Source organism: Enterococcus hermanniensis (assembly GCF_001885945.1).
Classification (GTDB): Bacteria; Bacillota; Bacilli; order Lactobacillales; family Enterococcaceae; genus Enterococcus_A; species Enterococcus_A hermanniensis.
On record NZ_JXKQ01000005.1, the window covers coordinates 173015 to 230685 of the forward strand.

At 39.2% G+C, this 57671-nt stretch carries 68 protein-coding genes and 1 riboswitch (2 of these 69 running past the window's edge); of the genes, 11 read left to right on the forward strand and 57 right to left on the reverse strand.

Going from position 1 to position 57671, the window contains the following annotated elements:
* From RV04_RS07490 to rnc, 5 genes are all read right to left on the reverse strand, one after another.
* Positions 1-565, reverse strand: partial view of a choloylglycine hydrolase family protein gene (locus RV04_RS07490; RefSeq protein WP_071857853.1) — the 5' portion only. It extends 626 nt beyond the left edge of the window; the window shows 565 of its 1191 coding nt (coding positions 1-565); it begins with the start codon at positions 563-565; its stop codon lies off the left edge, out of view.
* Between the two features lie 343 nt (positions 566-908).
* Positions 909-2273 carry a signal recognition particle-docking protein FtsY gene (gene ftsY, locus RV04_RS07495; protein WP_071857854.1) on the reverse strand — a complete coding sequence of 455 codons (1365 nt, stop codon included), beginning with the start codon at positions 2271-2273 and terminating at the stop codon, positions 909-911.
* On the reverse strand, positions 2274-3098 hold the full coding sequence (locus RV04_RS07500) for a Cof-type HAD-IIB family hydrolase (protein ID WP_071857855.1): 825 nt from the start codon (positions 3096-3098) through the stop codon (positions 2274-2276).
* On the reverse strand, positions 3099-6689 hold the full coding sequence (gene smc / locus RV04_RS07505; RefSeq protein ID WP_071857856.1) for a chromosome segregation protein SMC: 3591 nt from the start codon (positions 6687-6689) through the stop codon (positions 3099-3101). It abuts the gene before it with no gap.
* 35 nt (positions 6690-6724) lie between these two features.
* Positions 6725-7420: a ribonuclease III gene (gene rnc, locus RV04_RS07510; RefSeq protein WP_071857857.1), complete on the reverse strand. Its 696-nt coding sequence runs from the start codon at positions 7418-7420 to the stop codon at positions 6725-6727.
* 163 nt (positions 7421-7583) lie between these two features.
* Here rnc and RV04_RS07515 point away from each other — a divergent pair, with 163 nt between their 5' ends.
* The gene (locus RV04_RS07515) at positions 7584-8087 is read left to right on the forward strand and encodes a cysteine hydrolase family protein (protein ID WP_071857858.1); all 504 of its coding nucleotides are present in this window, start codon (positions 7584-7586) and stop codon (positions 8085-8087) included.
* An 84-nt stretch (positions 8088-8171) separates the two neighbouring features.
* Here RV04_RS07515 and acpP read toward each other — a convergent pair whose 3' ends face one another.
* The 5 genes from acpP to RV04_RS07540 all read right to left on the reverse strand — a co-directional run bounded on the left by acpP (position 8172) and on the right by RV04_RS07540 (position 13916).
* On the reverse strand, positions 8172-8417 hold the full coding sequence (gene acpP / locus RV04_RS07520; RefSeq protein ID WP_071857922.1) for an acyl carrier protein: 246 nt from the start codon (positions 8415-8417) through the stop codon (positions 8172-8174).
* 121 nt (positions 8418-8538) lie between these two features.
* The gene (gene plsX / locus RV04_RS07525; protein WP_071857859.1) at positions 8539-9537 is read right to left on the reverse strand and encodes a phosphate acyltransferase PlsX; all 999 of its coding nucleotides are present in this window, start codon (positions 9535-9537) and stop codon (positions 8539-8541) included.
* A 148-nt stretch (positions 9538-9685) separates the two neighbouring features.
* The gene (gene recG / locus RV04_RS07530; protein ID WP_071857860.1) at positions 9686-11719 is read right to left on the reverse strand and encodes an ATP-dependent DNA helicase RecG; all 2034 of its coding nucleotides are present in this window, start codon (positions 11717-11719) and stop codon (positions 9686-9688) included.
* A gap of 122 nt (positions 11720-11841) precedes the next feature.
* Complete coding sequence (locus tag RV04_RS07535; protein ID WP_071857861.1) at positions 11842-13524, reverse strand: DAK2 domain-containing protein; 1683 nt, start codon at positions 13522-13524, stop codon at positions 11842-11844.
* A gap of 29 nt (positions 13525-13553) precedes the next feature.
* Complete coding sequence (locus tag RV04_RS07540; protein ID WP_071857862.1) at positions 13554-13916, reverse strand: Asp23/Gls24 family envelope stress response protein; 363 nt, start codon at positions 13914-13916, stop codon at positions 13554-13556.
* Positions 13917-14239: 323 nt separating this feature from the next.
* Here RV04_RS07540 and rpmB point away from each other — a divergent pair, with 323 nt between their 5' ends.
* A complete protein-coding gene (rpmB, locus tag RV04_RS07545) occupies positions 14240-14428 on the forward strand; it encodes a 50S ribosomal protein L28 (RefSeq protein WP_071857863.1) in 189 nt (62 codons plus the stop codon).
* A 241-nt stretch (positions 14429-14669) separates the two neighbouring features.
* Entirely contained in the window at positions 14670-17264 is a 2595-nt protein-coding gene (locus RV04_RS07550; RefSeq protein ID WP_071857864.1) for a YfhO family protein, read from the forward strand.
* 81 nt (positions 17265-17345) lie between these two features.
* Here RV04_RS07550 and truA read toward each other — a convergent pair whose 3' ends face one another.
* From truA to rpsL, 37 genes are all read right to left on the reverse strand, one after another.
* On the reverse strand, positions 17346-18092 hold the full coding sequence (truA, locus tag RV04_RS07555) for a tRNA pseudouridine(38-40) synthase TruA (protein ID WP_071857865.1): 747 nt from the start codon (positions 18090-18092) through the stop codon (positions 17346-17348).
* A 92-nt stretch (positions 18093-18184) separates the two neighbouring features.
* Positions 18185-19000 (reverse strand): energy-coupling factor transporter transmembrane component T family protein, encoded by an 816-nt coding sequence (locus RV04_RS07560; protein ID WP_071857866.1) that lies wholly within the window; start codon positions 18998-19000, stop codon positions 18185-18187.
* Complete coding sequence (locus tag RV04_RS07565; RefSeq protein WP_071857924.1) at positions 18972-19841, reverse strand: energy-coupling factor ABC transporter ATP-binding protein; 870 nt, start codon at positions 19839-19841, stop codon at positions 18972-18974. Before RV04_RS07565 ends, RV04_RS07560 begins: the two co-directional genes overlap by 29 nt.
* A complete protein-coding gene (locus tag RV04_RS07570; protein ID WP_071857923.1) occupies positions 19817-20653 on the reverse strand; it encodes an energy-coupling factor ABC transporter ATP-binding protein in 837 nt (278 codons plus the stop codon). The genes RV04_RS07565 and RV04_RS07570 overlap by 25 nt, the downstream gene beginning before the upstream one ends.
* A gap of 253 nt (positions 20654-20906) precedes the next feature.
* Positions 20907-21287 (reverse strand): 50S ribosomal protein L17, encoded by a 381-nt coding sequence (gene rplQ / locus RV04_RS07575; protein ID WP_071857867.1) that lies wholly within the window; start codon positions 21285-21287, stop codon positions 20907-20909.
* Positions 21288-21314: 27 nt separating this feature from the next.
* Complete coding sequence (locus RV04_RS07580) at positions 21315-22253, reverse strand: DNA-directed RNA polymerase subunit alpha (RefSeq protein WP_071857868.1); 939 nt, start codon at positions 22251-22253, stop codon at positions 21315-21317.
* 80 nt (positions 22254-22333) lie between these two features.
* The gene (gene rpsK / locus RV04_RS07585; protein WP_071857869.1) at positions 22334-22723 is read right to left on the reverse strand and encodes a 30S ribosomal protein S11; all 390 of its coding nucleotides are present in this window, start codon (positions 22721-22723) and stop codon (positions 22334-22336) included.
* Between the two features lie 24 nt (positions 22724-22747).
* Positions 22748-23113, reverse strand: coding sequence for a 30S ribosomal protein S13 (rpsM, locus tag RV04_RS07590; RefSeq protein WP_071857870.1), 366 nt, complete (start codon positions 23111-23113; stop codon positions 22748-22750).
* A gap of 18 nt (positions 23114-23131) precedes the next feature.
* Entirely contained in the window at positions 23132-23248 is a 117-nt protein-coding gene (gene rpmJ, locus RV04_RS07595) for a 50S ribosomal protein L36 (protein WP_010742772.1), read from the reverse strand.
* 33 nt (positions 23249-23281) lie between these two features.
* The gene (infA, locus tag RV04_RS07600; protein WP_010742771.1) at positions 23282-23500 is read right to left on the reverse strand and encodes a translation initiation factor IF-1; all 219 of its coding nucleotides are present in this window, start codon (positions 23498-23500) and stop codon (positions 23282-23284) included.
* Between the two features lie 172 nt (positions 23501-23672).
* Positions 23673-24320, reverse strand: coding sequence for an adenylate kinase (locus RV04_RS07605; protein WP_071857871.1), 648 nt, complete (start codon positions 24318-24320; stop codon positions 23673-23675).
* A 61-nt stretch (positions 24321-24381) separates the two neighbouring features.
* Positions 24382-25683: a preprotein translocase subunit SecY gene (gene secY / locus RV04_RS07610; protein ID WP_071857872.1), complete on the reverse strand. Its 1302-nt coding sequence runs from the start codon at positions 25681-25683 to the stop codon at positions 24382-24384.
* Positions 25683-26123: a 50S ribosomal protein L15 gene (rplO, locus tag RV04_RS07615; RefSeq protein WP_071857873.1), complete on the reverse strand. Its 441-nt coding sequence runs from the start codon at positions 26121-26123 to the stop codon at positions 25683-25685. The genes secY and rplO overlap by 1 nt, the downstream gene beginning before the upstream one ends.
* A gap of 43 nt (positions 26124-26166) precedes the next feature.
* Entirely contained in the window at positions 26167-26346 is a 180-nt protein-coding gene (gene rpmD, locus RV04_RS07620) for a 50S ribosomal protein L30 (RefSeq protein ID WP_010747202.1), read from the reverse strand.
* 14 nt (positions 26347-26360) lie between these two features.
* Positions 26361-26861, reverse strand: a complete 501-nt coding sequence (gene rpsE, locus RV04_RS07625; protein ID WP_071857874.1) for a 30S ribosomal protein S5 — start codon at positions 26859-26861, stop codon at positions 26361-26363.
* A 20-nt stretch (positions 26862-26881) separates the two neighbouring features.
* Entirely contained in the window at positions 26882-27238 is a 357-nt protein-coding gene (rplR, locus tag RV04_RS07630; protein WP_010747204.1) for a 50S ribosomal protein L18, read from the reverse strand.
* A gap of 52 nt (positions 27239-27290) precedes the next feature.
* Positions 27291-27827: a 50S ribosomal protein L6 gene (gene rplF, locus RV04_RS07635; protein ID WP_071857876.1), complete on the reverse strand. Its 537-nt coding sequence runs from the start codon at positions 27825-27827 to the stop codon at positions 27291-27293.
* A 31-nt stretch (positions 27828-27858) separates the two neighbouring features.
* On the reverse strand, positions 27859-28257 hold the full coding sequence (rpsH, locus tag RV04_RS07640; RefSeq protein WP_071857877.1) for a 30S ribosomal protein S8: 399 nt from the start codon (positions 28255-28257) through the stop codon (positions 27859-27861).
* Positions 28258-28289: 32 nt separating this feature from the next.
* Complete coding sequence (locus RV04_RS07645) at positions 28290-28475, reverse strand: type Z 30S ribosomal protein S14 (protein WP_028020384.1); 186 nt, start codon at positions 28473-28475, stop codon at positions 28290-28292.
* Positions 28476-28493: 18 nt separating this feature from the next.
* Positions 28494-29033: a 50S ribosomal protein L5 gene (gene rplE, locus RV04_RS07650; RefSeq protein WP_071857878.1), complete on the reverse strand. Its 540-nt coding sequence runs from the start codon at positions 29031-29033 to the stop codon at positions 28494-28496.
* 26 nt (positions 29034-29059) lie between these two features.
* Positions 29060-29371 (reverse strand): 50S ribosomal protein L24, encoded by a 312-nt coding sequence (gene rplX / locus RV04_RS07655; RefSeq protein ID WP_071857879.1) that lies wholly within the window; start codon positions 29369-29371, stop codon positions 29060-29062.
* 35 nt (positions 29372-29406) lie between these two features.
* Positions 29407-29775 carry a 50S ribosomal protein L14 gene (rplN, locus tag RV04_RS07660; RefSeq protein ID WP_010742760.1) on the reverse strand — a complete coding sequence of 123 codons (369 nt, stop codon included), beginning with the start codon at positions 29773-29775 and terminating at the stop codon, positions 29407-29409.
* A gap of 55 nt (positions 29776-29830) precedes the next feature.
* On the reverse strand, positions 29831-30097 hold the full coding sequence (rpsQ, locus tag RV04_RS07665) for a 30S ribosomal protein S17 (protein WP_071857880.1): 267 nt from the start codon (positions 30095-30097) through the stop codon (positions 29831-29833).
* Positions 30098-30118: 21 nt separating this feature from the next.
* Entirely contained in the window at positions 30119-30310 is a 192-nt protein-coding gene (rpmC, locus tag RV04_RS07670) for a 50S ribosomal protein L29 (RefSeq protein ID WP_071857881.1), read from the reverse strand.
* On the reverse strand, positions 30300-30734 hold the full coding sequence (gene rplP / locus RV04_RS07675; RefSeq protein WP_071857882.1) for a 50S ribosomal protein L16: 435 nt from the start codon (positions 30732-30734) through the stop codon (positions 30300-30302). Before rplP ends, rpmC begins: the two co-directional genes overlap by 11 nt.
* Before the next feature lie 2 nt (positions 30735-30736).
* Positions 30737-31393, reverse strand: coding sequence for a 30S ribosomal protein S3 (gene rpsC, locus RV04_RS07680; RefSeq protein ID WP_071857883.1), 657 nt, complete (start codon positions 31391-31393; stop codon positions 30737-30739).
* 13 nt (positions 31394-31406) lie between these two features.
* A complete protein-coding gene (rplV, locus tag RV04_RS07685) occupies positions 31407-31754 on the reverse strand; it encodes a 50S ribosomal protein L22 (protein ID WP_071857884.1) in 348 nt (115 codons plus the stop codon).
* A gap of 21 nt (positions 31755-31775) precedes the next feature.
* Complete coding sequence (gene rpsS, locus RV04_RS07690) at positions 31776-32054, reverse strand: 30S ribosomal protein S19 (RefSeq protein WP_071857885.1); 279 nt, start codon at positions 32052-32054, stop codon at positions 31776-31778.
* A 42-nt stretch (positions 32055-32096) separates the two neighbouring features.
* Entirely contained in the window at positions 32097-32930 is an 834-nt protein-coding gene (gene rplB / locus RV04_RS07695; RefSeq protein WP_071857886.1) for a 50S ribosomal protein L2, read from the reverse strand.
* A gap of 42 nt (positions 32931-32972) precedes the next feature.
* A complete protein-coding gene (gene rplW, locus RV04_RS07700) occupies positions 32973-33260 on the reverse strand; it encodes a 50S ribosomal protein L23 (RefSeq protein ID WP_071857887.1) in 288 nt (95 codons plus the stop codon).
* Positions 33260-33883: a 50S ribosomal protein L4 gene (rplD, locus tag RV04_RS07705; protein ID WP_071857888.1), complete on the reverse strand. Its 624-nt coding sequence runs from the start codon at positions 33881-33883 to the stop codon at positions 33260-33262. Before rplD ends, rplW begins: the two co-directional genes overlap by 1 nt.
* A 28-nt stretch (positions 33884-33911) precedes the next feature.
* Positions 33912-34541 (reverse strand): 50S ribosomal protein L3, encoded by a 630-nt coding sequence (gene rplC, locus RV04_RS07710; protein ID WP_071857889.1) that lies wholly within the window; start codon positions 34539-34541, stop codon positions 33912-33914.
* A 21-nt stretch (positions 34542-34562) separates the two neighbouring features.
* Positions 34563-34871 carry a 30S ribosomal protein S10 gene (gene rpsJ / locus RV04_RS07715; RefSeq protein ID WP_010756438.1) on the reverse strand — a complete coding sequence of 103 codons (309 nt, stop codon included), beginning with the start codon at positions 34869-34871 and terminating at the stop codon, positions 34563-34565.
* 582 nt (positions 34872-35453) lie between these two features.
* Entirely contained in the window at positions 35454-36641 is a 1188-nt protein-coding gene (gene tuf, locus RV04_RS07720) for an elongation factor Tu (protein WP_071857890.1), read from the reverse strand.
* A gap of 161 nt (positions 36642-36802) precedes the next feature.
* Positions 36803-38887 carry an elongation factor G gene (fusA, locus tag RV04_RS07725; RefSeq protein WP_071857891.1) on the reverse strand — a complete coding sequence of 695 codons (2085 nt, stop codon included), beginning with the start codon at positions 38885-38887 and terminating at the stop codon, positions 36803-36805.
* An 80-nt stretch (positions 38888-38967) separates the two neighbouring features.
* Entirely contained in the window at positions 38968-39438 is a 471-nt protein-coding gene (gene rpsG / locus RV04_RS07730; protein WP_071857892.1) for a 30S ribosomal protein S7, read from the reverse strand.
* Positions 39439-39482: 44 nt separating this feature from the next.
* The gene (gene rpsL, locus RV04_RS07735) at positions 39483-39896 is read right to left on the reverse strand and encodes a 30S ribosomal protein S12 (RefSeq protein ID WP_010742744.1); all 414 of its coding nucleotides are present in this window, start codon (positions 39894-39896) and stop codon (positions 39483-39485) included.
* Positions 39897-40298: 402 nt separating this feature from the next.
* Here rpsL and rpiA point away from each other — a divergent pair, with 402 nt between their 5' ends.
* Both rpiA and RV04_RS07750 read left to right on the forward strand, forming a co-directional pair.
* A complete protein-coding gene (gene rpiA / locus RV04_RS07745; protein WP_071857893.1) occupies positions 40299-40979 on the forward strand; it encodes a ribose-5-phosphate isomerase RpiA in 681 nt (226 codons plus the stop codon).
* Positions 40980-41108: 129 nt separating this feature from the next.
* Positions 41109-41795, forward strand: a complete 687-nt coding sequence (locus tag RV04_RS07750; protein ID WP_071857894.1) for a 2,3-diphosphoglycerate-dependent phosphoglycerate mutase — start codon at positions 41109-41111, stop codon at positions 41793-41795.
* 47 nt (positions 41796-41842) lie between these two features.
* Here RV04_RS07750 and arr read toward each other — a convergent pair whose 3' ends face one another.
* The 4 genes from arr to RV04_RS07770 form a co-directional block, all read right to left on the reverse strand.
* A complete protein-coding gene (gene arr, locus RV04_RS07755; protein WP_071857895.1) occupies positions 41843-42250 on the reverse strand; it encodes an NAD(+)--rifampin ADP-ribosyltransferase in 408 nt (135 codons plus the stop codon).
* A gap of 117 nt (positions 42251-42367) precedes the next feature.
* Complete coding sequence (udk, locus tag RV04_RS07760; RefSeq protein ID WP_071857896.1) at positions 42368-42994, reverse strand: uridine kinase; 627 nt, start codon at positions 42992-42994, stop codon at positions 42368-42370.
* Positions 42995-43065: 71 nt separating this feature from the next.
* The gene (locus RV04_RS07765) at positions 43066-43752 is read right to left on the reverse strand and encodes a YjjG family noncanonical pyrimidine nucleotidase (protein WP_071857897.1); all 687 of its coding nucleotides are present in this window, start codon (positions 43750-43752) and stop codon (positions 43066-43068) included.
* Between the two features lie 11 nt (positions 43753-43763).
* Positions 43764-44480: a pseudouridine synthase gene (locus RV04_RS07770; RefSeq protein WP_071857898.1), complete on the reverse strand. Its 717-nt coding sequence runs from the start codon at positions 44478-44480 to the stop codon at positions 43764-43766.
* A gap of 397 nt (positions 44481-44877) precedes the next feature.
* Here RV04_RS07770 and RV04_RS07775 point away from each other — a divergent pair, with 397 nt between their 5' ends.
* The 3 genes from RV04_RS07775 (at position 44878) to RV04_RS07785 (ending at position 47549) form a co-directional block, all read left to right on the forward strand.
* Entirely contained in the window at positions 44878-45495 is a 618-nt protein-coding gene (locus RV04_RS07775) for a 50S ribosomal protein L25/general stress protein Ctc (RefSeq protein ID WP_071857899.1), read from the forward strand.
* Positions 45496-45729: 234 nt separating this feature from the next.
* Positions 45730-46053 carry a DUF960 domain-containing protein gene (locus tag RV04_RS07780; RefSeq protein ID WP_071857900.1) on the forward strand — a complete coding sequence of 108 codons (324 nt, stop codon included), beginning with the start codon at positions 45730-45732 and terminating at the stop codon, positions 46051-46053.
* Positions 46054-46100: 47 nt separating this feature from the next.
* On the forward strand, positions 46101-47549 hold the full coding sequence (locus RV04_RS07785) for an MATE family efflux transporter (protein WP_342741675.1): 1449 nt from the start codon (positions 46101-46103) through the stop codon (positions 47547-47549).
* A gap of 36 nt (positions 47550-47585) precedes the next feature.
* Here RV04_RS07785 and RV04_RS07790 read toward each other — a convergent pair whose 3' ends face one another.
* From RV04_RS07790 to rpsO, 3 genes are all read right to left on the reverse strand, one after another.
* Positions 47586-49583 carry a KUP/HAK/KT family potassium transporter gene (locus RV04_RS07790; RefSeq protein ID WP_071857902.1) on the reverse strand — a complete coding sequence of 666 codons (1998 nt, stop codon included), beginning with the start codon at positions 49581-49583 and terminating at the stop codon, positions 47586-47588.
* Between the two features lie 259 nt (positions 49584-49842).
* Positions 49843-51966 carry a polyribonucleotide nucleotidyltransferase gene (gene pnp / locus RV04_RS07795; protein WP_071857903.1) on the reverse strand — a complete coding sequence of 708 codons (2124 nt, stop codon included), beginning with the start codon at positions 51964-51966 and terminating at the stop codon, positions 49843-49845.
* A 210-nt stretch (positions 51967-52176) separates the two neighbouring features.
* Positions 52177-52446: a 30S ribosomal protein S15 gene (rpsO, locus tag RV04_RS07800; RefSeq protein WP_071857904.1), complete on the reverse strand. Its 270-nt coding sequence runs from the start codon at positions 52444-52446 to the stop codon at positions 52177-52179.
* A gap of 266 nt (positions 52447-52712) precedes the next feature.
* Here rpsO and def point away from each other — a divergent pair, with 266 nt between their 5' ends.
* Positions 52713-53276: a peptide deformylase gene (def, locus tag RV04_RS07805; RefSeq protein ID WP_071857905.1), complete on the forward strand. Its 564-nt coding sequence runs from the start codon at positions 52713-52715 to the stop codon at positions 53274-53276.
* Between the two features lie 63 nt (positions 53277-53339).
* Here the strand turns inward: def and RV04_RS07810 are convergent, their stop codons facing one another.
* The 3 genes from RV04_RS07810 to RV04_RS07820 are packed head-to-tail and all read right to left on the reverse strand — an operon-like array spanning position 53340 to position 55445.
* The gene (locus RV04_RS07810; RefSeq protein ID WP_071857906.1) at positions 53340-53861 is read right to left on the reverse strand and encodes a transcription repressor NadR; all 522 of its coding nucleotides are present in this window, start codon (positions 53859-53861) and stop codon (positions 53340-53342) included.
* Positions 53854-54696, reverse strand: coding sequence for a chorismate mutase (locus RV04_RS07815; protein WP_084405573.1), 843 nt, complete (start codon positions 54694-54696; stop codon positions 53854-53856). The genes RV04_RS07810 and RV04_RS07815 overlap by 8 nt, the downstream gene beginning before the upstream one ends.
* A 47-nt stretch (positions 54697-54743) precedes the next feature.
* Positions 54744-55445: an NAD-dependent protein deacylase gene (locus tag RV04_RS07820; RefSeq protein ID WP_071857907.1), complete on the reverse strand. Its 702-nt coding sequence runs from the start codon at positions 55443-55445 to the stop codon at positions 54744-54746.
* A gap of 209 nt (positions 55446-55654) precedes the next feature.
* A riboswitch (Lysine riboswitch) is annotated at positions 55655-55828 on the forward strand.
* A gap of 127 nt (positions 55829-55955) precedes the next feature.
* On the opposite strand from RV04_RS07820, the gene RV04_RS07830 reads away from it, so the two are divergent.
* Entirely contained in the window at positions 55956-57554 is a 1599-nt protein-coding gene (locus tag RV04_RS07830) for an ABC transporter permease subunit (RefSeq protein WP_071857908.1), read from the forward strand.
* Positions 57555-57593: 39 nt separating this feature from the next.
* Positions 57594-57671: the 5' end (the start) of an amino acid ABC transporter ATP-binding protein gene (locus tag RV04_RS07835; RefSeq protein WP_071857909.1), read on the forward strand. It continues 666 nt past the right edge of the window; 78 of the gene's 744 nt are visible here — the first part of the coding sequence; the start codon lies at positions 57594-57596; the stop codon falls past the right edge of the window.

The window sequence follows — 57671 nt, forward strand, 5'->3', positions numbered from 1 at the left end:
AATTACTCAAATTTTCGATATGCCATTCTAATAATGGGGTATTCGTCATGACACCAACAGGATTTTCTTTTAAGTGTAAGACTTTTTGTGTTGGTTCGATTACCATGCAATTACCTGAAGTATCTGTAATGATCCAATGCAGCGGTGTGACCGTATCAATTAGTGGGGCTGCAACATCCATTAGATTTACTTTGGACAATTTCTTTTTCAAATCTGCGATTGATTTGAACTCACCTAATGCCCAAGTAATAAATTCATGGGGTGCTAAATTGATTTTATTTTCATCGGCTTGTTTTTGATAGACGGCTTTTTGTGGCAAGTACAATTCCGCTATCGCCAATCCATGTTCATTTACTCCATCTGCCACAAAATAAGAAGTCCCTAGTGAACGACCCGCTCCTAAAAATCCATAGTTTGATTCATGCTCGGCATGATCCGCCGATGACTTCCAAGAATACGTTCTTGGTAAATAAACGACATCAAAATCTAGTGGGAAAGAATAATCCATTGTTCTCGCTAATACATGTTTCCGATCGGTTGTTGCTGTAAAAATACTTGTACACATGTTCTACACATCCTCTTTCTTTTCTTATAATTTTTATTTGACCAGCGTTTCATTGCTCAAGGCGTTGATCCATTTTATGTTCTATTACTAAAAATACTAAAGCTAAAAATCTAACGATGTATCTGATAAACTAACTCTTGTATTTCCTGCGGGTGATTGCCTCATTCACCTCTTCCTCATTGGTACATTTGTATAGTAGCATGAGAATTTGAGCTGTTTTGTTTGTATCTTGTCTTAAAAAACGTCAAAAATATTTTTTTGTTTTTTCAGAATACAAAAAAAAGCGATGTACTCGCTGTAAAATACAGCAAACACATCGCTAAGAACTTTCTTAGTTCACTCTTTATTCTTCTTTTAACAGACCTTTGAATAAACCGACTGCAAAATCATTTGAATTGAAAGCCTCTAAATCATTGATACCTTCACCTAAACCAACCAGTTTTACTGGTAAGTGTAATTCATTTCGAATCGCTAAAACGATCCCACCTTTAGCTGTACCATCTAATTTAGTTAAGACTAATCCAGTCACATCAGTGGTTTCTTTAAATTGACGAGCTTGAACTAACGCATTTTGACCGGTAGTTGCATCCACAACTAACAAGACTTCATGCGGTGCGCTTGGAAACTCACGTTGAATCACACGTTTGATTTTTTCTAATTCGTTCATCAAGTTCACTTTGTTTTGTAAACGTCCCGCTGTATCGATCAATAAGATATCGTAATTACCATTTTTTGCCTTATCAACAGCATCAAAGACGACCGCTGCAGGATCGCCACCAGCATTTCCTCGTACTACTTCCACGCCAGAACGTTCGCCCCAAACGACCAATTGATCGATTGCACCCGCTCGGAAAGTATCCGCTGCGGCTAATAAAACTTTTTTGCCTTCATTTTTGTATTGGTTCGCTAATTTACCGATACTGGTAGTTTTTCCGGTTCCGTTGACACCAACAAATAAAATGACGCTCAAACCATCAGGTTGTAAATTGATTTCATTGTTCTCATCCACACCTTCAGCTTCATAAATGTCGACTAATTTTTCAATGATGACATTTTGGACTTGTGCAGGTTTCTTAGCATTTTTCAATTTAACTTCTTGACGCAACGAGTCGGTCAATTGGATCGCTGTATCAAAGCCAACATCGGCACCGATCAATGTTTCTTCCAATTCTTCAAAGAACTCCTCATCCACACGACGGAAACGTGCGAACAATTCATTCATTCGATCGCCAAAGGATTTACGGGTCTTCTCTAAACCCTTGTCATACTTTTCTTGTACTGACTCTTCTTCCACAACTGGAGCTGCTTCGATCGGATTTACCACTGGTGCTTCTGAATCTGTTTCGATCGATTGGGCATCTTCGGATGTCTCATTGAACGTTTCATCAATCGTTACCGGAACTTCGGGTGTTTTTAAGTCGGTCGGTTCTTCTTCAGAGATCGGTTCTTTTTCAGCTGGTTCAATTGTTTCTACGACTTCATTTTTTTCTTCGATTTTATCCGCTGTAGGACGGGTTTCAGCTTCCGATTCAGCTGTTGGCACAGCTTCGTCAACAGAACTTTCAGGTGAATCAACCGATTCTTCTGATGTACTTTCGACGTCAGGTTCTGATGGTGTATCTGTCTCTTCTACCACATCGGTTTTCTTTTCAGGTTCTTCTGCTTGTTCGCCAGTAAAAGCTTTTTTTATGCGGTCAAATAATCCCATCTAATTGCCTCCTTTGGCTTCATTAAAAACAAATTTTTGAATCGCGTGAGCAACGCCGTCGGCTTGATTCGTACGTGTAACAAAATTAGCAGCTGATTTTACACCATCCGTTGCATTTTCCATTGCCACACCCATACCAGCGTATGAAATCATTGAAAGATCATTGGCTTCATCACCTAATGCCATCATCTCATTTGGTAAAATTCCTAGATGTTCACCCAAGACAGATAACCCAAATGCTTTTGTCACACCTTTAGGCATAAATTCTAGTAGATTGGCACGAGTTTTAAAGATTTCAAAGCGTTCATAATCTTCTGCAGGAATCTTTGCGATTTGTTGATCCAAATAATCCACATCGGTTGCAGAGACAACTTTATTATACAAAGTTGATGCTCCTAGCTCAGCAGCATCCTTCGCTACGTAAGTCAGTGCTTTATTCAATGTTGGATAGATTGACGGATGTTCAGGTGCGGTAGCGATTTGATAGCACAAGGCATCTGAAAGTACATCCATCGGTAAAGCGATTTTTGCTAATAATTGATGCAAGTGTTGGACATCGTCTAAAGACATCGCTGTTTTACCTAAAATTTCTCCGGTATTTGTTTGGATCAAACCACCGTTAAAAGTGATAGAGTAATCGTTAGCATCCAGTAAGTTCAGCTCGGTCAAATAATTCTTGATCGCGATCAATGGACGCCCTGTACAGATAACGATTTTGACGCCACGTTCTTTGGCTTCGGCTAAGATTTTTTTATTGGTATCAGATATTGTTTTAGCATCGGTTAGCAATGTACCATCTAAATCAATTGCGACTAATTTGATCATTTATAAAGGTTCCCCTTCCTTGACTTTGAATTTTCCATCTTCTTTTACTTCTTCAAGACGAACAGAAATAATTTTTGATACACCCGATTCTTGCATGGTCACACCATACAAAACATCAGCTGCTTCCATCGTCCCTTTACGGTGAGTCACTACGATAAACTGTGTATCGTTTTGGAACGAGCTTAAGTAACGACCAAAGCGTGTGACATTAGCTTCATCTAATGCAGCTTCTACTTCATCTAATACACAAAACGGTACTGGTCGAACTTGGATAATTGAGAACAACAAAGCAATAGCAGTCAATGCTCGTTCCCCACCTGAAAGCAAGGATAAGTTTTGCAATTTCTTACCAGGTGGTTGCGCTTCGATCTCGATACCTGTATTTAATAAATCTTCTGGATTCGTCAATACAAGTTCTGCACGTCCACCACCAAACATATTAGGGAAAACAACATTGAATTGTTCCCGAATCGCTTTGAAGGTTGTATGGAAACGGGTCTTCACTTCATCATCCATTTCATCCATCGTTTCGAACAATTGCTCTTTTGCTGAAACCAAATCGTCTCTTTGAGCAGTTAGAAAATCATAGCGTTCTTCAACCTGTTGGTATTGCTCAATGGCATTTAGATTGACTGGACCTAACTTTTCGATGGCTTGTTTCAAGCGAGCCACCTCTCGTTCTGCTTCCGCTAAATCGATTGCAGGATCTGCTTGTGATTCTGCCCCTTCAAAAGTGACATTGTATTCTTCTTGTAAGTAAGCTAACGCCGTATCTAGTTTCAATTCATAGCGATTTTTTTGCACGTCGGCTTGTGACTGCCGTGACAACAATTGTTTTTGCTCCCGATTGGCCTCGGTCAATGCCAGATCCGATTGATCAACTTCTTGCTGTAACGCCTGTCGTTTTTCTTTCCAGACAACTAGCTGCCCTTGTAAATGTTCTCGAGCAGTCGCTAATTCTGCTACTCGCTGCGTCAAGCTTTCTTCGGTTTCCTCATGATCGGATGAGTCACTGGAAAGTGCCAGCAATTGGTTTTCCAAACTTGTGATTTGACCATTGATTTCTTCAATTTGTTCATTGAATGTCAGAACTTGACGTTCTAAATACATCAAACGTTCTTCAAGCACGGCATCGTCGGCTTGCAAACGACTTAATGTCGCTGCGATTTCTGAACGTTTAGCTTCCAGCTGATCACTTTCTTCATTCAATTGATGAATCTCTTGATTGATTTGATCCTGCTGTGTTTTCAACTCAACTTGTTGAAATTCTAAGGCTTCTTTTTGAACTTGATAGTCCGTTAAAAAACTTTTCAGCTCTTTTGCTTCATAAGAAAATAAGGATTGCTCTTTTTGTAAACGAGCGTGTTCTGTCTGAATCCGTTCCTCACTACTTTTGGCTTCTTGATAAGCTAAACGTGTTTGCTCGCCTTGTGTTCGCAAGTGTTCGATTGCTTCATTTTGTTCGGTAGTTCGAGTTTGAAGTTCGCGTACCAGTTTTTCTTTGATTTGCAACGCTTGGTTGATTTCTTCGTAACGTTTGGTCCATTCAGCCAATTCATGGCTTTGATTGAATAGATTGCCTCGATTACCTTGTTTAGTAGCACCACCCGTCATTGAACCACCGGCATTCATGACATCGCCGTCTAAAGATACAACACGAACTTGGTAACGCAATTGACGCGCTAATTGGTTCGCACTATTCAAATCTTTAGCAATAACGATTGCCCCCAATAAGTTTTGCATTATCGGTGCGATCATGTCTGGGAATTGGACCAACTCACTGGCGACCCCAACAAAGCCTTCTATCTCTTTGATTGCTTGGTATTGATGGGCCGCTAAACTACGCGGCTTGATCGTTGTCAACGGTAGGAAAGTTCCCCGACCACTACGTTGTTGTTTTAAAAAAGTAATCCCTTGGCGAGCATCTTTTTCATTTTCCACAATAATATGTTGGGCCGAAGCACCTAAAGCCGTTTCGATTGCTAAAGTATATTCTGTCGGTACTTCCAACAATTCTGCCACAGCACCAATGATCCCATTCAGCTGATCTTTATGCTGTAAGACACTACGAACCCCTTGATAAAATCCACTATAATTTTCTTGAATTTCTTGCAAACTCTTCTGGCGAGCTCGGGCTTGCTGTACTTGGCTCATCAAGTCATACATCGACTGTTGCTCTTTTTGCAACTGCTGCTGTGTCTTATTTTTGTCTTCTACTGCTTGACGATACTGCGTTTGTTCCGTCGTTAATTGAGCTTCCAATGTTTGCGTTTTGATCTCAGCATCGGCTTTTTGAGTCAACAAGGCATCTAATTGTGTTTGCAAGGTTTCAAAGCGCGTCACACTTTGTTGATTTTTCGCTGTTTCCTGCGTGTATTGGCGCTCCAAATATTTTAATTCATTACTGACATTGGCTGACTCTTGCATCAACTCAACATAAGTACCACGTAAATCTTCCAATAATTCTTTAGGTGATTTTTTGTATTTCTCTGCCTCAAGTGTTAATTGTTGGATTCGCTCGTTCAATGCGACTTTTTCCGCTTGTTTTTCTACTTGTTGTGCTTGGATCAATTGTAGATTTTTTTCTAATTCTAGCCGTTTCTTTTGTTGTTCGGTTAAATTTTCTCGGTATTCAGCACTCGTTTTTTGGGTATTTTTAGAACGCTCGCTCAGTAGTTCTATGCGGCCTTCTGCTTGTTTCAGCGCTTCTGACAAATGTAATAGTTGTTGTTGTCCCGTTTCTAATTGTTCATCCAAGGCCCCACGCTGTGCGCGTAAGCGGCCTAACTGATTTTCTGTTTGTTGGATAAAACGACTTTTTTCTTCGATCGTTTTAGACAATGACTCAAAATCAGATTTTGAAGTGTCCCATTTCGTGCGCGTTTGCTTGACCTTTGCGACCGTCAAACTAATGTCCGTAGTCGTCAATTCTGCTTTAAGTTTCAAAAACTCCTTTGCCGCTTCACTCTGAGCCGCCAAAGGAGTCAGCTGATCTTCTAATTCATAAATAATATCTTGCACACGACTCAAATTGTCTTCTGTTTCGAACAATTTTTGTTCTGCTTTACGTTTTCGTTGCTTATATTTGAGCACACCCGCTGCTTCTTCAAAAATTCCACGACGATCTTCTGGTTTACTCGCAAAAATGGCTTCAACTTTCCCTTGCGAAATAATCGAAAATGATTCTTTGCCAAGTCCAGAATCCATAAAAAGGTCCTGGATATCTTTTAATCGACACGCTTTTTTATTGATAAAGAAATCACTCTCACCCGTCCGACGGTAGCGACGAGTGACACTAATTTCACTAAATGCTAATGGTAAGTAGTGGTCGGTATTGTCTAAAACGACAGTTACCTCTGCTAGATTCAACTGTTTACGAGAATCAGAACCAGCAAAGATAATGTCTGGCATCTTCCCACCGCGCAAACTTTTAGCCGATTGCTCACCTAAAACCCAGCGAATCGCTTCAGTAATATTACTTTTACCACTACCATTTGGTCCGATAACCGCTGTAACACCTTTTTCAAATTCGATTTTTGTTCGATCCGCAAAAGATTTAAAACCAGCGATCTCAATTCGTTTTAAATACAAAATGTTCCTCCTAAAATTCCACTAGGAAATTCATGCTATTTGGCAGCGAGTTTGTGTAATGCTTTTTCGGCTGCATCTTGTTCCGCCAATTTTTTAGATTTTCCTTGCCCCGTACCGATCAATTGATCATCTGAATAGACGTCGATGGTAAAAATACGTTCATGGGCCGGACCTTCTTCATTGACTAAGCGATACTCGATTGTGACATCGCCACTTTTTTGTAAGACTTCTTGCAAACGTGTTTTGTGGTCCATCTCACGCGTAAAGTCTCCCGCTTCAATTCTAGGGAAAACTACGGTTTTGATAAAGCTTAACGCAGCTTCATATCCTTGATCTAAGTATAGTGCACCTAAGAATGATTCAAACAGGTCGCATAACAACGCTGCGCGCTGACGTCCACCTGAATTTTCTTCCCCTTTACCTAACATGATATATTGGTCAAAGTGACATTCTTTGGCGAATTTAGACAAACTTTCTTCCCGTACGATCGCTGAACGTAAGCGTGTCAAACGACCTTCAGGTAATGTTGGGTAATGATGATACAAATAGTCCGATACTTGAATTTCTAAGACAGCATCCCCTAAAAATTCTAACCGTTCATTATCTGAGATATTCATATTACGGTGTTCATTCACATAAGATGAGTGGGTAAACGCCTGCTCCAATAAGTTCACATCGTGAAAGACGATGCCATAGTTTTCTTTCAATTCATTTATCAACTGTGTATCCATGGGCTCATTCCTTTTTTTGAGATTTCCATCACGCCTTATTATACTGTTTTTTTACTAATTTTTAAATCAGAAGTCATGAACATAGCAAATTTTCAACCTTTGGCTAACTTTTGCGAATCAAAAATTCGTGTTAAAGTAAACAAAAAACTTTGGAGGGCTGTTGATGGAAACTACTTCTGACGCATTACTAGTGATTGATTTACAAAAGGGTGTCTGTTATGGCGATCAAACAATTGACCAGCTATCTACATTGATTACTTTAGTGAACCAACGAATCGAGACCTATCGAGAACAGAGAAAATCGATTATTTTTATTCAGCATTGCGATCTGGATCTGCCTTTTCAATCGGCAGCTTGGGAAATTCTTACTGACTTGAAGCGCAAAGAAACGGATTTTATCATCCAAAAAACACATGCAAATGCTTTTTATCAGACTGATCTCCAACTGCTATTACAAGCTCATCAGATCAGTAGTCTTGAAATTTGCGGGGCCCAAACTGAATTTTGTGTCGATACGACCATCAAATTCGCGCATGGTTTAGGGTACCACTTGAGCATGAAACGAGGTGCATCCACGACCTATGATAATTCTTTTCTAAGTGCAGCAGAGACGATCGCTTTTTATGAAACTATTTGGGCGCAACGCTTTTTACACTTTATTGAATGATCGAGTATAACTAAAAAAGACCTAGCTAGGTCTTTTTTAAATAAAACAAAGGGCGCAACGAACAATTCGCTGCGCCTCTTTTTATTAAGCTTTGTCGTTTTGCATAATGTAATCAACTGCAGCTCCAACAGTTCCAATTTTTTCAGCATCATCATCAGAGATTTCAGTTCCGAATTCATCTTCTAATTCTAAAACGAATTCCATGATACTGATTGAATCTGCATTTAAGTCATCTTTGATACTCAATCCAAGAGTCACTTTATCTTCATCAATTTCAAAGTGATTTGAAATTATTTCAGCAACTTTGCTAAATACTTCTTCACGAGTCAACAACATTCACCTCCACTTGATCAACTAATACTTGGGTATGTTTTTTTCTAAAAGGGCACAACTCATTTTACTGATGTTTGTTCCCTTTGTCCACCTTTTTCAGAAATCTACAAAGACTGTCTTAGGCTTGGTGGGTTTCAAAAAAATTAACTGATTGGCCCACGACATCTGTTTCTAACATTAGATGGATTTGGTCAATCGTATTGGCGACAGCTTCTGGTCCAGTCGACCCATGAGTTTTGATAACCGGTGCTTTAAGACCAAATAACACTGCACCGCCGTGAGCAGAATAATCTAGTTTGTCTTTCAAGCCATAAAGCGTATCTTTCAACATTACAGCACCCAGTTTTCCTTTTACGCCGGCATCGTTGATACTGCCCTTTAATAGCGTCATCAAACCCATCGCGGTTCCCTCGATAGTTTTCAAGACTGCATTTCCTGTAAAGCCATCTGTCACTACGACATCGGCTACACCATTTAATAATTCACGCGCTTCGACATTTCCAACGAAATTGATGCTTTCTTCTGCTTGTAATAATTTAAAGGCTTCTTTGGTCAACTCACTGCCTTTTGTTTCTTCTGTTCCATTGTTTAAAAGCCCCACGCGAGGGTTTTCGATTCCACGAACATGTTTTGCATAAAAAGAACCTAAGATTGCATATTGGTGAAGATGCTCTGCTTTGTTTTCTGCATTTGCTCCTAAATCCAGCATATCAAATCCTTCTGTTCCGTTTAGCACAGGTAAAGTTGACATCAAGCCTGGACGCTCAATCCCTTTAATCCGACCGATTACAAATAGTCCCGCCGCTAATAGTGCACCCGTGTTCCCAGCAGAAAAAATAGCATCGGCATTCCCATCTTTGACTGCTTGGGCTGCTAAGACCATTGAGGCATTCTTTTTACGACGAATCGCTCTCACTGGTTCATCATCACTATTGATTTTTTCATCCGTATGGATAATCGTAATATTTTTTTCATTAGTTAAATATTGGCGGATCGCATCTTCTTTTCCATATAATTGAAATTCAATCTCTGGATGTTTCTTTTGTGCTAGCATCACACCTTCTACAATAGCTTGTGGCGCGAAATCTCCGCCCATTGTATCTACAGCAATTCTCATGAAAAAACTCTCTCCTTTTTTCGTTTCAATGTATTTATTTCCGCAAGCGAAAAAATATATTTATAATTGACGTTCAACAGGAACTCTTCAGGACAACTTGATCCCTACTATTCGATTGTATCATTTTTTTACCCCAACCAGTATAGCATTAGTCAAAGTAGGTTTCACCTGTTTCAGTAGGTTTAAGCATCTTAGCTAATGGAGCAAAAGCTGGGTCTGCTCGCCAATCCTCTAATTGCCAAATTTGATTGGCTTCATCTCGAGCAACTTCTAAAACATTTGCATCATTAACCAAGTCAGCGATTATAAATTGTGGTAATCCTGATTGACGAAAACCAAAGACTTCTCCAGGCCCACGTAATTCTAAATCTTTTTCACTTAAAATAAAACCATTATTGGTTTCTGTCATAATTTTCATTCGTTCTTTACCCATTTCATTCTTAGGGCTAGCAACTAAAATACAGTAAGAAGCATCCGATCCTCGACCTACACGACCACGTAATTGGTGCAGTTGAGCTAAACCGAAACGATCCGCATCCATAATAAACATCACTGTCGCATTTGGCACATTCACTCCAACTTCGATGACTGTAGTAGAAACTAAAATCTGACTTTGATTGTCTTTAAATTCTTCCATGATTGTTTCTTTTTCTGCATTTTTCATCTTACCGTGTAAGAGACTAACTTGATAATTTGGGGCGTAATACTCACTCAGATGCTCATAGATTTCCGTCGCATTTTTCACATCCAATGCTTCAGATTCTTCGATCAATGGACAAATTACATACAATTGATGGCCTGCCTGTAATTCCAGTTTTGCCCAATCTAAAGTATGTTCTAATTGTTTCGGTTTGATCCAACTAGTTTTGATTGGAATCCGACCAGCCGGCATTTGATCAATCACCGAGACGTCCATCTCCCCATAAGCTGTGATAGCTAAGGTTCGGGGAATCGGTGTTGCCGTCATGAACAAAACATCTGGATGCAAGCCTTTTTCTCTTAGTACTCGCCGTTGATTCACACCAAAGCGATGCTGTTCATCCGTAATGACTAGGCCTAGCTTTTTAAACTGAACATCGTCTTGAATCAATGCATGCGTTCCTACGATCACGTCGATTTCACCATTTTGCAACCCTGCTAAAATTGCTCGTCGTTCTTTGGTTTTAGTTGATCCGGTCAATAAAGCAACTCGCAGCTCTAAAGGATCGAATAACTGTGTCAAACTTTCTAGATGTTGTTGCGCTAAAATTTCAGTCGGAACCATCAGTGCTCCTTGAAAACCGGCTGTCATCGTAGCGTATAACGCAATTGCGGCAACAACAGTTTTACCACTACCTACATCACCTTGCAACAATCGCTGCATATGTTTTTGACTACGCAAATCATAACAGATCTCATTCGTCACACGCTTTTGAGCATCCGTTAATTCGAAAGGTAATGTTTGCGTGAACCTTTTTAGGCGTTCCACATCATAACGGATCGCTAAGCCATTTTTTTCGCTCCGCTCACTTTTTTTCAATCCTTGCATCCGCATTTGGAATAAGAAAAATTCTTCAAAGACCACGCGCCGTTTTGCTTGATGACTTTCGGCTGGATTTTTAGGAAAGTGCATCGCACGCATCGCCTGTTTTCTTGGCAGTAAACGATACTTTTCTAACAGATAATCCGGTAGATTTTCTGGTACTTGATCCCCAAATTTTTCAAAAGCTACCTTAATCAAATCTACTAGTGTACTTTGACGAATCGATTTCGTCACGTGATAGATTGGGGCATATTCTTCTGTTTGTTTTCCCCCTAGAATCTTCATTCCATTCATTGATTTTCGTTTTGCATCCCATTTTCCATAGACAGCTAATTCTTCCCCAACTTCGATTTTTTCTTTCAAGTAAGGTTGATTAAAAAAAGAAACCATGAAGACTGCATGATCTTGCATCATCCGAAATTGCAAACGGCTTTTCTTATAACCGAAGCGACTAACGACCGGTGCAGAGACGATTACACCTTTTAACGTTACCTTTTCTTGATCATTGATTTCCAATAAATTCTTTTCTTGGATATCTTCATAGCGAAAAGGGTAATAGCTCAACAGATCCTCGACTGTCAAAATACCCAATTCCGCCAATGTCTGGACGCGTTTAGGACCGACACCTGGCAACACTGAAACAGCTTCTTGAATCCCCATAATTCCCCTCCTCTCTTTCATTTTTATAACGATACACGCGTATTTTTCGTAGCAAAATTAACAAAAGGAGCGCACCAATTTTATTGGCCCACTCCCTTTTTCGTTCATTCGTTCTATTTTTATTATTCTGCTGAAAGTAAGTATGGATAAACTGGTTGATTTCCTTCATGGATCTCAACTTCTAAATCTGGATAGCTTGCCACTAACATTTCACTGATTTTTTCAGCTTCAGCTTGATCGCCATCTTCACCTACGATGATCGTGATGATTTCGATATCTTCATTGATCATTTTATTTAACGTATCAAGGGTTGTTTGGTATTGATCTGGTTCAGAAAGAACAATTCTCCCATCGATCATGCCTAAGAAATCACCTTCATGAATTTCAACGCCATCGATCGACGTATCGCGAATCGCGTGCGTGATTTGACCACTGACCACTGATTCCAACATCTCTGTCATCGCTGTTTTATTGTCTTCCAAGCTTTGCTCCCCATTAAAGGCTAACATTGCTGTCATCCCTTGAGAGACGGTCTTACTTGGTACGACTGCTACAGGAATCTCAGAAACTTCTGCTGCTTGATCTGCCGCCATGAAAATATTCTTATTATTCGGTAGTACGACTACTTGATCAGCATTGACTTCTTTGATTGCTTTCAAGATATCTTCAGTACTTGGATTCATCGTTTGTCCGCCACTGATAACATAATCAGCACCTAGACTCTTGAACAGCTCTTGAACCCCTTCACCAGCTGCGATCGCAATCACAGCAAATGGTTTACGTTCAGCAGGAGTCGCTTCGAAAGCAGTAACTTCTTCATCATGTTCCAAAATTGTTTCGTGTTGTAGACGCATATTATCTACTTTAATTTTGATTAACGCACCAAATTTTTGGCCGTAGTTCATGACTTCCCCTGGATGTTCCGTATGTACATGGACTTTTACGATTTCTTCATCATTAACAACTAATAATGAATCACCGATACCATCTAAATAATTACGGAAAGTATCATAGTCGAAGGTACTATCAACAGTCGGGCCTTCACCAAGACGAACCATGATTTCTGTACAATACCCAAAAGTGATATCTTCTGTCGCTAATTGACCTTGGACACTGCGATGATGTTCTGCATTGACCATTTCATCCATTTCAGCTGGACTTGGTTCATACGTATCATCAGCTTGGAAGTCACCTGTTAAGGCACTTAAAAAACCTTCATAAATGAACAATAAACCTTGACCGCCACTATCGACTACGCCAACTTCTTTCAAAACTGGCAACATATCAGGCGTTTTGTCTAATGCTTTTTTACCAAATTTTACAACGTCTGTCATCACTTCGATCACATCGTCTGTTTGTTTTGCTTTGCGCTCACCAGCTTTTGCTGATTCACGTGCAACCGTTAGAATCGTACCTTCTACGGGTTTCATCACTGCTTTATAGGCAGTTTCTACACCATGAACCAATGCTTTAGCTAAATCTTCTGCATTTAGTGTTTCAACATCTAAAATAGCTTTAGAAAATCCACGGAATAATTGTGACAAGATAACGCCAGAATTTCCGCGCGCGCCCATCAACAAACCTTTCGCTAAGACATTCGCTAATTCTCCAACTTTTTCTGAAGCAGAATTGACCACGGCAGTTGCACCGCTAGTCATTGATAAGTTCATGTTGGTACCAGTATCGCCATCCGGCACTGGGAATACATTTAATGAATTGACATACTCTGCATTAACTTGCAGACGTTTAGCGCCAGCCTCAATCATCTCTTGAAATTGACTTGCGCTGATTTCTGTTACCTTCACTTACATAGTCCTCCTTAAGAACACTGCCTTTAGTCTGGCAGAACACGCACACCTTGAACGTACACATTCACTGAATTAGCTGTAACTCCAAGCATCGTTTCTAAATTATATTTTACTTTTTCTTGAACATTACGAGATACTTCGGAAATTTTTGTACCGTAGCTGACAATTGTATAAACGTCAACTGCGATGCCATTTTCTTCTTGACGTATAACAACGCCGCGTGAATAGTTTTCTTTTCTTAAAATCTCTGTGATATTATCTTTAATTTGATTTTTGCTAGCCATACCGACGATACCAAACACGTCAGTAACTGCACCGCCGACAACCGTCGCGATGACATCGTTTGAAATTTCGATCATACCAGTCTGTGTATTGATTTTCACAGCCATAGTTGTTAGCCTCCTTAAATAGGCCTAATTGCCCATTTTTTCTACTATAACAGTTTATCATAGCCCTACGACAAATAAAAGAAAGTTTCATTGCGATTTATTGATAAGACCTTCTTATCTCTCACACAATCTTTCTTCTTGCTCTTTAAGTATTTGCAACTTTTCAAAGTCTTTACGCTAACAGAGTATAATTTAACCGTAAATGCCTTGAATGTCAATCTTTATAGAAAATTCCTCTTGCTAAATCCAATGAAATGTGATAAGTTATTTTAGTATGAGCCAAAGAAGCGCTCCAACATGAAGGCAAAAGGAGGAAACATCACATGGCAAAAGTTTGCTATTTTACTGGTCGTAAAACAAGAAGTGCAAATAACCGTTCTCACGCTATGAACGCTACTAAACGTACTGTAAAACCTAATTTACAAAAAGTTCGCGTGTTAATTGACGGAAAACCTAAAAAAGTTTGGGTCTCAACTCGTGCTTTGAAATCTGGAAAAGTTGAGCGCGTTTAATATTATCCAATCAAACCAAACCGTTCGATCACGAGCGGTTTTTTATTTTGACTTTTTTCATTTTGGTCATTGATTTCTATAATTGAAGACGCACAAAAAAGAGCCGGCAATGCTGGCTCTTTTTCTTTTTATTAGTGTTTTTATAAATCTTTGCTTGCGTTTCATAGCTCCTTCACAAAATCTAAGGGCTTCTGTGGTAAAATTTGGGTAGTCTGTTGAAAGAAAATGGGTGATTTTTATTATGAAGAACTATCTCAAAGAAAATCGATGGTACCTATTAGCCAGCTTTTTCTTGCCAGCATTGATCATGGTGGCCGTTTATTTGACGATTGGGATTTATCCCGGATCAAGCCGAAGCGTTTTAGCCAGTGACGCTTTTTCACAATTTTCGAACTTCCACGCAAGTTTTCGGAATATGCTTTTAGGAAAGCAAGGGCTTTTTTATAACTGGAACACTTCTTTAGGATTAAATTATTTATCCTTAGTCTCTTATTACTTAGGTGGATTTTTTACACCTTTAGTGCTTTTCTTTCCCAATCAGTTAATGCCAGATGCTTTGTATTTTCTAACTATCCTAAAAATTGGTGCCGCTGGTTTAGCTTTTTGGTTTTATGCTAAAGGTAGCTTCAAGCTGCCTGATTGGTCTCGTGTTGCTTTGAGTGTCACGTATGCCTTGATGTCTTTTGCCATCGCACATTCCGAGATCATCATGTGGTTAGATGCCTTCATTTATCTTCCACTGATTATTTTAGGAATCAACCGAGTAATGGATTTAAAAAAACCAACGGTCCTCTTTGTTTCCTATTTAATGTTGTTTTTAACAAGTTTTTACATGGGCTTTATGATCGGGCTCTTCTCGGTTTTATATTTTATCGCTCGGTTAGTGACTAATTGGAAACAATACAAAAAAAGCATTTTGCCTTATGCAATCACTTCGTTGCTAGCAGGCTTTGCTTCGATGATCATGATTCTTCCTTCCGTTTTAGATTTACGAACCAACGGAGAAGAATTGACGCAAATCACGACTTTCAAGACCGAGGCTACTGGTTGGTGGGATTTCATTGCTAAAAATATGATCGGCTCGTATGATACGACCAAGTATGGTTCAATTCCCTTTATCTATATTGGTCTCTTACCCTTGGCACTTTGTTTGTTTTTCTTTATCTGTAAAAAGATTCCTTGGAAAAATAAGCTAGCTTACGGTGTGATTTTTGCGATTTTAATTGCAAGTTTCTATATTCAACCGATGAACTTATTTTGGCATGGTATGCATGCACCGAATATGTTTTTGTTCCGGTACGCTTATCTGTTGTCCTTTTTAGTCATCACCTTAGCTGCCTGGGGCTGGGAGCAACTCGATCGTGAAAATCTTTTGCAATTGATTGCCTCCCTGTTACTATTGATTGCGATTTTCGCGATTTTCTGGGGAACAAAAGGCAAAGATTATAATTATTTAAAAGATCTTTCACTATATATCACATTAGGTTTCTTAGCACTGTACGCTTTATTGCTGACCGGCTACCATTTTAATAAGTTACCCCTTAAAACATTAAGTATCTTATTATTGTTGCTCATGTGTTCCGAAGCAGCTGTCAACAGCGATTTTATGGTTAGAGGAATTTTAAAAGACTGGAATTATGCTTCTCGCAGTCTATATACTGCGCCTTATCCAGACATTAAAAATTTAGTCGATGAGACAAAAAGCGAAAATAAAAGTTTCTATCGGATGGAGAATTTAGATCCTGTGTCTTCAAATGATTCCTTTAATTATGGGTATAGCGGCGTCAGTATGTTTTCTTCAATTCGAAATCGTCACTCATCAAGCTATTTAGATCAATTAGGTTTTCGTTCTCGCGGAACAAATTTAAATATTCGCTATCAAAATAATACGTTGTTGGCCGATGCTTTTACCGGCATCAAATATAATATTGCCAAGACCACGAACTTAAATAAATATGGTTTTACTAAAACAAAAAGTTCTGGTGAATACAATCTTTTTGAAAATAGCAATGCTTTGCCATTGGCCTTTACTGCCCCGACAAGCGTTGATCATTTGACTGCCATGTCCAATGATAATCTAGGTACACAAACACAATTATTCAATGCCTTATCACAAGAACAATTGCAATATTTCAAATTCTTGCCGATGGCACAAGTTTCGACTAAAAATGCTACAGTCACAAATTCGGGTAACATCACAACGATTGCCGAAAAGCAAAGCAATGTTGCTAAAGAGGTCTCTTGGACTGTCCAGGTCCCTGCCAATACACAGGCATACTTGAGCTTGTACCCGTATAATTTTTCAGAATTAGAAAGTTCTACTGCAGCTGTGACTGCCAATGGTCAAACACGTCAGGCTCAAATTAGCATCAGTGGCCAATACTATGACTTAGGCTATTACTCGGCAGCTACAACCGTTACCTTTACCGCTAGTTTCTACGGTACCAAATCGGTCAGCTTCCAAAATCCACAAGTTCTAGCTCTAGATACGATTGCTTATCAATTAGCAGTCGATCAGATCCAAGAAAACGGCGTGGCCTTAAAAACAGGCAAAAACAGTGCTAAAGGAACCGTCAATTCTAGCAAAGAACAAACTTTAGTTACCACTATTCCTTATGACGAAGGCTGGACCGCCAAAGTCGATGGCAAAAAAGTCGATATCAAAGCCTTCCAAGATGCCTTTATCAGCATCCACGTACCAAAAGGCAAACATACCGTTACCTTTAGTTACATGCCAAAAGGCTTTATTGTTGGAGCTATTTCATTTGTTGTCTCGATCGGACTCTTTATCCTCTATTTACGAATGCTAAAACCAAAAAAAGTCTATCGACATTAAACAGCGCATCACTAACTTCTCTTGTCTTTCGTAATAAAAATTTACAAAAAGCACGCTAAATCGATTTAGCGTGCTTTTTTATTATTCATATTTTACCTCTGCCAAATAAAGCCCTTCTGGATGAGCAGTCGGCCCAGCCAAATTACGGTCTTGTGCATCCAGGATTGCCGGAATACTATCCGCAGGCATCCGTCCATTACCGATTTTTAAAAGGGTTCCAACTAAGATGCGGATCATTTTATATAAGAAGCCATTGCCTCTAAAAATAAAAGTTAGCTCTGTCCCAGCTTCATTTACTTCTAAATCAGCTTGATAAATCGTACGTACTTTGTCTTCGATCGCACCGCCCGTTGCACAAAAAGAAGTAAAATCATGCGTTCCCAATAAATCTGGCAATGCTTGACGAATCAAATCAAGATCTAACGGATAAGGAAAATATGACGCAAAAAAACGGCGAAATGGACTGCGTGGTTTTGCGATTTGAACTTTAAAATGATACGTCTTTTCAATTACATGATACCGGGCATGAAAATCATCAGCAGCAATTTCTACGGAAGAGATGGCAATATCATCCGGTGTTTGTGTATCTAGTGCAAAACGCATTCTTTCCAAGGGTCTTTCTTGCGGATAATCAAAATGGATCACTTGACCAATCGCATGAACACCTGCATCCGTCCGACCCGAGCCAACAATTGTGACTGGTGTTCCATTATTCATTTTTTGTAAAGTTTTTTCAACTTCCCCTTGAACCGTCCGACCATTCGGCTGACGTTGAAAACCATTAAAATTTGTTCCATCATAAGCAATCACCGCTTTGTATCTAACCATCCGCTCTAAAAACTCCTTCTCAGTAAATTCGTGTCATTATAACAGCTTTTTTTATCCATTCCAATAGAAAAAAAGCTTGGATTTCTCCAAGCTTAACTCCGTAAAAAGAACAATACGATAGTCACAATCACAAAAATAAGCAAGACAATCGTATCGCGATTCATCCATTGCAACTTCCGATATTTACTGCGTCCTTCACCACCACGATAGCCGCGTGCTTCCATTGCGGTTGCTAAATCTTCTGCTCGATTAAAACTGCTGACAAATAGAGGAATCAGTAGTGGAACAATCGCTTTAACTTTTTGTACCAAACTGCCATCGTTAAAATCAACACCGCGCGCTCGTTGCGCATTCATGATTTTTTCTGTCTCATCCATCAGCGTAGGAACAAAACGTAATGCAATCGATAGCATCAACGCAATTTCATGAACTGGAAAATGGAATCTCTTCAATGGGTTCAACAACGATTCGATCGCATCTGACATCGATAACGGTGGTGTTGTCAACGTCAACAATGTGGACATAAAAATGATCAATACGAACCGACAAAAGATAAATAATCCATTTTGAATCCCATAGGAAGAAAGACTAAATACTCCCCAAGACCAATACAAAGTACCGCCTCGTGTGAAAAGCATCTGCAAAGCTACGGTAAAAATAATCAACCAAATTAATGGTCGAATCCCTTTTAAAAAGAAACTCAAATTAATTTTAGAAGCTAAAACAGCAACCATAGTGAAAGCAGCTAAGAATAGATAGCTTTGCCAATTATTGGCTAAAAAAATGATTCCGATAAAATAAAAACTTGCGAGCAATTTTGCTCTTGGGTCTAAACGGTGGATCAATGAATCTCCAGGAATATATCGTCCAAAAATTAATTTATTCATTAGTCGCAGGACCTCCTGCATGCTTGACGATCCAATCAGCCAATTCATTTTCAGTCAATGGCAACTCAGTAAATTTTGCGCCACGGGATTGCATCTTTTCAGCAAACGCACTTGCTTGTGGTACACCTAATTGTTTTTCTTTCAACCATTCGACATCGTCAAAAACATTTTGTGGCGTTCCATGTTTTACCACTTGGCCTTTTTCCAAAACATAAACATAATCGGCAAAATTTGTTACATCATCCATCAAATGAGTCACTAAAACGATTGTAATCTTTTTTTCACGGTGCAAGCGTAAGAACATCTCCATCATTTCTTTACGTCCCATTGGATCTAAGCCTGCTGTTGGCTCATCTAAGACCAATACTTCAGGCTCCATTGCAAGGACCCCAGCGATTGCTACACGCCGCATTTGCCCCCCAGAAAGCTCAAAAGGCGACCGTTCAAGATAGGATTCATCTAAGCCAACCATTTGTAAATTCTCTTTAGCTAAAATTAAAGCAGCTTCCTCTTTCACACCAAAATTTTTAGGGCCAAAGGCAATATCCTTGGCGACTGTTTCTTCGAATAATTGTGCCTCAGGAAATTGGAACACAATCCCAACTTTTTTGCGGACAGGCTTCAAATTTTTATTATCTGTCGTTGGTGTAATTTTCCGATCACCAATGATCACTTGCCCTTCAGTCGGTTTAAGTAGTGCATTCAAATGTTGTAATAACGTTGATTTACCACTGCCAGTATGACCAACGAGTGCTGTATAAGAACCTTGTTTGATATCTAAATCAATATCGTACAAAGCACGTTGTTCAAAGGGAGTATTCGGTTGATATACATAGTTTACTTTTTCAAAACGGATGTCCATAACCAATCCATCATCCCTTCTTCATCTAAATAATTTGCTGGTACTTCTATTCCACGGTCTTTAAGCGCAGCTTTCAGCTTTTCTGGGAAAGGGAGATCCAAACCTAAAGAAACTAATTCTGGCCCTTCTGAAAAGATCTCTTCTGGGGTCCCTTCTCGAAATAATTCACCTTCGCGCATAACCAAAATCCGATTTGCACTTGCTGCTTCATCGATATCATGCGTGATCGAAATAACGGTTAAATCACTTTCTTCTTTGATTTTACGAATCGTTGCAATTACATCGTCGCGGCCTTCAGGATCTAGCATACTTGTTGCTTCATCTAAAATAATAATATCCGGACGTAACGCAACCACACCAGCAATAGCCACACGCTGTTTTTGTCCACCTGATAAACGAGCTGGTTCGCGAGTAGCAAAATCTTGCATTTTAACTTTTTCCAATGCATCTTTCACTCGACGCTGCATTTCTTCTCGTTCAATTCCTTGATTTTCCAAGCCGAACGCAACATCATCTTCTACAGTCGCACCTACGAATTGATTGTCAGGATTTTGAAAGACCATTCCCACCATACGGCGAATATCCCAAACAGAATCATAGGACAATGCCTTCCCACCAACAGTAACAGTTCCTTTTTGCGGCAGATGCAATCCATTGATCGTTTTAGCTAAAGTCGATTTTCCTGAACCATTGTGCCCGACGATTGCGACCCATTCTCCCTTTTTAATTGAAAAACTTACATCTTTCAATGCTGGTGTTGTTTCTTCTTGATAACTAAATTCAATTTGATTGACTTCAATAATTGGTTTCATGGCCATACCTTTCTACTTCTTTTCCAAATCTGTTCTAAGCCTAGCAAAAAAGTGTTGTTTTATCAATCCTAGATACTCAATAAAATGCTTTTGTATACCTATCTGTCTTGACAGTAATTTTGGGTATAAAAAAACACTTTATGATGAGTGCCGGCTTCCCAGAAATCTGGGAAGCGGCGCTGAGCTAGACTCGGAGAAATTCTCCAACATCATAACACTCTAAAAGAATCATCTATAAAGTGACGAGTGATTATTATACAAGTTCTAAAACAACCATAGGGGCGTTGTCGCCACGGCGAGGTTCTGTTTTTAAGATACGAGTGTATCCACCTTGACGTTCAGCATAACGAGGTGCAACGTCGTTGAATAATTTTTGTAATGCAGTTTCAACAACAACAGCTTCGTTTTCTTCACGAACATCAGCGATTTCATTACGTACAAAGCTTGCAGCTTGGCGACGTGCATGAAGATCCCCGCGTTTTCCTAAGGTAATCATCTTTTCAGTAGTTGAACGAACTTCTTTCGCACGAGCTTCAGTCGTAACGATGCGTTCATTGATAATTAAGTCAGTTGTTAAGTCACGCAACATAGCTTTACGTTGGCTAGATGTGCGTCCTAATTTACGATAACTCACGTAGGTTTCCCTCCTTTGTCAACAATATTAATCGTCTTTACGTAGTCCTAGTCCAAGATCATGTAATTTAGCTTTCACTTCTTCAAGTGATTTACGACCTAAATTACGTACTTTGATCATTTCAGGTTCAGACTTATTCGTTAATTCTTGAACCGTATTAATTCCGGCACGTTTCAAGCAATTGTACGAACGTACAGACAAGTCTAGTTCTTCGATGGTCATTTCTAGCATTTTTTCTTTTTGTGTTTCTTCTTTTTCTACCATGATTTCAGCATTTTTTGCTTCATCAGTAAGATTTACAAAAATGTCCAAATGTTCAGTTAAAATTTTCGCTGCTAGACTCAATGCCTCTTGAGCAATGATCGATCCATCAGTCCAAATTTCCATCGTTAATTTATCGAAATCATCACGACGACCAACACGTGTATTTTCAACTTGGTAGTTTACTTTGCGTACTGGTGTGTAGATAGAATCGACCGGAAGCACACCAATTGGCATATCTTCCTTTTTATTTTCGTCTGCTTGAACATAGCCTCGACCAGGTTTTACTGTTAAACGTGCATGGAATGTCGCGCCTTCAGCAACAGTACAAATGTACATATCTTTGTTTAAGATTTCAACGTCACTGTCAACGATAATATCGCCGGCAGTTACCGTAGCTGGTCCAGTAATATCGATCTCAAGGGTTTTTTCTTCTTCAGCAAATAACTTAAGCGCCAGACCTTTGATATTCAAAATGATTTGTACAACGTCTTCTCGTACACCTTTGATGGTTGAGAATTCGTGCAACGCACCATCGATTTGAATATTAGTAATGGCAGCACCTGGTAAAGAAGAAAGTAGAATACGACGTAGAGAATTACCTAAAGTAGTTCCATAACCTCTTTCCAAAGGTTCAACAACGAACTTGCCATAATCTCTGTCTTCATCAATTTTTGTGATTCTTGGTTTTTCGAATTCAATCATTCTTGTTTTTTACCCCTTTCAAAACGAAAAGTGTCTTGTTCAATGACATTCCTTGTAAAACTCATAGAGTTGGGCACTCATTAAACACGACGGCGTTTTGGAGGGCGGCATCCATTATGAGGTACTGGAGTCACGTCACGAATTGCAGTTACTTCTAAACCAGTTGCTTGCAATGAACGAATCGCTGCTTCACGACCAGAACCAGGTCCTTTAACAGTTACTTCAACACTTTTCAATCCATGTTCCATTGCAGCTTTCGTTGCAGTTTCAGCAGCCATTTGAGCAGCGAAAGGAGTAGATTTTTTACTACCTTTGAAGCCTAATGAACCTGCAGATGACCATGCTAAAGCGTTACCGCTAGCATCAGTGATCATGATGATTGTATTATTAAAAGTCGAATGAATATGAGCAATACCTGTTTCAATATTCTTCTTCACACGACGTTTACGATTTACTTTCTTTGCTACCATGAAGATTTAAACCTCCTTCACTAATTATTTTTTCTTGCCGGCAATAGCGCGAGCTGGGCCTTTACGAGTACGAGCGTTGTTCTTAGTGTTTTGTCCACGTGTAGGCAAGCCACGACGATGACGAATTCCACGGTAAGAACCGATTTCCATCAAACGTTTGATGTTCAAGTTAGTTTCACGACGTAGATCGCCTTCAACTTTTAATTTATCGATTTCCGCACGGATAGCGTCTGTTTGTTCGTTCGTTAAGTCACGTACACGAACATCTTCAGAAACGCCTGCGTCGGCTAAAATTTGTTTCGCTGTAGTATTTCCGATACCGTAAATATAAGTAAGTGAAATTACCACGCGTTTATCACGAGGAATATCTACTCCTGCAATACGAGCCATACTTAATTACACCTCCAATTATCCTTGACGTTGTTTATGTTTTGGGTTTGCTGGGCAAATCACCATAACGCGTCCATTACGACGAATTACTTTACAATGTTCACACATTGGTTTTACTGATGGTCTTACTTTCATGATTATACCTCCTGAAGTTTTACGGAGTACAACTTACTTAAAGCGATAGGTAATGCGACCACGACTCAAATCATAAGGAGAAAGTTCAACAGTAACCTTATCTCCAGGTAGGATTCGAATGTAATACATCCGGATTTTTCCAGATACGTGTGCAAGAACTTCGTGTCCGTTTTCCAATTCGACTTTAAACATTGCATTCGGCAAAGTTTCGACGACTGTTCCTTCGATTTCAATCATATCTTCTTTTGCCACGCAGAGTACCTCCTTGTAGTTGTTTCGCATTTTCACACGATAAAATGGCGGAAACTGCAGTTCCCACCCTAATTCTAAAGTTAACTTCTAAAAGCTAGAAGTCAGACTGATATATTCTATCATAAAACATCGAACTTGGCAAGATAAACTGCATTTCAAGTCGGTAGGCAAATTATTTTTTTATAATCTTTTCTACATCCGCAAATACGGCATCAATTTCACGATCTCCATCAACTGGATATAACAAACCTTCTTCTTCATAATAGGCTAAAATTGGTTCACTGTTTTTTATGTTTACAGATAAACGATTTTTAACTGTTTCTGGCTTATCATCTTCACGTTGATAGAATTCATGACCACCGCAGTGATCGCAAGTTCCTTCTACTTTCGTAGGATTGAAGATTTTATGATAAGTCGCGCCACAATTGCGGCACATGAAGCGTCCAGCTAAACGTTCAACTAACACTTCTTCTGCTACTTGAATTTCAATCACAGCATCTAACTTTTTATTCAAGTCATTCAGCATTTCAGCTAATGCTTTTGCTTGATCCAAAGTACGAGGGAAGCCATCCAATAAGAAACCTTTTTCAGTGTCTTTTTGTGCTAAGCGTTCCTTTACGATACCGTTAGTAACTTCATCTGGGACCAAATTCCCTGCGTCCATGTAGGATTTTGCTTTCAATCCGAGTGTAGTCTCGTTTTTGATTGCTTCTCGGAACATATCCCCCGTGCTGATATGCGGAATATTGTGTGAGGCAATAATTCTTTCTGCTTGTGTCCCTTTTCCTGCTCCTGGCAGTCCCATTAAGATCAGGTTCATTGATTTCCCTCCTAAGTAATTGAAGCGAGAACGGCGTTGAGGAAAACCTCAACACGCGAATCTACTCTTCATCCATGAAGCCGACGTAACGTCGTTTCAACATGAGTCCTTCTAATTGTTTTGCAGTTTCTAATGCAACACCGACAACGATCAAAAGACTCGTACCACCTAAACCGATTGATTGAGGTAAGTCCCAAAGCATCTGAGCGATAATCGGAATCAGAGCAATTAGTCCTAAGAAAATAGCACCAACAACACTTAAACGCATTAAAATTGCAGAAACATATTCTTCTGTTCCTTTACCCGGTCTTACACGAGGAATGTAACTTCCTTGTTTTTGTAAGTTCTCTGCTAATTTTTCAGGATTGACCTGAACAAATGCATAAAAGAAAGTAAATGAAACAATCAGAATAGTATAAATCGCAGCCCCGGGAATCGTATTATAACTAAATAGATTAGTTACAACATCATACCAGCTCTCCCCGCTATATTTACTAGCTAATGCTTGTAACACCGCATTCGGTGTAGCAATAAATGAACTAGCAAAAATAACTGGAATAACTCCTGCAGCATTTACTTTTAACGGTAAATAGCTACTTGTCGGTGCGCCGACGACTTGTTTTGTATATTGAATAGGAATTTTTCTTTCTGCTTGTTGGAAATACGTTACGAAAATAACGATAGCAACAATTGCAATAAGTAAAATAATGACAAAAATCACTGATTTCCAGATATCACTTGAATCAATATTTACAAAATAATCTTCATAGATATCTTTGATACTTTGTGGTAACCGAGAAACGATTCCCGCAAAGATGATCATTGAAACGCCATTACCAATTCCTTTTTCTGTGATTTGTTCTCCCAACCAAGTAACCAACATGGTACCAGCAGTAAGAATTAAACCAATTGTAACGAACGTTTGAACGTTACGGTTTGGCACGAAACCAAATTGTGCAAAATAGTCAAACCCAGCTGTAATACTTACAGACTGGATGAAAGCCAAGACTAAAGTCAAATAGCGTGTTGCTTGATTTAACTTTTTACGACCGACTTCCCCTTGTTTTGACCATTCAACAAATTTAGGCACGATATCCATCTGCAACAATTGGATTACAATCGAAGCAGTGATGTATGGAGAAACTCCCATAGAAAAGATTGAGAAGTTTTGCATGGCTGAGCCACTTACCATATTCAACATTCTGAAAAACGGCATTTCGCTTAAGCCTTGCAATCCCTGTGCGTTCACACCTGGTACGGTGATCTGTGCACCCAATCTAAAAACTAATAACATTAAAACAGTAAATAAGATCCGAGACCGGATGTTCTGAACTTTGAAAGAGTCTTTTAAAAGTTTGAACATTAGATCACCTCGATAGATCCACCAGCAGCTTCAATAGATTCTTGAGCACTTTTAGAGAATTTAGCTGCTTTAACGGTTAGTTTTTTATCTAATGATCCGTTTCCTAGAACTTTGATTCCAGCTTTCTCGTTTTTCACGATTCCAGCTTCAACTAAAGCAACTGGAGTTACTTCAGTTCCGTCTTCAAAGCGATTTAACACATCAAGATTGATTACAGCATATTCTTTACGGTTAACGTTAGTAAATCCACGTTTTGGTAAACGACGGAATAAAGGTGTTTGACCACCCTCAAAACCTAAACGCACACCACCGCCTGAACGAGCCTTTTGACCTTTTTGACCACGTCCAGCTGTTTTACCGTTACCAGATGAAGTACCACGACCAACGCGATTGCGAACTTTACGTGAGCCTTCTGCAGGTTGTAATTCATGAAGTTTCATATTATGGGCACCTCCTTAGAATTTAATCATCATTTTTGTTGTATTAAACTTCTTCTACGTCCACTAAATGAGACACTGTATTAACCATACCTTTGATTGCATCATTGGCAGGTTTAACAACTGTGCTGTTCATTTTTTTAAGACCCAACGCTTTAACAGTATCACGTTGGTTTTGAGGACGTCCGATAATACTGCGTTTTAAAGTAATTTTTAATTCAGCCATTTCATTCGCCCTCCTTAATTAGCTAAGTTTTCAACAGAGATGCCGCGTAGTGCAGCTACTTCTTCTGCTTTTTTCAATTGAGTTAAACCTTCAACTGTTGCACGAACAACGTTGATCGGTGTGTTTGAACCTAAAGATTTAGAAGTTACATCAGCAACGCCAGCAAGTTCCAATACGGCACGAACTGGTCCACCAGCAGCAACTCCGGCACCTTCAACGGCTGGTTTCATTAAGATACGGCCGCCGCCGAATACACCAATAACTTCGTGAGGAAGCGTAGTTCCTACCATTGGTACTTCGACAAGGTTTTTCTTAGCGTCTTCGATTGCTTTACGAATAGCTTCTGGTACTTCTTGAGCTTTACCAGTACCAAAACCTACGTGACCATTTTTGTCACCGACAACTACTAATGCTGCGAAACGTAGACGACGTCCACCTTTAACAACTTTAGTAACACGGTTGATCGCTACGACGCGGTCTTCTAATTCCAAATGTTTTGGATCGATATAAACCATGAATGGTGTTCCTCCTTCTCCTAAAATTCTAGTCCATTTTCGCGAGCTGCTTCAGCTAAAGCTGCTACGCGGCCATGGTAAAGGTATCCACCACGGTCAAAGACTACTTTTTTGATACCTTTTTCAGAAGCACGTTCAGCTACTAATTTACCAACAGCTTGTGCTTGTTCAGTTTTTGTTCCACCTGAAATTTCTTTATCCAAGGCAGAGGCACTTGCTAGCGTCACACCCGCTACGTCATCAATTACTTGCGCGTAGATGTTTTTGTTAGAACGGAAAACGTTCAAGCGTGGGCACTCAGCAGTACCAGAGATTTTGTTACGGACACGCATATGGCGCTTTTGGCGTGTTTTATTTTTATCTGGTTTTGTAATCACAATTGTCACCTCTATATATAAGCTGGCCTAAGCCGCATGTAGGAAAAACCTACTATTTACCAGTTTTACCTTCTTTACGACGTACGTATTCGCCAACATAACGGATACCTTTGCCTTTATAAGGTTCTGGAGGACGAGTTCCGCGGATTTTCGCAGCTAATTCGCCAACTACTTCTTTGTTTGCACCTTTAACAATTACTTGTGTGTTTGCAGGTACTTCGATTGTAACGCCTTCTGGAGCTACCATCTCAACTGGATGTGAGTAACCAACGTTCAATACAAGTTTTGATCCTTGTAATTGTGCACGGTACCCAACCCCAATTAATTCTAATGCTTTTTGGAATCCTTCGGAAACACCAATAACCATGTTATTGAAGTTTGCACGAGTAGTTCCGTGGATTGTTTTCATTTCTTTGCTGTCGTTTGGACGAGTGAATGATACTTCGTTTCCTTCGATATTCATTTTAATATCAGAAGAAAAAGTACGTGTTAATTCACCTTTAGGTCCTTTAACAGTTACGTTATTTCCGTTTTGAGTTACTTCAACTCCTGCAGGAATAACAACTAATTTATTACCAATACGGCTCACTTAAAGACACCTCCTCATGGATTGTTTGATATTACCAAACGTAAGCTAGCACTTCGCCACCGACGTTTTTGTTTCTAGCTTCTTTATCAGTTAATAAACCTTCAGAAGTAGAAATGATTGCGATACCTAAACCGTTAAGTACACGTGGCACTTCGTCAGCTTTAACGTAAACACGTAAGCCAGGTTTAGAGATACGTTTTAAGTTCGTGATAACACGTTCGTCATTTTTACCGTATTTAAGGAAAACACGGATCATGCCTTGTTTGTCATCTTCGATATATTCAACATCACGTACGAAACCTTCACGTTTAAGGATTTCAGCGATGTCACGTTTGATTGTTGAAGCAGGTACTTCTAAAGTATCGTGTTTAACCATGTTGGCATTACGAATACGAGTTAGAAAATCTGCAATTGGATCTGTCATGACCATTGAACTATTTACCTCCTTTTTGCGAGTTTGTTTTACCAGCTAGCTTTCTTCACGCCGGGAATTTGACCTTTGTAGGCAAGTTCGCGGAAGCAAATACGGCAAAGATGAAATTTACGATAAACTGAATGTGGACGTCCGCAACGTTCGCAGCGAGTATATTCTTGCGTAGAATGTTTTGCAGGGCGTTTGTTTTTAGCAATCATTGATTTTTTAGCCAATTTTTTCGCCTCCTTGATTTATTTTTGGAATGGCATTCCAAGTTGTGTTAATAATTCGCGTGATTCTTCGTCAGTTTTAGCAGTTGTTACAATAACGATATCCATACCGCGTACTTTATCAACTAAATCAAAATCTACTTCAGGGAAGATCAATTGTTCTTTAACACCTAAAGTAAAGTTACCACGGCCATCAAAGGATTTTTTGCTTACTCCGTGGAAGTCACGTACACGAGGAAGTGACACAGTCACTAATTTGTCTAAGAATTCATACATTCTTTCTCCGCGTAGTGTTACTTTCGCACCGATAGGCATTCCTTCACGTAAACGGAAACCAGCGATTGATTTTTTAGCTTTAGTGATAAGTGGTTTTTGACCAGAAATCAACGCTAATTCTTCAACAGCTTTGTCTAAGTTTTTAGTGTTTGATACCGCATCACCAACACCCATGTTGATGACGATTTTTTCAACTTTAGGAACTTCCATTACTGAATCATAGTTAAATTTTTCCATCAAAGATGGTGTAATTTCACTTACAAATTTTTCTTTTAGGCGGTTCATCTATAAGATCCTCCTTCCTTGTTTAATTATTTATCTAGTGTTTCGCCGGTTTTCTTAGAAACGCGGACTTTTTTTCCGTCAACCACTTTATAGCCAACGCGTGTCGCTTCTCCATTTGAAGGGTCGATCACCATAACATTAGAAGCATGAATTGGTGCTTCTACCTCAACGATTCCACCTTGAGGGGCTTCTTGAGAGGCTTTTTTATGTTTTTTCACGATATTGACGCCTTCAACAACGACTTTATCTTGTTTAGGAAGGGCTTCTAATACAATGCCTTCTTTATTTCTGTCTTTACCAGAGATAACTTTTACTTTATCGCCTTTTTTAACGAACATTACTGTTGCGCACCTCCTTTAGTTGAATCTCTCGATTATAATACTTCCGGTGCCAATGAAACGATCTTCATGAAGTTGCCTTCGCGTAGTTCACGAGCGACAGGTCCGAAGATACGTGTTCCTCTTGGGCTCTTGTCATCACGAATGATAACAGCTGCATTTTCATCAAATTTAATATACGAACCATCAGTACGACGAGCGCCTGATTTAGTACGAACGATAACGGCTTTTACAACGTCACCTTTTTTGACAACACCACCTGGCGTTGCTTGTTTAACCGTAGCAACAATCACATCACCGATATTTGCAGTTTTGCGACCAGATCCACCAAGAACTTTAATAGTTAAAATTTCACGTGCACCTGAGTTGTCCGCGATTTTTAAACGGCTTTCTGCTTGGATCACTTGTGTATCCTCCTTTCAGATTTAAAAAACATCTATATAGGAAAATCTCGTGTGATTAGATAATCACTGCTTTTTCAACGATTTCAACCAGACGGAAACGTTTGGTAGCTGATAATGGACGAGTTTCCATGATTTTCACGATATCACCAGTTTTTGCTTCATTGTTTTCATCGTGAGCTTTGTATTTTTTAGAATATTTCATACGTTTACCGTAGATTGGATGGTTCTTTTGGGTTTCAACGACAACAGTGATCGTTTTGTCCATTTTGTCAGATACCACACGTCCTTGATAAACTTTACGTTGATTTCTTTCTTCAGTCATACTGGAAATGGCCTCCTTCCACTATTTGTCAGCTTGTTCATGCAACACAGTTTTGATACGTGCAATCGATTTACGTACTTCTTTAATACGTGCAGTGTTTTCTAATTGACCTGTTGCTAATTGAAATCTAAGATTGAACAATTCTTCTTTTAATTGTTTTTCTTGATCTAGCATTTCGGCAGTGGTTAATTCTCTGATTTCTTTAACCTTCATTCGATTCACCACCCATTTCCTCACGTTTTACGATCTTAGTTTTCATTGGTAATTTGTGAGAAGCAAGACGTAATGCTTCACGAGCAACTTCTTCAGGAACGCCGGCGATTTCAAACATGATCTTGCCGCGTTTAACTGGTGAAACCCAGCCTTCAGGAGCACCTTTACCAGATCCCATACGTACACCAATTGCTTTGGCAGTATAAGATTTGTGAGGGAAAATTTTAATCCATACTTTCCCACCACGTTTCATGTAACGAGTCATTGCAATACGGGCAGCTTCAATTTGGCGGTTAGTAATCCAATGTGAATCAACAGCTTGTAAGCCATATTCTCCAAATGAGATTTCTTTACCACCTTTAGCTTCCCCACGCATTTTTCCGCGGAATTCACGACGGTGTTTTACACGTTTAGGTACTAACATGATTATTTCCCTCCTTTCTCAGTGTTTTTCTTTGTAGGAAGAATTTCTCCACGATAAATCCACACTTTAACTCCTAGTTTTCCGTATGTTGTGTTTGCTTCTTCCCAAGCGTAGTCGATGTCAGCACGCAATGTATGAAGAGGAACTGTTCCTTCAGAGTATCCTTCTGAACGAGCGATATCCGCACCATTCAAACGACCAGATACTTGAGTTTTGATTCCTTTAGCTCCAGAACGCATAGTGCGTTGGATTGCTTGTTTTTGTGCACGACGGAAAGCAACACGGTTTTCTAATTGACGTGCGATTCCTTCTCCGACTAATTTTGCATCTAAATCTGGTTTTTTGATTTCAACGATGTTGATGTGAACTCGTTTACCAGTTAATTTGTTTAATTCTTTTCTTAGGCTCTCAACTTCAGATCCGCCTTTACCGATAACCATACCAGGTTTGGCTGTGTGGATTGAAATGTTTACGCGATTTGCAGCGCGTTCGATTTCAACGGTTGACACAGCGGCATCAGCAAGTTTAGTTGCGATGAACTTACGGATTCTCAAATCTTCGTGTAGAAACTCAGCATACTCTTTTTCAGCATACCATTTAGCATCCCAATCACGGATGATGCCTACACGCATTCCAATAGGATTTACTTTTTGACCCACTGATTATCCCTCCTTATTTTTCTGATACCACAACGGTAATATGACTTGTACGCTTGTTGATTGGTGATGCTGAACCTTTTGCACGTGGACGGAAACGTTTCATTGTTGGTCCTTCGTTAACAAATGCTTCAGAAACTACCAAGTTTTCAACATCTAAGTCAAAATTGTTTTCTGCGTTAGCAACTGCTGACATCATAACTTTTTCGATGATTCCAGCAGATTTGTTTGGTGTGAACTTCAAAATTGAAATTGCTTCTGCTACGCTTTTTCCTCTAATAAGATCGATTACTAAACGTGATTTACGAGGAGAAGTGCGAACTGTTTTCGCAGTTGCCTTAGCTGATGTAATTTGTTCTGCCATGTTAATATCCTCCCCTCAGAATTAGCGTTTTGTTTTCTTATCGTCGGCGGCATGTCCACGATAAGTTCTTGATGGTGCAAATTCACCTAATTTATGTCCTACCATGTCTTCTTGGATGTAAACTGGCACATGTTTGCGTCCGTCATAAACAGCAATTGTAAACCCTACGAAGCTAGGGAAAATTGTTGAACGACGAGACCAAGTTTTAATAACTTTTTTCTTTTCAACACCTTGTTGCGCTTCGACCTTTTTCATCAAATGATCATCAACGAAAGGTCCTTTTTTCAAACTACGACCCATGGTGTACCTCCTCTCAAAATATGCGACACATAGTCAATGGTTCTATTTAGTCTTACGACGACGAACAATAAGCTTGTCTGATGCAGCTTTCTTGTTACGAGTTTTGTAACCCAATGCAGGTTGTCCCCAAGGAGATACTGGAGCTTTACGTCCGACTGGAGCTTTACCTTCACCACCACCGTGTGGGTGATCGTTAGGGTTCATTACGCTACCACGTACAGTTGGGCGTTTACGCATCCAACGAGAACGACCAGCTTTACCGATGTTGATCAATTCGTGTTGTTCGTTACCAACAGAACCGATAGTAGCACGGCAAGTAGCTAAGATCATGCGAACTTCGCCAGAGTTTAAACGTACTAATACGTATTTTCCTTCTTTACCAAGTACTTGAGCACTTGTACCAGCAGAACGGATTAATTGTCCGCCTTTACCTGGTTTCATTTCAATATTATGGATAACTGTACCAACTGGAATGTTTTCTAGTGGTAAAGAGTTTCCGATTTTGATATCTGCATCTGCTCCAGATACGACAGTCATGCCTACTTGTAAGCCTTTAGGGGCTAAGATGTAAGCTTTCACTCCGTCTGTATAATGAACTAATGCAATGTTTGCTGAGCGGTTTGGATCGTATTCGATCGTTTTTACTGTAGCAACCACGTTATCTTTATTACGTTTGAAGTCGATAACACGGTATTGGCGTTTATGTCCGCCACCTTGATGACGTACAGTAATGCGACCGTTGTTGTTACGACCGGCGTTGTTTTTCAATGGTTCTAATAACGTCTTTTCAGGCGTTGAAGTTGTGATTTCAGCGAAATCAGAACTCGTCATATTACGACGACCATTTGAGGTAGGTTTGTACTTTTTAATCGCCACGTCTAGTTTCCCTCCTATTTACTAGTGAATTTCTAACGCTGATTATTCAGCGTCGAAAAGTTGGATTTCTTTTGAACCTTCAGTTAATGTCACAACAGCTTTGCGACGTTTTTTAGTGAAGCCTTGGTATTTACCCATACGTTTTGCTTTTGGTTTAGCATTCATAATGTTTACATTTTTAACTTTAACGTCAAAAGCAGCTTCAACAGCTTGTTTGACTAAAGTTTTATTCGCGCGAGTGTCAACTTCGAAAGTATATTTCTTTTCGTCCATGTCTAACATAGATTTTTCAGTGATCACCGGGCGTTTAATTACGTCTAGTAAGTTCATTATGCAAGCACCTCCTCAATTTGAGTAAGAGCAGTTTGCGTTGCTAAGATTTTGTCATTAGCGACTACATCTAATACAGTTACGTTGTTTGAAGTAGTAACAGTTACGTTTGATAAGTTACGAGCAGCTAAGCCTACAACTTCGTTTTCTGTTTCTAATACAACCAATACTTTTGAATCAATAGACAAGCTAGTTAAAACTTGCTTGAATTCTTTTGTTTTAGGCGCTTCAAAGCTTAAAGCTTCAATAGCAACTAATTTATTTTCAGCAACTTTTTCTGATAAAACAGATTTGATTGCTAAGCGACGAACTTTTTTAGGAAGTTTGTAGCTGTAAGAACGTGGTGTAGGTCCGAAGACAACGCCACCTCCACGCCATTGTGGTGAACGGATAGAACCTTGACGAGCACGTCCAGTTCCTTTTTGACGCCATGGTTTGCGGCCACCGCCACGAACTGCGCTACGATTTTTCACAGCGTGAGTTCCTTGTCTTAATGAAGCGCGTTGCATAATAATTGCATCGTAAACAACACTTTCATTTGGTTCGATTCCGAAGATTTCTTCATTTAAAGTGATGTCACCGTTTTGAGTTCCATCTTGTTTGAATAATGCTACAGTTGGCATTCCTTAGTTCCTCCTTTCCTATAACTAATTATTTAGCTTTTACAGCTGCTTTGATAATGATTAAAGATTTTTTAGCGCCAGGAACATTTCCTTTTACTAAGATAACATTGCGGTCAGCGTCAACACGAACAACTTCAAGGTTTTGAATTGTTACGCGGTTGCCACCCATACGGCCAGCTAAATGTTTATTTTTAAATACACGGTTTGGTGCAACAGGACCCATAGATCCAGGACGACGGTGGTAACGAGATCCGTGAGCCATAGGGCCGCGGCTTTGTCCATGACGTTTGATAACACCTTGGAATCCTTTACCTTTAGTCGTTCCGGTAACATCAATGATGTCTCCAGCTTGGAAAGTATCAACTTTCACTTCTTGTCCTACTTCGTAGTCTCCTAGCTCAACATCTTTGAATTCTCGAATGAAGCGCTTAGGAGCCGTGTTTGCTTTTGCAACATGACCTTTCGCAGGTTTGTTAGACAAAACTTCACGTTTATCTTGGTAACCTAATTGAACTGCTTCGTAGCCATCTGTTTTAGTTGTTTTAACTTGTAAAACGACGTTTGGAGTAGCTTCGATAACTGTTACTGGAATAAGTTCACCAGATTCTGTGAAGATTTGTGTCATTCCCACTTTTTTCCCTAAGATTCCTTTGGTCATGATTACACCTCCATTTTCTTATTATAGTTTGATTTCAATGTTAACACCTGATGGTAAGTCAAGCTTCATTAAAGCATCAACTGTTTTCGGTGTTGGATTCACAATGTCAATCAGACGTTTGTGAGTACGCATTTCGAATTGTTCGCGTGAATCTTTGTATTTATGAGTCGCACGGATTACAGTGTAAAGACTACGTTCTGTTGGTAATGGAATTGGACCAGATACACTAGCTCCAGTTCTTTTTGCAGTTTCTACAATTTTATCCGCTGATTGGTCTAAAATACCATGTTCATACGCTTTTAAACGGATACGAATTTTTTGTTTTGCCATCTTATTCCCTCCTTCGCCTATTTTAAAAGTAGACATAGCTCCACGAAAATCTCCGTCACGCTCGTTCGTGGCAAAGCGTCCGGGCGTGTCGCAACCTCTCGTTTCAAAGCCGGCGGATTCTTTTATGAACCCCCCAGTGTCACTTGCACTTCTACAAACAGCACCTTTATGATTATATTATATCTGATCTACTATTGCAAGGATTTTATTAGTCTTTTTCGAGTTTTCGTTTTTATTTTCTGAAAATCATTCTTAAGTTGATTCTATCTATATAGAAGAAAAAAATTACGGATATTTTTCTACTCTCTAAAAAATTTCTTCAAAGACCCCTCCCTTCTAGCGCACAGATATATTATTATGATTCACCAAAGCCAATGTAACCATTTATTTTTCCACTAAATCTAAGTAGATCGAATGAATAATGGCCTACTCACATCCATTTATTTCTAGTCACCTAGACTCAATCATTTAAATTAACATTGATTTTTGCTCCACATTTATTCCTTACCTGATAATAAAAAAAGAGTTACCAGCAAGCTGGTAACTCTTTACGTCCGAGCATATTTGAATCATAAAAATTAATTACGCGTTGATTACAGATACGACACCTGAACCAACAGTACGTCCGCCTTCACGAATTGAGAAACGAGTTCCGTCTTCGATAGCGATTGGGTGAATTAATTCAACTTCCATAGTTACGTTATCACCAGGCATTACCATTTCAGTACCTTCTGGTAGATCAACTACACCAGTTACGTCAGTTGTACGGAAGTAGAACTGAGGACGGTAGTTAGTGAAGAAAGGAGTATGACGTCCGCCTTCTTCTTTAGTTAAAACGTAAACTTCTGCAGAGAATTTTGTATGTGGAGTAATTGAAGCTGGTTTAGCTAATACTTGTCCACGTTGGATGTCTTCGCGTGCAACACCACGTAATAATGCACCAATGTTGTCGCCGGCTTCAGCGTAATCCAACAATTTACGGAACATTTCAACACCTGTAACAGTTGTTTTAGCAGTATTTTCAGCGATACCTACGATTTCAACTTCGTCGCCGACGCGAACTTGTCCACGTTCAACACGACCAGTTGCAACAGTACCACGACCAGTGATTGAGAATACGTCTTCGACTGGCATCATGAATGGTTTGTCAGTATCACGAACTGGAGTTGGGATATATTCGTCAACAGCAGCCATTAATTCTAAGATTTTTTCTTCGTATGAAGCGTCGCCTTCTAAGGCTTTCAAAGCTGAACCAGCGATAACTGGAGTGTCGTCGCCTGGGAAGTCGTATTCTGATAATAAGTCACGAACTTCCATTTCAACTAATTCTAGTAATTCTTCATCATCAACCATATCCATTTTGTTTAAGAATACAACGATGTAAGGAACACCAACGTTACGTGATAACAAGATGTGTTCACGTGTTTGAGGCATAGGGCCATCAGCAGCAGATACTACTAAGATAGCTCCATCCATTTGTGCAGCACCAGTGATCATGTTTTTAACGTAGTCCGCGTGTCCTGGGCAGTCAACGTGTGCGTAGTGACGGTTTTCAGTTTCATACTCAACGTGTGAAGTATTGATTGTGATTCCGCGTTCGCGTTCTTCAGGAGCGCCATCGATTGAAGCGTAGTCCATTGCTGTAGCTCCGCCTTGTTTAGCAAGTACAGTTGTAATTGCAGCAGTTAAAGTAGTTTTACCATGGTCAACGTGTCCGATAGTACCAATGTTAACATGGGGTTTTGAACGGTCAAATTTTTCTTTAGCCATTTAAAATGTTCCTCCTAAGTAAATGAGATTATTTTTATCTGATAAGTCCGCGCCACAAAAGCGGCGCGAGCCCATATCATCAGTTAATTATTTTACATGAATCATTATTAAAAATACAGTCTTTTAAAGGAAACCTATCAATTTAGATTGACATTTAAGAATTATTCAGCTTTGCCGCCGTTTTTCTTAATGATTTCTTCTTGAACTGATTTCGGTACATCTTCATAGTGGTCAAATACCATCATGAATGTTCCACGTCCTTGCGTAGAAGAACGAAGCGTAGTAGCGTAACCGAACATTTCAGCTAACGGCACGATTGCGTTAACGATTTGTGCGTTACCATGCGCTTCCATACCTTCAACACGTCCACGACGAGCAGTTACGTGACCCATAACATCACCTAAGTAATCTTCTGGAACAGTGATCGTAACTTTCATCATTGGTTCAAGGATTGATGGACTAGCTTTTTTAGCAGCAGCACGTAGCGCCATAGAAGCAGCTACACGGAAGGCCGTTTCATTTGAATCGACATCATGGTAAGAACCATCATAAAGCTTAGCTTTAATGTCAACTAAAGGATAACCAGCTAATACACCGTTTGCCATTGCATCTTCTAGACCTTTTTCAACTGCTGGGATGTATTCACGAGGAACCACACCACCGACAATTGCGTTTTCGAATTCGAAGCCAGCACCTTCTTCGTTTGGTGTAAATTCGACCCATACGTGACCGTATTGACCTTTACCACCAGACTGACGTACAAACTTACCTTCTGCTTTAGTAGCAGCACGGAATGTTTCACGATAAGATACTTGAGGCGCACCAACGTTTGCCTCCACTTTGAATTCACGACGCATACGGTCAACTAATACATCTAAGTGAAGTTCACCCATACCAGCGATAACAGTTTCACCAGTTTCAACGTTTGTTTCAACGCGGAATGATGGATCTTCTTCAGCTAGTTTTTGTAAAGCAACACCCATTTTATCTTGGTCAGCTTTTGATTTAGGTTCAACAGCAACTTCGATAACTGGATCAGGGAATTCGATTGATTCTAAGATAACTGGTGATTTTTCATCACAAAGTGTATCCCCAGTAGTAGTATCTTTCAATCCAACAGCTGCTGCGATATCTCCTGAGTAAACCGTTTCGATTTCTTTACGAGTGTTCGCGTGCATTTGAAGGATACGTCCGATACGTTCACGTTTGCCTTTAGAGGCATTCAATACGTAAGAACCTGAATTCAATACGCCTGAGTAAACACGGAAGAAAGTTAGACGACCTACGAATGGGTCAGTCATTACTTTAAACGCTAGTGATGAGAAAGGAGCTGAATCGTCAGCTGGACGTTCAGTTTCTTCGTCAGTTTTAGGGTTGAAACCTTTGATCGCAGGTACGTCTGTTGGCGCTGGAAGATAGTCAATGACTGCATCCAACATCAATTGAACACCTTTGTTCTTGAAGGCAGAACCACATAATACAGGATAGAAATCAACTGCTAAAGTAGCTTTACGGATACCTGCTTTCAATTCTTCGTCAGTGATTTCTTCACCTTCTAGGAATTTCATCATTAGGTCTTCATCAGTATCAGCAACTGCTTCTACTAATTTTTCGCGCCATTCTTCAGCTAACTCTTGGTAATCTGCAGGAATTTCAGTTTCTTGAATTTCCGTACCTAAGTCGTTTGTGTAGATTTCAGCTTTCATTTTAACTAAATCGATGATACCAGTGAAGTCATCTTCCGCACCAACTGGTAATTGGATTGGATGAGCATTCGCTTGTAAACGATCGTGTAAAGTACTTACTGAATAAAGGAAATCTGCACCGATTTTATCCATTTTATTACAGAATACGATACGTGGAACTTGGTATTCTGTTGCTTGACGCCAAACAGTTTCTGTTTGAGGTTCTACACCTGATTGTGAGTCCAATACAGTTACTGCGCCATCAAGTACACGTAATGAACGTTGAACTTCGATTGTGAAGTCCACGTGTCCTGGGGTATCGATGATATTTACGCGGTGACCTTTCCATTGTGCTGTAGTAGCAGCGGAAGTGATCGTGATACCACGTTCTTGTTCTTGTTCCATCCAGTCCATTTGAGAAGCGCCTTCGTGCGTTTCACCAATTTTATGGATTTTACCAGTGTAGTACAAGATACGCTCAGTTGCTGTAGTTTTACCTGCATCAACGTGGGCCATGATCCCGATATTACGAGTGTTTTCTAGAGAAAATTCTCTTGCCATTTCTTTGTTTGCTCCTCTCTTAAATTGAATTTAGCATTTTTTGGTCATTTTTCTGTTGACCTGCGCCAGCAGAAAAAATCTTACCAACGATAATGAGCAAATGCACGGTTGGCTTCCGCCATTTTGTGTGTATCTTCGCGTTTTTTCACAGAAGCTCCAGTGTTGTTAGCAGCATCCATGATTTCTTTCGCTAAGCGTTCTTCCATTGTATGTTCGCCGCGTAAACGAGCGAAGTTTACAACCCAACGCAATCCTAAAGTAGTACGACGTTCTGGACGTACTTCAACTGGTACTTGGTAGTTAGAACCCCCAACACGGCGAGCTTTAACTTCTAGTACAGGCATGATGTTTTCCATTGCTTGTTCGAAAACTTCCAATGGATCATTCCCTGTTGATTCTTTGATTGTGCTAAAAGCGTTGTATACAATACTTGAAGCAGTACCACGTTTGCCGTCAACCATTACACGGTTGATTAAACGAGTTACTAGCTTAGAGTTATACATAGGATCTGGCAAAACATCGCGTTTTGCGATAGTTCCTTTACGAGTCATACGTAACTCCTCCTTCCGAAAATATGTCTTATCTATTCGTTTGATTAAGCTTTAGGTTTTTTAGTACCGTATTTAGAACGGCTTTGTTTACGATCATTAACACCCGCAGTATCTAGTGCACCACGAACGATATGATAACGTACCCCTGGTAAATCTTTTACACGTCCACCACGTAAAAGAACAACACTATGTTCTTGTAAGTTATGGCCGATACCTGGAATATAAGCTGTTACTTCGATTAAGTTTGACAAACGAACACGAGCATATTTACGTAACGCTGAGTTAGGTTTCTTCGGTGTCATAGTACCCACACGTGTACAAACTCCACGTTTTTGTGGTGAGTTAACGTTTGTTTGAGCTTTTTTAAAGCTGTTATATCCTTTGTTCAATGCTGGTGAATTTGATTTCTCCACCTTTGATTTACGAGGTTTACGTACTAATTGATTAATTGTAGGCATCCCTTGTTTCCTCCTTCCTCGATTCGCTTTCTAGTACCACACATCCTGGTGGTTCTTTTTCGGCGATAAAAAATAATGCATTCCTGCATTCCCTATCAAGCGTACCTTGACACAGTCAGCACGTCTCAACGAGAGACCTGTTCACAAAGCACCTTTGATAGCATACCACGATAAAATATTCGTGTCAACAAACAGAATGGCTTTTTCTTTATTTTATTTCAATTGATTTTAGTCACTATTATTCAATAAAGAAGCTCCTTTATTTTTCCTATTCTGATTTTTTAGGTCTGACAGACTATTAAACCAAGGCCTTTCTTTTTGGTCTTTTTTACTGAAAAGGCTATCTTTTTTTCTTTTTTCCGATTACAATAAACCTAACTTAGTTAAAGGTGGGAATTATCAATGAATTTAAAAGAGTTAGTCGGGATCGAAGCGGCAAAATATGTCACAGACGGAATGACCGTAGGATTAGGAACTGGATCGACTGCCTACTATTTGGTAAAAGAATTGGGTCGTAGAGTAAATGAAGAAGGTTTGAAAATTACTGGTGTCGTTACTTCATCAAAAACCGAAGCACAAGCGAAAGAATTAGGAATCCCCTTAAAAGCAATCGATGATGTGGAATCCGTAGATTTAACTATTGATGGTGCAGATGAAATCAGCGAAGATTTTCAAGGAATCAAAGGTGGCGGTGCAGCCTTATTATTCGAAAAAGTCGTGGCTACATATTCAAAAGATTGTATTTGGATTGTTGATGAGAGCAAAATGGTCGCTAATTTAGGTAAATTCCCTCTTCCCGTTGAAGTTGTTCCTTTTGGCAGCCATAATATTTTCCGTTTATTTGAAGAGCGCAACTATAACCCAACATGGCGCACAGATGAATCAGGTGAACTATTAATGACCGATGGTGGACATTACATTATTGATTTGCATTTAGAAAAAATTACAGATCCTCGCGCTTTAGCAAAAGAATTGGATGAATGTGTCGGCGTTGTAGAACACGGTTTATTCATCGATATGATTTCTCGCGTGATCGTCGGTACTCCTGAAGGACCGCAAACTTTGATCGTTCCTACAAAATAATTTATTGTAAAACTCTTTAATGAGCGTGTTTTGAGAAAAAACACGCTCATTTTTATGGAAATCATAGCGAAAAAATTGTACAATGACTCAGTAATTGAAAATTTCAGAAATTTCAAAGGAGAGAATATTATGCCAAAATTAGTTTTTTCTCGTCACGGCTTAAGTGAATGGAACAAATTGAACCAATTTACTGGTTGGGCAGACGTTGACTTGGCTCCAGAAGGTGTCGAAGAAGCAAAAGAAGGCGGACGTAAAATCAAAGAAGCAGGAATTGAATTTGATGTAGCTTATACATCAGTTTTAACTCGTGCAATCAAAACATGTAACTATATTCTTGAAGAATCTGACCAACTTTGGGTACCAACTGTTAAATCTTGGCGCTTAAACGAACGTCATTACGGTAAATTACAAGGATTAAACAAAAAAGAAACTGCTGAAAAATACGGTGACGACCAAGTTCACATTTGGCGCCGTTCATACGACGTATTACCTCCATTGATGGAAGCTACTGACGAAGGTTCAGCTGCTCAAGATCGTCGTTACTCAATGTTAGACCCTCGCGATATTCCTGGAGGAGAAAACTTAAAAGTTACTTTAGAACGTGCTCTACCTTTCTGGCAAGACGAAATCGCTCCTGCTTTGAAAGATGGCAAAACTGTTTTAGTTGCTGCTCACGGTAACTCATTACGTGCATTAGCTAAGCACATCGAAGGTATTTCTGATGAAGATATCATGGACTTAGAAATCCCAACAGGTCAACCACTTGTTTATGACTTGAATGATGACTTAACAGTAGCTAAAAAATACTACTTATAATAAAAATATTTCCCGACTCATTAATGAGTCGGGATTTTTTATTGCTTTTAATTGATAATTTTATCATCGCTAGTATTGATCACTGCCAATCGTTCTTTCCAAGCGGCTCGTTCTTCTTTACTCAACGATTGATAATCCGTCACTTGAGCAACAATTTTAAGTGGCTGAGTACTCCGATATGATTTGGTCGGATTTCCGGGGAATTTTTTATCTGTTACATTCGGGTCATCTTCAAATTCTCCCAGCGGTTCGACTTGATAAACATATTCTCTTCCGTTTCCTTTAGCTAGTGCCGCAGCTAAACCAGCACCATCCTTTAACGTCGTAAAGTAGATATGATTCATGATGACATTTGGACGGTAATTCGAATGATGACCTGCAGTTAAGTACCCACCTACATCGAGTTTTACTTTTGTTCCATGATAAAAAGGTCCTTTGATTTCTCTGGTATCCATATCTGCCACTCCCCGATTCCCGATTTTAATTTATCGTACAAAAAAAAGACTCTATCGACAAAAGATTACACTTTTACATAAAAAAAAGACCCTGAGGTAAACTCAGCGTCCTTGAATTTAATCATGATTCAAAAAACTTGCTACTTTTGTCGCAATCAAATCGATCGCCACATGATTTTCGCCGCCTTCTGGCACGATAATATCTGCATAGCGTTTCGTTGGTTCAATAAATTGATGATACATTGGTTTGACGACGGTTAAATATTGTTCGATCACAGAATCTAGCGTCCGACCTCTTTCATTCATATCACGTTTAATGCGACGAATGATCCGAATATCATCATCTGTATCGACGTAAATCTTGATATCCATCATATCGCGTAGGCGTTCATCTTCTAAGATCATGATACCTTCTAGAATGATTACTTCTTGTGGTTCTTGGACATATGTATCTTTGCTTCGAGTATGTGCTACATAGTCATAAATCGGTACTTCGACTGCTTGATAGTTTGTCAACTGTTTTAAATGTTCAATCAATAGATCCGTGTCAAAAGCAAACGGATGATCGTAATTCGTTTCTAGTCGTTCCTCAAAACTGATACCGCTTTGGTCTTTATAATAAGAGTCGTGTTCCAACATCATAATGGAATGATTGGGAAAACGACTGTAAATCGCGCGACTAACACTTGTTTTACCACTTCCCGAACCGCCCGTTACACCAATAATAATCGGCTTGTTTTTCATGCAAATAAAACCTCTTTCGTTTCTTCATTAGTCCCATTATAGCGGAACAATCTAAAATTACTATTAAAAACTCAAAAATCTTCTAAAATTTGATAGAGATCCGTTAGCTGTTTGATTTCAAACGTCGGTTTGATATCTGTTGATACGATACGTTTAGGATTCATCCAGATCGTATCGATACCAGCAACTTGACCGCCTTTGATATCTGAGGTCAATGAATCACCGATAATAACGGTTTTTGTTTTATCAATAGTAGGAACTTCTGAAAAGACGATATCAAAAAATTCCTTCATTGGTTTGTTGACACCCATTTCTTCAGAAATAAAAACTTTTTTAAAAAAAGGGGCTAACCCTGATTTGGCTAATCGTTGGTGTTGCGTTTCTGAAACACCATTCGTCACGACATAAAGCTCTTTTTTTTGGCTTAATTTCTCTACAACTTCTAAACTGTTATTCATTAACTGGTAGCCTTGATTCAAGTAATGGCGATAACGAGCTTCTGTTTTTGGTCCATCAACTTTACGACCATACTGTTCAAAGAAAATCCGGAAACGATTATTCAACAAATCTTGTCTTGATAACAAGCCAGATTCATGATCACGCCAGAATCCTTGGTTCATTTGTTTATAGTTTTGTTTAACTTCAAGTGAGGGAGCAACTGCCAATTCTTCGAACAAACTGCTTAAAGCAGCTTCTTCCGCTGCTTTAAAATCTAATAGAGTATCGTCGATATCGAATAAAAGTGTGTCATAATTCATAAAATTACCTTCTATCTAAAATAAATTTTTAATTGATTTAATTCTGTTTCCGTTAACGGACGGTAGTCACCTGATTTCAAATCGGTCGGTAAGCGTAATGGCCCCATCGTTAAGCGGGTTAATTTAATTACTTTTTTCCCACGCGCCAAGAACATTTTTTTCACTTGATGAAACTTGCCCTCTTTGATCGTCAGTAACACTTCCGAATAGCTTGAATTAGCAGTCAAAATAATCAGTTTAGCTGGTCGGCAACGAATCCCTCCGTGAAATTCGATCCCTTCAGCAAAAGCTGCAACATCGTCTATAGTCACTAGTGCATTGATCGTCGCACGGTAGGTTTTGTTTACTTTTGAATCTGGACGTAATAATTCATAGCCTAGTTGACCATTATCGGTTAATAAAAGCAGCCCCGTAGTATCACGATCTAAGCGTCCTACAGGATACAATTCAGCAGGCCGTTCTTTTGGTGAAATTAATTCAGTTACCGTTCTAAACTTTGGATCTTTTTTAGCCGTCACGACTCCTGCTGGCTTATTGAGCAAATAATAGACGTGTTTCGCCTGCAGTACCTTTCCATTCACTTCAATTCGATGCAAACGACTGTCAACATTTCGGTGCTGATCCATCTCCACTAATCCATCTACTTTAACTTTTTTCATTAGAAATAAGCGTTTCATTTCTTTTCGTGTCGTTTTTAAATTTTCTTCGATTACTTTATCTAATCGCATGGCTCGCTCCTTAAAATATACCGGACTCATTATACCGAAATCCCCTAAAAAAACAACCGTTTCATTTTTTATTTCCATAGCGAAATATTTTTTTTGTTATTTTTGAATAAAAGCAAAAGGGTTTATCCTTGCATTTTATGTTCAAGAGTTCTACACTTTTAATATACGAGTCAGAGATTCGTATGATTAAGTGAATCGACACCTTGGTGTCAAAGGTTTCTCATACACAGCGTTACGACCTGGTAGAGAAAGTTGAACTCAAACTTTTTTGGACAGTTGTGTATATAACTGTCTTTTTGCGTTTTTCGCAAAGCCATTGTGCTGAGAATAACCCATCACTTGAATAAAATCTGTCTGATAAACCACAGACAGTCACATTTTAAGGAGGAATTTGGTTATGGCAGTATCATTGAAAGTAGAAGAAAGAGCAACTCGTCCCCGTTCCCTACGCAACAAATTGCGTCACGAAGGAAAAGTTCCTGCAGTCGTAAATGGCTACAAGATCGAAAGCACATCTATCTCAATCGACGAAAGAGAATTCACTCGTCTATTGCGTGAAAATGGGGCTAACACTGTTTTCGCTATTGAAATCGGTGGAAAAAAAGTGAACACATTATTGCGTGAAGCACAATCAGACACCTTTACACGTCGTCTAACTCACGTGGAACTATTATCTGTAAACTTGTCAGAAGAAACTGAAGCTGAAACTGAATTGAATTTAGTTGGTGAAGCTGCAGGTGTGAAAGCTGGCGGAGTGTTAACTCAAACACTTTATACAGTAACTGTTTCAGCAACGCCAGAAAAATTACCAGAAGGAATCGACGTTGATATTTCTAAACTAGAAATTGGCGATTCAATCTCTATTGCCGATCTTCCTAAAAACAGTGACTACTCAATCGTCACTGATGCAGAAGAACAAATTGCTGCTGTTCAAGAGGCACAAGAACTTCCTGCAGAAGATGAAGTCGCTGAAGGTACAGAACCTGAAGTTATCGGTGAATCAACCGAAGAATAATCCAGAACTAGTAAGGTATGCTGAAGTTTCAGCATACCTTTTTCTTTTCATTTATACCGATCGATGGATTGAAGCTTCTCATTTTTTGGATTAAACTAAGTCACCTACTTGTTTAGAATTTCTTATAAGTTAAGAACAATCAGTGGTTTTTTTAGCTAAAAAGATTTACAATATATCACTACAAAGATTATTTGCACTTTAAGTAAGTGATTCCAACTAAAGGGGGAAACATCTATGTTCGAAACATTCGATTCAAAAAAAAGCCGTTATGCCTCTGTCGGTGTGGTATCCAGCTTACCAGGCGAGCTGATTGATAGTATCTGGTATATCATTGACTTAGACTTAAAGGGACTGGTCCCATTAGAAAATATCTTAAGTTTTGATTTGATCAATAATAATGGTCATGTCACTATGCATTTCTCACAAGAAGATAGCAATGTTGAAATGGGTATCGATTTGCCATTTAATTATTCGTATGAATTTCCACAAGAAGTTTATGCCTATGATGATGGCCATCACCAAACAATTTTATTACCAAGTGAAATCCGCCAACGCTAGTAGCTAAGACAACCTTTTCTTAAGGGTTGTCTTTTTTTCTTAATATTTTGCTTCATATTCTTGCTTTCAGAAAATTTTATGGTAATATCAATCAGAAAATTTATTTAGAAAGTAGGAGAAAGATGAAAGAATTAACTCGTGGAAATCCCGCAAAATTGATTATTCTGTTTGCTTTGCCATTATTCGTAGGAAATGTTTTTCAACAATTTTATAGTATGGTCGATATGGTTGTCGTAGGTCAAACGTTAGGTAAAGATGCTTTAGCCGCCGTTGGTGCGACTAGCAGTGTTAGTTTCTTGATTATTGGTTTTGCTCAAGGTTTGACTTCTGGTTTATCGATCATTACCGCACAACGCTTTGGAGCTAAAGATACTCAAGGCGTACGTAAGAGTTTTGCCACTTCGATTTTGATTAGTTTAGCGGTGACGATTGTTTTAACAACACTAAGCTTACTATTTTTACGACCTTTACTATTATTAATGCAGACGCCTCCCGAACTTTTAAACCAAGCACAAGAATTCATTTCAGTTATTTTGGCCGGTATTTTTGCTTCGATGAGTTTTAATCTTTTATCAAACATGGTGCGTGCTTTAGGTGACAGCCGTACACCACTCTTTTTCCTAGCTTTAGCCGTAGTCATCAATGTTGTACTCGATTTGATTTTTATCATGTACTTCCATATGGGCGTTGCCGGAGCTGGATTTGCTACGGTTATCGCACAAGTTTTCTCTAGCTTGATGTGTATCTGGTTCATTCGTCGGAAAATTCCTTTATTACAAATCAATCGCAAACATTTTTCTTTTGATAAAGAAGAATTTCGGATTCATTTGAAATCGGCTTTACCGATGGGCTTTCAATCATCGATCATTGCGATTGGCGCTGTGATCTTGCAATCTGCTTTAAACACCTTAGGAACGGACGTCGTTGCTGCACAAACAACTGCCAGCCGAATCGATCAATTAGCGATTTTACCAATGATGTCATTCGGTATTACGATGGCTACTTTCACTGCTCAAAACTTAGGCGCAAAAGAATATGGCCGAATTTTACAAGGTGTGAAACAATGCTTGATAATGTGTATCGGCTTTGGGATTTTCGCAGGTATTTTAGTTGTTACTTGCGGTCATTTCTTCGTGGGGTTGTTTGTTAGCCCTAGTGAAACTCGGGTTTTTGAATTAGCACAAGTGTATTTCAATATCAACGGTTCATTGTATTGGATTTTAGCTATCCTGCTTGTCTTACGTTATACGTTGCAAGGCTTAGGCCAAGCAAAAATCCCGACACTTGCAGGGATCATGGAATTAGTCATGCGCTCGTTCGCAGCGATTATTTTGACCCATTCCTTCGGTTTTGCTGGAGCATCTTTTGCTTCGCCACTTGCTTGGATCGGCTCAACAGTTGTGTTACTGGCTTCTTACTTTGCCGCAATGCACAAGTTAAAGAAACTCGATCAATCACAAACATTTGAATTACAACAAATAAAGAGTGAAGCCTAATTTTAGGCTCCACTCTTTTTTATATTTCTTCAATAATTATATTTTTCTTTCCTTTAGCCACGTTTTTCTTGTTTCACCAACAATTAACGGAACGGTCTCATAAGTTACTTCACTATATTCGATTCCAAACCATCTTTCTGGTGCTACTGTATGGCGTTTAATTGCTAAACGCGCTTGCATGACTTGACGATCCCATTTGTCAACCTTGGTTACATTTGATAATTCTTCTTGAATCATTACAAAACGAAAATCTCCGACTTGCCTGCCAGGTGTGAGCGAATAATGTTGGGGTTGTTTGGGTAAACGCTCTTGTTTCATTAAATCATGAATAATCTGACGCAAATAGACATTCACATCTTGAGCAATCCTAAACCCTAGATACAATTTAACTTTTACGACAAAATCCGTATCCATCATATCGATACTATACTCTTCTGTATAAGGTTCATCGGTCACTTCCACATTTACAAACCAATAGACTTTAGCTCGCTTCAAGCGTTTATCTAAAATCGAATAAATAAATTGTTGTGGGATATTATCTCCATCTAAACGCGGCACTAAAAAGACTACATTCGTTTGATAATACGGAATCGTATCATCTTCACGTAGTTCTTTTAGCTGTGGCAAATAATCTCTTAAATCCACATCTTGACCCGCATTTTCTTGAACACGATTGCTACGATGCCAAATGTACATCACACCTAAAATAATTAATGCCATAGCGACTGCTACGAAACCACCATGGAAGAACTTAGTCACGCTTGAGATAAAGAAGAACCCTTCTAGAACACCAAAGAAAATGAGCATCAACGTCGCTAGAACTTTAGATGTTCCATTTTGCAGTAGGTAATGATACAACAAGAACGTCGTCATCAACATAGTTACCGTGATCGAAAGACCATAGGCGGCTTCCATATGACTAGAAGTTCGGAAAGTTAAGACAATGATTGAACAAGTGGCCCATAAAATCAGATTGATGGCTGGAATATACATTTGGCCAATACTTTTACCCGGATAAATGATCCGCATCCTTGGTAATAATTTTAATTTGATCGCTTCAGATACTAATGTAAACGACCCCGAGATCAAAGCTTGTGAGGCTATCACAGCGGCGATTGTAGCAAACGCAACGCCAAAAATCATCCATCCATCAGGTAATATCTGGAAAAAAGGATTTAAATTTTCGATTGCTTCAATCGAAGCATTTCCTTTGGCATGTAAGATCCAGGCTGCTTGTCCTGCATAATTCAACATCAAACACAGCAAAACGTATGGCCAACTGAAATGAATATTCTTTTTACCCACATGACCCATATCAGAATAAAGCGCTTCTGCTCCGGTGGTTGCTAGGAAAATACTTCCTAAAATAAAGACGCCCATTTTATTATCGGGGCTGAACAACAAGTGGACTGCATAATAAGGGTTGATGGCTTTAATGACACTAAAATCATAGGGAATATTCAAAATTCCCATCAAACCTAAAAATGTAAACCAAAGAAACATGACTGGACCAAAGGCTTTTCCAACAAAATCTGTACCAAAACGTTGAATCAAAAATAAGAACAATAGAATAATTAAAGTAATGATAACAATGACATTTTGATTATTGCCAAATTTTTGATAAAAATCAGGAATTCCTCGCAGTCCTTCGATCGCCGTAGTCACGGTTACTGCCGGAGTCAATACCCCATCTGCTAATAAAGCGGCCCCACCGATCATTGCAGGAACGATCAAGTATTTCCCACCTTTACGCACCAAGGTATATAAAGAAAAAATCCCACCTTCCCCGTGATTGTCCGCTCGTAAAGCAATCAGAACATATTTGACTGTCGTTAAAAGCATCACTGTCCAAAAAACCAACGAGACTGCTCCCAGTACAAAATCTTTGGTGACCGTTTCTAATCCACCATTTGATTCTAAAATAGCTTTCATTACATACAATGGACTTGTTCCGATATCACCATAAACAACACCCATCGCAATCAGTAATCCTGCTGCTGAGAGCCTTCGCATATGATCTTTTTTCTTTTCCATTTTGCACACTCCTAAGATAAATAATTGCCTATTCGGCTACATCTGTTTTATGAGGAAAACACATTGAATACAAAAAAAGACCTAAACAACAGCTTTCACTATTGTTTAGGTCTTGCAAATTATCTCTTAGACCAGTGGCAAGCACTAGTTGTTGATCTAAAAGCATAGAATACTCTTCTATGTCGCTACTCCCCTAAAACTTACTCGTATTATCCGACTTAATAATAGGTTTGTCAAAGAAAAAAAGTCATTTTCAAACTTATTTTTCTTCTTTTTTGCTTTCTTCTTCGGTTAACATAGCTTTACGTGAAGCATTCACACGGCCTTGACGATCGATTTCAGTTACTTTTACTAAGACTTCATCACCAAGTTTAACCACATCTTCTACTTTATTCACACGTTCATTTGCAAGTTGAGAAATATGCACTAATGCATCTTTTCCTTTGATCAAGTTAACAAATGCGCCGAATTTTTCGACACGAACAACTTTACCTAAGTAAACTTCGCCGACTTTCACTTCTTTTGTTAATTCTTCAATGATCTTGATTGCTTTTTGGATCATTTCAGCATCAGAAGAAGCAATGCTGACATTACCATCTTGATCGATGTCGATTTTCACGCCAGTTTCTTCGATGATACCGTTGATTGTGTCGCCACCTTTACCGATAACTGTTTTGATCTTATCTGGATCGATCTTGATCATTTCGATTTTCGGTGCGTATTGACTTAATTCTTTACGTGGTTCAGCAATGGTATCTGTTAAGACTTCTAAGATTTCCATCCGAGCTTTTTTCGCTTGCGTTAATGCTTCAGAAAGGATTTGTTCAGTAATTCCTTGGATTTTGATATCCATTTGTAAAGCTGTGATTCCATCTTTTGTTCCAGCAACTTTAAAGTCCATATCGCCAAGGTGATCTTCAAGCCCTTGAATATCTGTTAAGATTGTATAGTTTTCGCCATCAGAGACAAGTCCCATCGCAATTCCGGCAACTGGTGCTTTGATTGGCACACCTGCGTCCATCAATGCTAAAGTACCTGCACAGATACTTGCTTGAGATGAAGAACCATTTGATTCCAACACTTCAGCTACTAAACGGATTGTGTAAGGGAAATCTTCTTCACTTGGAATAATTTGAGCTAAGGCACGTTCACCTAATGCTCCATGTCCAATTTCACGACGACCTGGTGAACCAGCACGTCCCGTTGAACCGACAGAGAATTGAGGGAAATTATAATGATGGATGAATCGTTTGCTTTCGACCGAGCCCAATCCATCAATAATTTGGTGTTCGCCTAACGGAGCTAATGTACAAGCAGATAACGCTTGTGTTTGTCCCCGAGTGAATAGACCTGAACCATGAACACGTGGTAAAAGACCTGTTTCGGCAGCTAATGGACGAATTTCATCTAATTTACGACCATCAGGACGGATTTTGTCGATCGTGATCAATTCGCGAACCACATCTTTTTCAAGATCTTCAGCGATTTGTTTCACTTCTTTTGTTAAATGAGCTGCGTCTTCGTGATCAGCAAATTTTTCAGCGTAGACTTCTTTCACTGTTTCTTTTACTTTTTCGATCTCGTCTTCACGCGCTAATTTATCCATGGTCATTACGGCTGTCTTCATTGTTTCATAGTAGCTCGCAAAAATTTCTTTTTTCAATTCAGCATCGACTTGTAATAAAGAAACTTCCATTTTTTCTTTACCGACAGCAGCTACGATTTCAGATTGGAAAGCCACTAGTTCTTTGATTGCATCAAAACCAAACAATAGTGCGCCTAACATATCTTCTTCAGATACTTCTTTAGCACCAGATTCTACCATGTTAATGGCTTGTTTTGTTCCGGCAACAGTTAAATCAATATCTGATTGTGCATGTTGTTCAACCGTAGGATTTAAAACATATTCGCCGTTCACACGACCAACATCCACACCGGCGATTGGTCCGTCAAATGGAATATCTGAAATAGCTAATGCTAAAGAAGAACCGAACATTGCTGCCATTGATGGTGAGCAATCTTGTTCTACACTCATTACAACGTTTGTTACTTGGACTTCATTACGGAAACCATCTGCAAACATCGGACGGATCGGACGGTCGATTAAACGGGCTGTCAAAGTCGCTTCAGTACTTGGACGTCCTTCACGTTTAATGAAGCCACCAGGAATTTTTCCAACTGCATACATTTTTTCTTCGTAGTTGATTGTTAATGGGAAAAAGTCAGTATCTTTTGCTTCTTTTGAAGCTACTGCAGCACTTAATACGACAGTATCGCCATAGCGAACCAATACAGCACCATTTGCTTGTTTGGCAAGCTGACCGATTTCAACTTGCAGAGGACGTCCGCCCCAAGTGGTTTTAAAAACTTGTTTTTCTGACATAATTTCTCCTTTTCCCTTTGACCAGTGCGACGCTACTAAACAAATGGAAATAGCGGTTGAACAGCTTAACCTCTACTTGCATTTGGTTAGTAGAGTGACAACACGCTAATCAAATGGGCTTTTATTTTTTCTGAGCAAAACTCAGTTTTTACGAATTAACTAGCAAAAAAAGTGAGATTCCTAGGAACCTCACTTTCATAGTAGTACGAATTAACGACGTAGTCCTAGACGTTGGATTAATTCACGGTAACGTTGGATGTCAGTTTTACGTAAGTAAGCTAACAAGTTACGACGATGTCCAATTTTTTTCATAAGGCCACGGTATGAATGGTGGTCTTTTTTGTGGATACGTGCATGCTCATTCAATTGATTGATGTCTTCCGTTAATACAGCGATTTGTACTTCTGGAGAACCAGTATCTCCTTCATGGCGTGCAAAATCATTGATGATTTCGTTTTTACGTTCTTTTGAGATTGCCATGTTTTTCACCTCTTCCTGATTTTTTCCTATGACTGAGTACAGCGTTGGTGATTCGCCTAACCAAGTGATAGGTGGTGCGTCTATGCACACTTTAATACTTTACTTGATTTAGCTTTAAAAATCAAGCTATACAAAATTTTAACCTCTACTTTTGAAATCATTACAGAATTTTTAAAGAACAGCAAAAGAAAAACAGTTTTTTTACCTTACTTATTTTTTGTGTTAAACTAACGTGATGAAAATATGTCTGAGAGGAGACTTTTTTAATGATCACAATGGATGATATTATTCGGGAAGGTAATCCAACCTTGCGCGCAGTCGCCAAAGAAGTCCCGATCCCTCCAACTGCTGAAGACGTAGAACTTGGTAATGAAATGTTGCAATTTCTAAAAAACAGTCAAGATCCCGTAAAAGCAGAAGAATTACACTTACGTGGTGGAGTAGGTTTAGCTGCTCCCCAATTAGATATTTCAAAACGGATCATTGCTGTTCACGTTCCAAGCACTGACCCTGAAAAACCAGAAAGTAGCTTGAGTACGGTTATGTATAATCCAAAAGTCTTGAGCCATTCTGTTCAAGAAGCTTGCCTTGGCGAAGGTGAAGGCTGTCTATCCGTTGACCGTGAAGTACCAGGTTATGTTGTCCGTGCAGCGCGTATTACTGTTTCTTATTTTGATGCCGAAGGTGAAGCACACAAAGTTCGGCTTAAAAATTATGAAGCAATCGTGGTTCAGCATGAGATCGATCACATCAATGGCATCATGTTCTACGATCATATCAATGATCAAAATCCATTACATTTAAAAGATGGTGTTTTAGTTATTGACTAACTAAAAAAACGAGGACTAAAGTATTTTTACTTTAGCCCTCGTTTTTTGTGCATCTATAACGATTTAATCTCTTTCCTCATATAAAATCCCAGCTTTAGCAAGTGCTTGCTCAATTTCCGCTAGATTTTCGATACTTTCATACGCAATCGTATGCAAATGAATGCCATCTGTTAATTCTGATAGGAATGCGGCTTGATACTTTTGAGCCGCCAATAAAAAGCGATCGATATCTTTTTGCGATGCGACATGTAGTCCACCAGCTAATTCACCATATAATGGATGCTCTACAATTACATCGATGACTTCTCCACCATGCTCCACGATAATCCGTAATTCTTCTTCTGCCTGTGAACGATCGTGTTGAACGGCGATTTTACTAACTAATTTTTTTGATTCTCTTTCTAGTAAATAGCCTCTTGCAGTTGCGACAATATTTTCACCTGCCGCTCGTAGCAACGCGACATCTCCGACAACGATTTGACGACTGACGCCAAACTCTTTGGCAAAACTCGTAGCACTGATCGGTTTTTCAGTTTCTTGCAACGCCGCTAAAATCTCTGCTTTTCTGTGATCACCATCAATCATGTTTGTTTAACCGCCCTTCTTGATAGTTTCGTGATTGCTTCATGATATCTTTAAAGGTTTCAACAATCGTTTCGCGGTACGCTTCATCTTTGACAGCCTCTGCAATCTTTTGTAAGACGGACGCTTCGCGACTCACATCCAAAACAGCTTTTTTCGTCTGTGCTTTATAAGCTGTCACTTCTGATACCGCAGCCATCCGTTTTTCTAAAAGACCAACTAGCTCTTGGTCGATTTGATCAATTTTTTTACGCGCTTCTGTTAATGGATCTTTTTTAGGTTCTTCTTCAATTGTTTTGATGATTTGTGCAGGATTGCCTCCAAGAACAACATTGTCAGGAAATGATTTTGTGACTACTGCTCCAGCTGCTACTACGACATTGTCACCTAGTGTTACACCTGGGACAATTACAGCGGAACCGCCGATCCAAACATTGTCACCAATCGTAATTGGTTTTCCTAATTCTAACCCACTATTGCGTTTTACTGGTTCAATAGGATGACTCGCTGTATATAGTTGGACATTGGGGCCAAACATGCAATTATCACCGATCGTGATGGGACAAATATCTAGAAAAACATTGTGGAAATTACAATAAAAATTCTCTCCCACAAAAATATTGTATCCATAATCAAAAGAAATCGATGGTTCAACATACACATGATTTTTCGTCCCACCGAAAGCTTCTTTCACAAAGGCTTCTCGTTTAGTTTTATCCGTTTCTTGATTGATTGCTCGTAATTTTACCCGAGCATCTTTTCGATCTGCGGATAATTCAGGATCACTGGCAAAGTATAATTTCCCAGCGATCATCTTTTCTTTTTCTGTTAATTCCACGTAAAGTTCCTCCTACTAATATTCATCTATTAAAAAGTTTAATTTATCTAGTTCAATTGTTGAAAAACAGCTGTGCCATCTGTTTGAACAAACTGATAGTCACTTGCTAAATAGATAGGCGTTTTATTGATGACTATTACTTGCGCATGGTTGTTTTTTTCATAAACCAAATCACAAAATGGATGGACTTGAAAACTCGTTCCTACGATCACGATCAACTCTGCTTGTCGAACGGCCTGAACAGCTTGTTGGATCACACCTTCATCAAATCCTTCACCATACAAAACAATATCCGGTCGGAGCTGTCCTCCACAAGTCACATGACGGTCACTTGTTAAATATTCATTCCAAGCAACAATTTGTCCGCAGTTCCGACAGTAACAATTATAAAGGGAGCCATGAAAATTTACCAATCGCTGATTTCCACTAGCGGTATGGAGTCCATCGATATTTTGCGAAACCACCGATACTTGTTTCGTCTCTTCCATTTCTGCCATCACGCGATGAATCACATTAGGCTGAGCTTTTGTATGGTATAGATGTTTGACAAAAGTATAAAATTTTTCAGGTTCATTGATTAGACATTCATTACTTAATAAATATTCTGGTGCTTCGATTCCGTGATAAACACCTTGCAATGAACGATAATCAGGCACGCCAGAAGGTGTCGACACTCCCGCTCCAGTAAGAAAAGTGATCTTTGAACTTTTTTTGATTGCTTCGACTGCTTGATCCACTGTGATCTCCATTTTTACCACCTCATAAAACAGTATAATATAACTTTGAAACAAAGCAAAAAGACAATTTTTCTTTAATTGTTTGTCTTTTTTGACAAATAGTTTCATTAGATTAAAATATCCAACCACTATTTTTAGCTAATTCAAATGATTTTATTGACTTTTTTATTTTTAGCCTTTAGACTGTGAAACATAATAACTGAATACGAGATGCCTCAAATCAATGAGGTAGAGGTCGCGAACCTTATTAACCCTATGGAGTGTAGAGACACGATGAAATAGGTCTAGGAAGTTTCGCCGAAATGTACAGAATTCTCTTTATTCTGTATGTTGGGACGCAAGCTAAGAACTTGCGGACTGTCTTAGCAGTGATGCTAAGTTGCGCTATGTTTTTGTGAGAGGGAACATCATCTTCTTATTATTTGCAAGCGGCCTTATAGACTTTATCGGCGGCTTTTTTTGTTGCAAATTTTTCCAAAGACAGCATTACCCAATCTCGTAATTTCAAGAAAGGGAGAAATTATGAATAGAAGAAACTTTTCAGTTATCGCATTTATTGCTTTGTTTGTGTCACTTTTTGCAGCACCTTTAGTCAGTCACGCTGACGAAAAGACCCCCGAAGGAGAACTAAGAGTCGGCATGGAAGCCGGATATGCTCCTTTCAACTGGACTCAAAATAATGATCGAAACGGGGCCGTCCAAATCCAAGGAGATAAATCTTATGCCGGCGGCTATGATGTCCAAATGACGAAGAAGATCGCCGAAAAAATGAATCGTAAATTAGTCATCGTAAAAACTGAGTGGGATGGCTTACTACCTGCATTACAATCTGGAAAAATCGACGCGATCATCGCGGGGATGTCTCCTACGGCTGAACGTAGTAAAGAAATCGATTTTTCAGATCCTTATTATGAATCTCAATTAGTGATTGTTACTCGCAAGGATACCAAATATGCTAAAGCGACTTCGATCAAAGATTTCTCTGGTGCGAAAGTCACTGCTCAATTAAGTACATTCCATTATGATGTGATTTCGCAAATACCTGGCGTCAATAAACAGCAAGCGATGGATAATTTCCCAGCAATGCGCGTTGCCTTAGAGTCCGGAACCATTGATGGGTATGTCAGCGAACGACCTGAAGGTGTGACAGCTGAAAGTGTCAATTCGGATTTAAAAATGGTCGAATTTGATGATGCGAATGGTTTCCAAACCAATCCTGAAGATGTTCAAGTTTCTGTTGGGATGCGTAAAGGCGACTCGGATGTAGCTCAAGTCAATCAAATTTTAGCGGGAATCTCAAAAGAAGAACGCGTAAAAATTATGGATCAAGCGATCAAAGATCAACCTGCTTCAGATGAAACCCAAAGTTCTAGCGGCAAAAAAGAAAATGTTTTTGTTCGTATCTTAAGACAAAACGGAATGATGTTCCTACGCGGTACAGGCGTGACATTGATGCTTGCAATCATTGGTACAACTGTTGGTACACTGATTGGATTATTAGTGGGTGTGTTCCGTACACTACCTATCTCAGACAATAGTGCTAAACGTGGCTTCCAAAAACTTTTCGGTTGGATTTTAAATGCGTATATTGAAATTTTCCGTGGTACACCGATGATTGTTCAATCAGCCGTTATTTACTACGGAATCGCAATGGCTTTCGGAATCGATTTAAATCGGACCCTAGCTGCCCTATTTATTGTTTCAATTAATACAGGTGCTTATATGTCTGAAATCGTTCGTGGCGGAATCTTCGCTGTAGATCCAGGACAATTCGAAGCCGCACATGCTATCGGGATGACCCATGGCCAAACGATGCGTAAAGTGGTCTTACCACAAGTACTACGTAATATCTTGCCAGCAACTGGGAATGAATTGGTTATCAATATCAAAGATACTTCCGTATTGAGTATCATCTCTGTTTCTGAATTGTTTTTCCAAGGGAAATCAGCTGCCGGAACGAACTACATGTTCTTCCAAACATACTTCATCATTTGTGTGATTTACTTCATCTTGACCTTTACAGCAACACGTATTTTACGTGTCGTTGAGAAAAAAATGGATGGCCCTTCTGCTTATGTTCGTTTAGATGACGTAGACGTTGCAATTGGTGAAGATAAATAAAAATCAATCAGAAATTCTTATCACTTAGGGAGGATCATTATGAGTAGTATTATTGAAATTGAACATTTGAAAAAAAGCTTCGGCGATAATCTCGTCTTAAAAGATATCAATATGAAC

Coding starts and splice junctions, on each gene's coding strand:
- ftsY (WP_071857854.1), bottom strand. CDS start 2,273: ATGGGATTATTTGACCGCATAAAAAAAGCTTTTACTGGCGAACAAGCA.
- RV04_RS07500 (WP_071857855.1), bottom strand. CDS start 3,098: ATGATCAAATTAGTCGCAATTGATTTAGATGGTACATTGCTAACCGAT.
- rnc (WP_071857857.1), bottom strand. CDS start 7,420: ATGGATACACAGTTGATAAATGAATTGAAAGAAAACTATGGCATCGTC.
- RV04_RS07515 (WP_071857858.1), top strand. CDS start 7,584: ATGGAAACTACTTCTGACGCATTACTAGTGATTGATTTACAAAAGGGT.
- plsX (WP_071857859.1), bottom strand. CDS start 9,537: ATGAGAATTGCTGTAGATACAATGGGCGGAGATTTCGCGCCACAAGCT.
- recG (WP_071857860.1), bottom strand. CDS start 11,719: ATGGGGATTCAAGAAGCTGTTTCAGTGTTGCCAGGTGTCGGTCCTAAA.
- RV04_RS07540 (WP_071857862.1), bottom strand. CDS start 13,916: ATGGCTGTGAAAATCAATACACAGACTGGTATGATCGAAATTTCAAAC.
- rpmB (WP_071857863.1), top strand. CDS start 14,240: ATGGCAAAAGTTTGCTATTTTACTGGTCGTAAAACAAGAAGTGCAAAT.
- RV04_RS07550 (WP_071857864.1), top strand. CDS start 14,670: ATGAAGAACTATCTCAAAGAAAATCGATGGTACCTATTAGCCAGCTTT.
- truA (WP_071857865.1), bottom strand. CDS start 18,092: ATGGTTAGATACAAAGCGGTGATTGCTTATGATGGAACAAATTTTAAT.
- RV04_RS07560 (WP_071857866.1), bottom strand. CDS start 19,000: ATGCAGGAGGTCCTGCGACTAATGAATAAATTAATTTTTGGACGATAT.
- RV04_RS07565 (WP_071857924.1), bottom strand. CDS start 19,841: ATGGACATCCGTTTTGAAAAAGTAAACTATGTATATCAACCGAATACT.
- RV04_RS07570 (WP_071857923.1), bottom strand. CDS start 20,653: ATGAAACCAATTATTGAAGTCAATCAAATTGAATTTAGTTATCAAGAA.
- RV04_RS07580 (WP_071857868.1), bottom strand. CDS start 22,253: ATGATTGAATTCGAAAAACCAAGAATCACAAAAATTGATGAAGACAGA.
- rpsK (WP_071857869.1), bottom strand. CDS start 22,723: ATGGTAGCAAAGAAAGTAAATCGTAAACGTCGTGTGAAGAAGAATATT.
- rpsM (WP_071857870.1), bottom strand. CDS start 23,113: ATGGCTCGTATTGCAGGAGTAGATATTCCTCGTGATAAACGCGTGGTA.
- rpmJ (WP_010742772.1), bottom strand. CDS start 23,248: ATGAAAGTAAGACCATCAGTAAAACCAATGTGTGAACATTGTAAAGTA.
- RV04_RS07605 (WP_071857871.1), bottom strand. CDS start 24,320: ATGAACCTGATCTTAATGGGACTGCCAGGAGCAGGAAAAGGGACACAA.
- secY (WP_071857872.1), bottom strand. CDS start 25,683: ATGTTCAAACTTTTAAAAGACTCTTTCAAAGTTCAGAACATCCGGTCT.
- rplO (WP_071857873.1), bottom strand. CDS start 26,123: ATGAAACTTCATGAATTACAACCTGCAGAAGGCTCACGTAAAGTTCGC.
- rpmD (WP_010747202.1), bottom strand. CDS start 26,346: ATGGCTGAATTAAAAATTACTTTAAAACGCAGTATTATCGGACGTCCT.
- rpsE (WP_071857874.1), bottom strand. CDS start 26,861: ATGGTTTATATCGATCCAAAACATTTGGAATTAGAAGACCGCGTCGTA.
- rpsH (WP_071857877.1), bottom strand. CDS start 28,257: ATGGTCATGACAGATCCAATTGCAGATTTTCTAACTCGTATTCGTAAT.
- rplE (WP_071857878.1), bottom strand. CDS start 29,033: ATGAACCGCCTAAAAGAAAAATTTGTAAGTGAAATTACACCATCTTTG.
- rplX (WP_071857879.1), bottom strand. CDS start 29,371: ATGTTCGTTAAAAAAGGCGATAAAGTAAAAGTTATCTCTGGTAAAGAC.
- rpsQ (WP_071857880.1), bottom strand. CDS start 30,097: ATGACTGAAGAAAGAAATCAACGTAAAGTTTATCAAGGACGTGTGGTA.
- rpmC (WP_071857881.1), bottom strand. CDS start 30,310: ATGAAGGTTAAAGAAATCAGAGAATTAACCACTGCCGAAATGCTAGAT.
- rplP (WP_071857882.1), bottom strand. CDS start 30,734: ATGTTAGTACCTAAACGTGTAAAACACCGTCGTGAATTCCGCGGAAAA.
- rplV (WP_071857884.1), bottom strand. CDS start 31,754: ATGGCAGAACAAATTACATCAGCTAAGGCAACTGCGAAAACAGTTCGC.
- rpsS (WP_071857885.1), bottom strand. CDS start 32,054: ATGGGTCGTAGTTTGAAAAAAGGACCTTTCGTTGATGATCATTTGATG.
- rplW (WP_071857887.1), bottom strand. CDS start 33,260: ATGAACTTACTAGACGTAATTAAACGCCCGGTGATCACTGAAAAATCT.
- rplD (WP_071857888.1), bottom strand. CDS start 33,883: ATGCCAACTGTAGCATTATTCAAACAAGATGGAACTCAAAACGGTGAC.
- rplC (WP_071857889.1), bottom strand. CDS start 34,541: ATGACCAAAGGAATCTTAGGGAAAAAAGTGGGAATGACACAAATCTTC.
- rpsJ (WP_010756438.1), bottom strand. CDS start 34,871: ATGGCAAAACAAAAAATTCGTATCCGTTTAAAAGCGTATGAACATGGT.
- tuf (WP_071857890.1), bottom strand. CDS start 36,641: ATGGCTAAAGAAAAATTTGACCGTTCAAAACCCCATGTTAACATTGGT.
- fusA (WP_071857891.1), bottom strand. CDS start 38,887: ATGGCAAGAGAATTTTCTCTAGAAAACACTCGTAATATCGGGATCATG.
- rpsG (WP_071857892.1), bottom strand. CDS start 39,438: ATGACTCGTAAAGGAACTATCGCAAAACGCGATGTTTTGCCAGATCCT.
- rpsL (WP_010742744.1), bottom strand. CDS start 39,896: ATGCCTACAATTAATCAATTAGTACGTAAACCTCGTAAATCAAAGGTG.
- rpiA (WP_071857893.1), top strand. CDS start 40,299: ATGAATTTAAAAGAGTTAGTCGGGATCGAAGCGGCAAAATATGTCACA.
- RV04_RS07750 (WP_071857894.1), top strand. CDS start 41,109: ATGCCAAAATTAGTTTTTTCTCGTCACGGCTTAAGTGAATGGAACAAA.
- arr (WP_071857895.1), bottom strand. CDS start 42,250: ATGGATACCAGAGAAATCAAAGGACCTTTTTATCATGGAACAAAAGTA.
- udk (WP_071857896.1), bottom strand. CDS start 42,994: ATGAAAAACAAGCCGATTATTATTGGTGTAACGGGCGGTTCGGGAAGT.
- RV04_RS07765 (WP_071857897.1), bottom strand. CDS start 43,752: ATGAATTATGACACACTTTTATTCGATATCGACGATACTCTATTAGAT.
- RV04_RS07770 (WP_071857898.1), bottom strand. CDS start 44,480: ATGCGATTAGATAAAGTAATCGAAGAAAATTTAAAAACGACACGAAAA.
- RV04_RS07775 (WP_071857899.1), top strand. CDS start 44,878: ATGGCAGTATCATTGAAAGTAGAAGAAAGAGCAACTCGTCCCCGTTCC.
- RV04_RS07780 (WP_071857900.1), top strand. CDS start 45,730: ATGTTCGAAACATTCGATTCAAAAAAAAGCCGTTATGCCTCTGTCGGT.
- RV04_RS07790 (WP_071857902.1), bottom strand. CDS start 49,583: ATGGAAAAGAAAAAAGATCATATGCGAAGGCTCTCAGCAGCAGGATTA.
- pnp (WP_071857903.1), bottom strand. CDS start 51,966: ATGTCAGAAAAACAAGTTTTTAAAACCACTTGGGGCGGACGTCCTCTG.
- rpsO (WP_071857904.1), bottom strand. CDS start 52,446: ATGGCAATCTCAAAAGAACGTAAAAACGAAATCATCAATGATTTTGCA.
- def (WP_071857905.1), top strand. CDS start 52,713: ATGATCACAATGGATGATATTATTCGGGAAGGTAATCCAACCTTGCGC.
- RV04_RS07810 (WP_071857906.1), bottom strand. CDS start 53,861: ATGATTGATGGTGATCACAGAAAAGCAGAGATTTTAGCGGCGTTGCAA.
- RV04_RS07820 (WP_071857907.1), bottom strand. CDS start 55,445: ATGGAGATCACAGTGGATCAAGCAGTCGAAGCAATCAAAAAAAGTTCA.
- RV04_RS07830 (WP_071857908.1), top strand. CDS start 55,956: ATGAATAGAAGAAACTTTTCAGTTATCGCATTTATTGCTTTGTTTGTG.